32 protein-coding genes (1 of these 32 only partly in view) are annotated in these 57,671 nt (G+C 34.2%); 17 read left to right on the top strand and 15 right to left on the bottom strand.

Annotated elements, in window-relative coordinates:
* The 8 genes from xylA to BSF41_RS20185 all read left to right on the top strand — a co-directional run.
* A protein-coding gene (gene xylA, locus BSF41_RS20220) for a xylose isomerase (protein WP_095931314.1) crosses the window boundary here: on the top strand, positions 1-1,199 show its 3' portion. 127 nt of this gene lie to the left of the window's left edge; only the last 1,199 of its 1,326 coding nucleotides appear in the window; its start codon lies off the left edge, out of view; the stop codon is at positions 1,197-1,199.
* 440 nt (positions 1,200-1,639) lie between these two features.
* Entirely contained in the window at positions 1,640-2,296 is a 657-nt protein-coding gene (gene fsa / locus BSF41_RS20215) for a fructose-6-phosphate aldolase (RefSeq protein ID WP_095931313.1), read from the top strand.
* A gap of 578 nt (positions 2,297-2,874) precedes the next feature.
* Positions 2,875-6,042: a TonB-dependent receptor gene (locus tag BSF41_RS20210; RefSeq protein ID WP_095931312.1), complete on the top strand. Its 3,168-nt coding sequence runs from the start codon at positions 2,875-2,877 to the stop codon at positions 6,040-6,042.
* 10 nt (positions 6,043-6,052) lie between these two features.
* Entirely contained in the window at positions 6,053-7,684 is a 1,632-nt protein-coding gene (locus BSF41_RS20205; RefSeq protein WP_095931311.1) for a RagB/SusD family nutrient uptake outer membrane protein, read from the top strand.
* A 31-nt stretch (positions 7,685-7,715) separates the two neighbouring features.
* Complete coding sequence (locus tag BSF41_RS20200; protein WP_095931310.1) at positions 7,716-9,080, top strand: glycan-binding surface protein; 1,365 nt, start codon at positions 7,716-7,718, stop codon at positions 9,078-9,080.
* A 15-nt stretch (positions 9,081-9,095) separates the two neighbouring features.
* On the top strand, positions 9,096-11,303 hold the full coding sequence (locus BSF41_RS20195; protein ID WP_095931309.1) for an endo-1,4-beta-xylanase: 2,208 nt from the start codon (positions 9,096-9,098) through the stop codon (positions 11,301-11,303).
* 118 nt (positions 11,304-11,421) lie between these two features.
* On the top strand, positions 11,422-13,071 hold the full coding sequence (locus BSF41_RS20190; protein WP_095931308.1) for a DUF5597 domain-containing protein: 1,650 nt from the start codon (positions 11,422-11,424) through the stop codon (positions 13,069-13,071).
* Between the two features lie 187 nt (positions 13,072-13,258).
* Positions 13,259-15,166 carry a sialate O-acetylesterase gene (locus BSF41_RS20185; protein ID WP_095931307.1) on the top strand — a complete coding sequence of 636 codons (1,908 nt, stop codon included), beginning with the start codon at positions 13,259-13,261 and terminating at the stop codon, positions 15,164-15,166.
* A gap of 253 nt (positions 15,167-15,419) precedes the next feature.
* Here the strand turns inward: BSF41_RS20185 and BSF41_RS20180 are convergent, their stop codons facing one another.
* On the bottom strand, positions 15,420-16,295 hold the full coding sequence (locus tag BSF41_RS20180) for a LysR substrate-binding domain-containing protein (RefSeq protein ID WP_095931306.1): 876 nt from the start codon (positions 16,293-16,295) through the stop codon (positions 15,420-15,422).
* Between the two features lie 104 nt (positions 16,296-16,399).
* Here BSF41_RS20180 and BSF41_RS20175 point away from each other — a divergent pair, with 104 nt between their 5' ends.
* Positions 16,400-17,155 (top strand): MBL fold metallo-hydrolase, encoded by a 756-nt coding sequence (locus BSF41_RS20175; RefSeq protein ID WP_095931305.1) that lies wholly within the window; start codon positions 16,400-16,402, stop codon positions 17,153-17,155.
* Between the two features lie 59 nt (positions 17,156-17,214).
* Complete coding sequence (locus BSF41_RS20170; protein WP_095931304.1) at positions 17,215-17,565, top strand: gamma-glutamylcyclotransferase family protein; 351 nt, start codon at positions 17,215-17,217, stop codon at positions 17,563-17,565.
* A gap of 9 nt (positions 17,566-17,574) precedes the next feature.
* Here the strand turns inward: BSF41_RS20170 and BSF41_RS20165 are convergent, their stop codons facing one another.
* On the bottom strand, positions 17,575-18,186 hold the full coding sequence (locus BSF41_RS20165; RefSeq protein ID WP_095931303.1) for an RNA polymerase sigma factor: 612 nt from the start codon (positions 18,184-18,186) through the stop codon (positions 17,575-17,577).
* Between the two features lie 280 nt (positions 18,187-18,466).
* Here BSF41_RS20165 and BSF41_RS20160 point away from each other — a divergent pair, with 280 nt between their 5' ends.
* The 7 genes from BSF41_RS20160 (at position 18,467) to BSF41_RS20130 (ending at position 32,642) form a co-directional block, all read left to right on the top strand.
* Positions 18,467-19,618: a FecR family protein gene (locus tag BSF41_RS20160; protein ID WP_095931302.1), complete on the top strand. Its 1,152-nt coding sequence runs from the start codon at positions 18,467-18,469 to the stop codon at positions 19,616-19,618.
* Between the two features lie 251 nt (positions 19,619-19,869).
* Positions 19,870-23,463 (top strand): SusC/RagA family TonB-linked outer membrane protein, encoded by a 3,594-nt coding sequence (locus tag BSF41_RS20155; protein ID WP_095931301.1) that lies wholly within the window; start codon positions 19,870-19,872, stop codon positions 23,461-23,463.
* Between the two features lie 17 nt (positions 23,464-23,480).
* Positions 23,481-24,884, top strand: coding sequence for a RagB/SusD family nutrient uptake outer membrane protein (locus tag BSF41_RS20150; protein WP_095931300.1), 1,404 nt, complete (start codon positions 23,481-23,483; stop codon positions 24,882-24,884).
* A 67-nt stretch (positions 24,885-24,951) separates the two neighbouring features.
* On the top strand, positions 24,952-26,154 hold the full coding sequence (locus BSF41_RS20145) for a TlpA disulfide reductase family protein (protein WP_095931299.1): 1,203 nt from the start codon (positions 24,952-24,954) through the stop codon (positions 26,152-26,154).
* Between the two features lie 102 nt (positions 26,155-26,256).
* Positions 26,257-27,390, top strand: a complete 1,134-nt coding sequence (locus BSF41_RS20140) for a TlpA disulfide reductase family protein (RefSeq protein ID WP_141248172.1) — start codon at positions 26,257-26,259, stop codon at positions 27,388-27,390.
* A gap of 173 nt (positions 27,391-27,563) precedes the next feature.
* Positions 27,564-30,353, top strand: a complete 2,790-nt coding sequence (locus BSF41_RS20135; RefSeq protein WP_095931297.1) for a pitrilysin family protein — start codon at positions 27,564-27,566, stop codon at positions 30,351-30,353.
* A 279-nt stretch (positions 30,354-30,632) separates the two neighbouring features.
* On the top strand, positions 30,633-32,642 hold the full coding sequence (locus BSF41_RS20130; RefSeq protein WP_095931326.1) for a cytochrome c biogenesis protein CcdA: 2,010 nt from the start codon (positions 30,633-30,635) through the stop codon (positions 32,640-32,642).
* A 134-nt stretch (positions 32,643-32,776) separates the two neighbouring features.
* On the opposite strand, the gene BSF41_RS20125 is transcribed toward BSF41_RS20130, so the two are convergent.
* The 13 genes from BSF41_RS20125 to BSF41_RS23640 form a co-directional block, all read right to left on the bottom strand.
* Positions 32,777-33,859, bottom strand: coding sequence for a hypothetical protein (locus tag BSF41_RS20125; protein WP_095931296.1), 1,083 nt, complete (start codon positions 33,857-33,859; stop codon positions 32,777-32,779).
* 68 nt (positions 33,860-33,927) lie between these two features.
* Positions 33,928-36,087: a BspA family leucine-rich repeat surface protein gene (locus tag BSF41_RS20120; RefSeq protein WP_095931295.1), complete on the bottom strand. Its 2,160-nt coding sequence runs from the start codon at positions 36,085-36,087 to the stop codon at positions 33,928-33,930.
* 2 nt (positions 36,088-36,089) lie between these two features.
* Positions 36,090-36,554: a hypothetical protein gene (locus tag BSF41_RS20115; RefSeq protein WP_095931294.1), complete on the bottom strand. Its 465-nt coding sequence runs from the start codon at positions 36,552-36,554 to the stop codon at positions 36,090-36,092.
* 4 nt (positions 36,555-36,558) lie between these two features.
* Positions 36,559-37,563 (bottom strand): hypothetical protein, encoded by a 1,005-nt coding sequence (locus BSF41_RS20110; RefSeq protein ID WP_095931293.1) that lies wholly within the window; start codon positions 37,561-37,563, stop codon positions 36,559-36,561.
* 20 nt (positions 37,564-37,583) lie between these two features.
* Entirely contained in the window at positions 37,584-37,925 is a 342-nt protein-coding gene (locus BSF41_RS20105) for an SET domain-containing protein (RefSeq protein ID WP_095931292.1), read from the bottom strand.
* 10 nt (positions 37,926-37,935) lie between these two features.
* Positions 37,936-39,081 (bottom strand): DUF5977 domain-containing protein, encoded by a 1,146-nt coding sequence (locus BSF41_RS20100; protein WP_095931291.1) that lies wholly within the window; start codon positions 39,079-39,081, stop codon positions 37,936-37,938.
* Positions 39,082-39,084: 3 nt separating this feature from the next.
* Entirely contained in the window at positions 39,085-39,957 is an 873-nt protein-coding gene (locus tag BSF41_RS20095) for a DUF5977 domain-containing protein (protein ID WP_095931290.1), read from the bottom strand.
* Between the two features lie 36 nt (positions 39,958-39,993).
* Positions 39,994-40,362, bottom strand: coding sequence for a tail fiber assembly protein (locus BSF41_RS20090; protein ID WP_095931289.1), 369 nt, complete (start codon positions 40,360-40,362; stop codon positions 39,994-39,996).
* A 24-nt stretch (positions 40,363-40,386) separates the two neighbouring features.
* Positions 40,387-41,550 carry a hypothetical protein gene (locus BSF41_RS20085; protein WP_095931288.1) on the bottom strand — a complete coding sequence of 388 codons (1,164 nt, stop codon included), beginning with the start codon at positions 41,548-41,550 and terminating at the stop codon, positions 40,387-40,389.
* A gap of 90 nt (positions 41,551-41,640) precedes the next feature.
* Complete coding sequence (locus BSF41_RS20080; protein ID WP_095931287.1) at positions 41,641-47,472, bottom strand: VWA domain-containing protein; 5,832 nt, start codon at positions 47,470-47,472, stop codon at positions 41,641-41,643.
* A gap of 15 nt (positions 47,473-47,487) precedes the next feature.
* Positions 47,488-54,897, bottom strand: a complete 7,410-nt coding sequence (locus tag BSF41_RS20075; protein ID WP_095931286.1) for a hypothetical protein — start codon at positions 54,895-54,897, stop codon at positions 47,488-47,490.
* Positions 54,898-55,332: 435 nt separating this feature from the next.
* The gene (locus BSF41_RS20070; protein WP_095931285.1) at positions 55,333-56,742 is read right to left on the bottom strand and encodes a hypothetical protein; all 1,410 of its coding nucleotides are present in this window, start codon (positions 56,740-56,742) and stop codon (positions 55,333-55,335) included.
* A gap of 554 nt (positions 56,743-57,296) precedes the next feature.
* Positions 57,297-57,596, bottom strand: a complete 300-nt coding sequence (locus tag BSF41_RS23640) for a toxin-antitoxin system YwqK family antitoxin (protein WP_141248171.1) — start codon at positions 57,594-57,596, stop codon at positions 57,297-57,299.
* Positions 57,597-57,671 lie beyond the last annotated feature (75 nt).

Here is a 57,671-nt window from a genome sequence, read left to right as displayed (position 1 = left end):
TGCGTGAGCACTTTAAATTTGCTATCGCTTACTGGCATACTTTCTGTGGACAAGGTAGTGATCCATTCGGGCCAGGAACACAACAATTTGCTTGGGATGCTTCATCAGATCCATATCAGGCTGCAAAAGATAAGGCAGATGCTGCTTTTGAATTCATCAGCAAAATGGGATTCGATTATTTCTGTTTTCACGATTACGATTTGATTGCTGAAGGAGCAACTTTCGCAGAATCAGAAAAACGTTTGGCTTTTATTACAGATTACTTAAAACAGAAAAAAGCAGACTCTGGAATTAAATTGCTTTGGGGAACTTCAAACTGTTTCTCAAACCCAAGATTCATGAACGGAGCCGCTACAAATCCTGACTTTAATGTTGTGGCAAGAGCTGGTGGTCAAGTAAAATTGGCTTTGGATGCAACAATTGCTTTAGGAGGAGAAAACTATGTATTCTGGGGTGGTAGAGAAGGTTATATGTCTTTACTAAATACAGATATGGGAAGAGAATTAGACCACATGGCGCAATTCTTAGCAATGTCTAGAGACTACGCAAGATCTCAAGGTTTTAAAGGAACTTTCTTCATCGAGCCAAAACCAATGGAGCCATCTAAACACCAATACGATTTTGACTCGGCTACAGCAATCGGATTCTTGAAAAATTATGGTTTAGATAAAGATTTTAAAATCAATATCGAAGTAAACCACGCTACTTTGGCACAGCACACTTTCCAACACGAATTGGAAGTTGCGGCAAAAGCGGGAATGTTAGGAAGCATTGATGCGAACAGAGGTGATTACCAAAACGGATGGGATACAGACCAGTTCCCAAACAACATTCAAGAGACAACAGAAGCGATGTTGGTTTTCTTAAAAGCTGGTGGATTACAAGGTGGTGGAGTTAACTTTGATGCTAAAATTAGAAGAAACTCTACAGACTTAGAAGATGTTTTCTTAGCACACATTGGTGGAGCTGATACTTTTGCAAGAGCTTTATTGACTGCAGATAAAATCATCACGTCTTCTCCTTACGAAAAATTAAGAACTGAAAGATACAGCTCTTTCGATTCTGGAAAAGGAAAAGATTTTGCTGACGGAAAATTAAACCTTAAAGATCTTTATACTATCGCTCACGAAAATGGAGAATTAAATCTTCAAAGCGGTAAACAAGAATTGTTTGAAAATATCATTAACCAATACATTTAATTGGTAAACTTCTACAGCAAACCTAACAGCCCCGATGCATCGGGACTGTTAGGTTTCTTATAAAACTTAGTGAGACAAAAATCTAAGAAAATTTAAATTTTTAAATGTGATAGCCATAAAGCGTTAAAAATATTTAAAAATGTTTTTGAGATCAAAACTTCGAAAATGTGCATTAAGATTATGGCTTTTTTTACATTAAGATTTAAGAAAAATAGATTGAAGGTTTAGTTACTATTTTTTGAAAATCGAAACGAATAAAAGGTCAGTTTGATAAAATAATAGTGAGTATTTTTTATTGAAGGTTTTTTGAAGAGCAAAATCAATCGAAATGCACATTTTTCACTTACTACAATATGCTGTGAACTTTGTCAAAGTTTTAAACTTTGACAAAGTTTTTTTACTAGAAATCAGACTACAATTAACCACAAACCAAAAAACTTATGAAATTTTTTATTGACACCGCCAATCTTCAAGACATTGAAGAGGCGCAGGCTTTAGGCGTTTTAGATGGTGTAACCACCAATCCGTCTTTAATGGCAAAAGAAGGCATTACAGGAAAAGAAAATATCCTGAAACATTATCTTGATATTTGTAATATCGTTGATGGCGATGTTTCGGCTGAGGTAATCTCGACTGAATTTGAAGGAATGGTAAAAGAAGGAGAAGAATTAGCCGCTTTACATCCTCAGATTGTAGTGAAACTGCCTATGATTGGCGATGGTATAAAAGCGTGTAAATACTTTTCTTCAAAAGGAATTCGCACCAATGTAACTTTAGTATTTTCGGCGGGTCAGGCTTTGCTTGCCGCTAAAGCAGGAGCGACTTATGTTTCTCCATTTTTAGGGAGATTAGATGATGTTTCTACAGATGGAATGCATTTAATTGCTGAAATCAGAGAAATCTATGATAACTATAATTATCAAACTCAAATTTTGTCGGCTTCTGTGCGACATACCATGCATATTATCAATTGTGCCAAAATTGGATCAGATGTAATGACTGGACCGCTTTCTGCGATAAAAGGTCTTCTGAAACATCCTTTAACCGATATCGGATTAAAGCAATTTGTAGAAGACGCGAAAAAGATGAATTTATAACCTTTTTCATTTCCGTTTTTATAGTTTTAAAAACTCTCTTCCAGTTATTTGGAAGGGAGTTTTTTTATGAAATAAAAGCAACCGATTGTTTCTTTTTTATGTTTTGTAAGAATTATAATATTTTAACGATATACTCTTGGTTTTCAGTTTATAACATTTATTAAGTCAGCTTTTATAAGGGATAGCGAAAGATTTAATTTATGATGAATTTTTAGACAGTTACTACAACGTTTTAGTTTTTTTTGGAAAAATCTCATTTTTTAACATTTTATATTTTTTTTAAGATTTTGAATCAAATGATTTATTATCTCTAACGTTTTCGTGATATTAAATACTGTTTTTAATGATTGTTTAATATTTTACAATTATTAATACAGATAATTCTTTTTTTTAGCTTTATTTTTTTGAAATTAGGAATAAAAATTAACACAACCGATTGCGTGTTGTTGTTTTTTGCATATATTTGTTTTGACTATAAGCTAGTTATTTGTTTAAAATGTTAAAATAAAAACGAGTAAAAAGTCACCTAAAAAGAAAACTAACTAAACCATACTATTAACTCATTAAACCAATTATTTATGACTAACTTTTTAATTACTAAAAGCAGATCTAAATACTTTAAGAATTGGGGGTTCTTAATCCTGATGCTGGTATTTTCTGCTGCAGTAAATGCACAAATTACTGTTACAGGTACTGTATCTGATGGTGTAGGACCAATACCAGGTGTCAACATTATTGTAAAAGGAGCCAAAACAAGTACCGTATCTAATTTTGACGGGACTTACACCCTTCAAGCTATTCCCAATAATAGTATTTTGGTCTTTAGCTTTATTGGATACAAACCGTATGAAGTTGCAGTGAATAATAAAACCAAAATTGATGCTGTACTAGAAGAGAATTTAAACGACTTAAAAGAAGTTGTTGTTATTGGATACGGAACAGCAAAAAGAGCAGATTTAACAGGAGCAATTTCTTCGATATCTAGTTCGGCGGTAACACAATCTGTTTCTACAACTATCGATCAGGTATTGCAAGGCCGAGCGGCTGGGGTGCAGATACAGCAAAATAGCGGTACGCCTGGAGGAAGTTCTTCGGTACGTATTCGTGGTATAAGCTCTATTACAGGTTCTAATGAACCGATTTATGTAATTGATGGTGTTATTATAGATGGTAATTCAGGCTCTTTAAATACAAATCCGCTTTCAGGAATTAACCCTAATGATATTGCTTCTATAGATATTTTGAAAGATGCTTCTGCAACTGCTATTTACGGTTCTAGAGCGGCAAACGGGGTAATTATGGTGACTACTAAAACAGGTAGAAAAGGAGATTTGACTTTAAATTTTGACAGTTATGTAGGGTGGCAGCAAATGCCTAAAGAATTGCAGGTGCTTAATTTAAGAGAATATGGAACGCTGAAAAACACGAGATCAGATTTAGGAATCGTTCAAAGAGATCCTTATTTTATTCGTCCTGATTTATTAGGAGAAGGAACAAACTGGCAAGATGAATTGTTTCAAACAGGTTTAATTCAGAGCTACAATTTATCTGCGTCAGGCGGATCTGATACTACTACTTATGCATTAGGAATGTCTTATTTTGATCAGGAAGGAACGATCATCGGTTCTTCTTTTGATCGTATGACCATTCGTGCAGTTGTGGACTCGCAAGTAAAGAAATGGATGAAAGTTGGAGTAAATTTAAATGCTTACAAAACCAATCAGGTCACTACAGTAAATGATGATTCGGTAATCTTAACCGCTTTAAAACAAACTCCAAACGTAGCCGCTAGAAATGCTGACGGTACTTTTGACGGACCAGATACTACTGAATTCGTTCAAACTAATCCGTTAGGAATTGCAATGCTGAAAGATAATCATGGAAAAGACTACGGAATTAGAGGAAATGTGTATGCAGAAATTGGTTTCACAAAAGATTTAAAATTGAGAACCCAATATTCTATAGATTATGGTTTTGGAAACCGATATACTTTTAATCCATCTTATACTTTTGGAGCATTATCAAATGAAGTTAGAGAAGGATCAAGAACAAAATCTACGAGCGAAAACTGGATGTGGACTAATACTTTGACTTATAATAAAGCATTCGGAAAACATAATATTAATGCATTGGTAGCTCAAGAGTTTCAAGAGCAAAACTGGGAAAATCTGTATGGCTACCGTTCAGGTTATTTAACCAATGGAGCAACAGATTTAAACGCTGGAGACCCAACAACGGCTAGAAACTCAAATGCAAGTTCTACAAAATCGCTTAGTTCTTATTTTGCAAGAGCAACGTATACATTTGATGATCGATATATTCTAACAGGAACAATCAGAAGAGACGGATCTTCGCAATTTGCTGAAGGCAATAAATGGGATTGGTTTCCATCTGCTTCATTAGCGTGGAAAGTTTCAAACGAATCATTTTTAAAAGAAAATCAGACCATTAGCAATTTAAAATTACGTGCAGGATGGGGAGTTACAGGTAATTCAAGCGTACCAAATAATGCTTATACTTCTGTTTATGGCACTTCGGCAACCAATTGGGGAAGCGGGCAAATTGCAACTAATACTGCAAATCCAGACCTTAAATGGGAAAAATCAAACCAGACTAATATTGGTTTAGATATCGGACTTCTAGACAATAGAATTGAAATTACAACAGATGTTTATTATAAAAAAACAGATGATTTATTACTAAGATTATCACTTCCAGCTTACGTAGGAACAACGGGTCAAGGAGCTACAACACCGCCTTTTGCTAATATCGGATCTCTTGAAAACAAAGGTTTCGAGTTTACGATAAACACCATAAACATGCAGAGAAAAGATTTTCTTTGGAAATCAAATTTCAATATCTCGATGAACAGATTTAAAGTATTGAAATTGAATTCAGAATCTGGAGTTTACGATCAGACTTTACAACAAGGTTCAGACGTAACAGTGGTTACTCGTACTGCAGTTGGACAGCCATTAGGACAATTTTATGGTTATAAAGTAATCGGACGTTTTGAAAAAGCAACAGATTTTTATTATAAAGATGCCACAGGAACAGTAAAACCAACAGCATTGCCGGAAGGAATGGTAATTGGTGAAAATGGCGTTTGGATTGGAGATTATATGTTTGAAGACGTTAATAAAGATGGAGTAATCAACGAAAAAGATGCAGGTTATATTGGAGATCCTAATCCCGATTTCACTTTCGGTTTCAATAACAGTTTTTCATTCAAAGGATTTGATGTGAGCATTTTGTTTACAGGTTCTTACGGAAATGATGTTTTAAATTACCAAAGAAGATGGCTTGAAAACCCACGAGAGAATACCAATTTATTGAAATCAGCTTTAGGATACGCGCAATTAGAATTAATCGACCCAAATGGGCCAAATGATTATCGTAATGTGCAGATTGTGGGCGGAGATCCTTACATGCCTAGAATTGCAGCGTCATCTGCAGCTTCGGCTTCAAATTATCGTTTAAGCAACAGATTTGTTGAAGACGGGTCTTATGTAAGACTTAAGAATATTTCGATTGGGTATAATCTTCCTAAAGATTTGTATTCGAAATACGGAATTTCAAACATCAAAGTGTACTCAAACATGCAGAATGTTTTAACCTTTACCAAATATAAAGGATATGATCCTGAAGTAGGTGCAATGTACCAAAACCAACTTCTAAATGGTATCGATAACGGACGTTATCCTTCACCTATGGTAACTACGCTTGGATTAACTGTTAATTTCTAAAAAACGCACAATGAAAACAAAGAAAATATTTTACACGGCTTTAATTATTGCATTGCCATTTGTTTGGACGAGTTGCAGCGACATTTTGGACGTTGAACCGAATGATGTAATTACAAAAGAGAACTTTTATAAAACAGAATCTGATTTTCAGGCCGCAACGGGACCATTATACAATAAAGTATGGTTTGATTTTAATGATAAATTCTACTACGGATTAGGAGATGGACGTGCCGCAAACATGTATGCGCCTTTCTCAGATTATGTTTATCCGTTTACAGATTTAACAGAAACGGGACTAACAGGGCCTTTGGTTTCGGCTTGGGCATCTTTGTATAATGTAATACAGCAGTCTAATAATGTGATTATTGGAATTTCTGGAAGCTCAATGAGCGAGGCTATTAAAAACAAATATATTGCTGAAGCTCGTTTTATGAGAGGAACAGCTTATTGGTATCTAGCTTCGTTATGGGGAGATGTGATTATTTCTACAGATCCGAGAGAATTGGTAAAAAATCCAATCGTAAACAAAAATCCAATGAAAGATGTTTACGAATTCTCAATGCGTGATTTAGAATTTGCTGCAAAATACCTTCCGGAAACTGCAGGGCAGGCTGGACGTTTAACAAAATACAGCGCATACGGAATGCTGTCTCGTGTTTACTTATCATTTTCAGGTGTTAGCGACAACCCAAACAGCGGAACACGCAATCAAGAATACCTTGATTTGGCCAAAAAAGCAGCAGAAAAAGTAATGAGTTCTGGGCCTTACAGCTTAATGACAAATTATGAAGATTTGTTCATGATCGACAATAACAACAATACCGAATCTATGTTTGCATTGCAATGGGTTCCAAACGGAGATTATGGCGTAAACAATACACAACAGGCTTATTTTGCATTAGGCTCTGATATTACAGGAGACGATGCCGCTTGGGGATATTGGACAAGAGCTTCTTATAATGTTTTACAAGAATATGAATCAAAAGATCTTCGTCGTAGAGCGACTTTTATGGGAGATGGTGATCATTATGCAGAAATCAATAAAGCAAACGGAGGTTATATAGTAGATCATACAGCAGATTTCCTTACCATTAAAAAAGGAGTTGTAGGTTCTACCAAAGACAATTCTAAAATTACACGTATGAATTCTGCTTTAAATACATACATGTTACGTCTGGCAGAAGTGTATTTAAATTATGCAGAAGCAGCTTTAGGAAACAATGCTACAACTGCAGATGCAACTGCCATTTCGGTTGTAAACAGACTTCGCTCACGTGCAGGTTTAGACCCTAAAACAACTCTGACTTATGCAGATCTTGCACACGAAAGAAGAGTTGAATTATGTATGGAAGGACAATATTGGTACGATCTAGTTCGAAGAGCTTACTACAAACAGCAGGAAGTAATTAACTATGTGACTGCGCAGAATAGAGGGACAATAACTCCAATTTTGTACGACTCAGCAACCAATACCGTTACGGTTGACGCTACAAAAGCGACAAGTCCGAGAGCAATTGGGGTAATTGATGCGACAATTTTCACACTTCCTTATCCAGAATCTGAATTAGTTCAGAATCCGTTATTGAGAGAAAATCCTGTTCCGTATCAGTTTACAGAAGAGAAAATAAAAGACTTATTCTAGTTTCAGAAATAAAAAACTAAAAGACATAAATATGAAATATATTTTAAATAAAAAGTATTGGGCACCTATTGCACTATTAAGCATGATGGTTTTCGGTATGCTATTTACTTCTTGCGACAACAACGATTCTGAAGGACGCGCAATGACCATTACAAAAGTGTTTTTAGAAGATGTAAATTCGACCGTACCAGATAGAGAAGTTAGTTTTGCCCGTTTAGGACAGCTATTGCGTATCGAAGGTTCTGGATTTGAAGGACTGAAAAAAGTTTATATTAACGGATATTCGACCTACTTTAATGTGGTTTTTGTTTCCAACAATTCAATGTTGGTAAGCATTTCTGCAGATACACCCATTACAGATGCAGATCCATCGGTAAGAAATACAATTCGTTTTGTAAATGATTCAAACGAAGTGACATTTCCTTTTCAAATCCGTTCAGGAAAACCAGCTATTTTAAGCATGTCGAATACAATGCCAAATCCCGGAGAGACAATTATTGTTTCAGGAACAGGTTTGACAGAAGTGAGCAAAGTAGTTTTCCCAGGAAATGTTGAAGTTACAACAGGAATCACTTCAGATGAAGAAGGCGAATCATTTACAGTTGTAGTTCCAAGCGGAATTTCAGATTTAGGAGGTTCAATTTATGCCGAAACATCAAACGGAGGTGCTTACTCTCCAGCGTATTTCAATTTCAAAAAAGGTTTACTGCTTAATTTTGACGGACAAGGATCGCATGGATATTGGGGAAGTTCAACAAGCATGATCCAGCCAGCAGATTTAGAGTCGGCAGCTTTAGGAACCGGAAATACATCTCAAGGAAAATATGTACCTCATCGTCCAGCTCGTATTGCTTCTTTTGATGCTGCAAAAAACCGTTGTACTGAAGTTTGGACAGCAGGGAATGGAGTAGACAATTGGAGAGCGCAATTAACGCCATACATTCCAGCAAGTACGCCATTGGATAAAGTCGGATTTCAATTTGATATCTATGTACCAGATGTTTGGAGAGATTCTGGTTTCTTAAAAATTTGTATGATCAATAATTTTAATGGTGGAGAATGGACAGGAGCATGTTACAATTATGTTCCTTGGATTAAAGATGGTAAGTCAATTGGAGTAAATACAACGGGATGGATTACCGTTACCATTCCATTAAACAAATTCTACGCTTGGTCTAAAGAAGCATTTACTTTCGAAACAGTTCTAGCTTTTCGCGAAGCGGCAACGTATCAAAACTTTGGAATTTACTTCGAAAATTCTGATGTAAAACTATCTAATGTAACAGGAAGCGCAAGCGAAGTAGAATTTCCTTCAAAAGCAACTTCTGTAAAAGTCTACACAGACAATTGGAGAATTGTACCATTAGATACGCCAGTATACAATGATTTTAACTAACCCAACAGCCACAAAATGAAATCTAAATATATCATACCAATAATTGCTTCATCACTAATGATTTTGTCATCATGCGATGATAATTTGATGGAGTGGGGAAAAGACCCAGAGCACGGAGAAGTAACAGGAGCCGAACTTCCGTTGGCTTTAGTAGAAAAAATAAGCCGTTACGAACCCTTAAAAAACTATTCTGATTTTTCTTTAGGAAACGGAATTGGAATAAGTTTGTACATGAGCGATGCTAATTATAGAAAAATCGTAAACGAAAATTTTGATGAAGTAACGCCAGGTTACGAAATGAAACATGGGGCAATGGTAAACTCCAAAGGAGAAATTGATTTTGCCAATGTAGATGCTTTTATTGCTGCAACAAAAAGCGCAGGATTAAAAGTTTTCGGACACACTTTAATTTGGCATTCCAACCAGAATGCAAGTTACCTAAACAGTATTATTGCCCCAACAGTAATTCCAGGTTCAAGCGGCACAAATGTCTTAGATCTAACTCCTATTAAAAACGGAACTTTTACAGGATGGGCTAGAAATAACCCAGGAAAAGGTATAACTACAGTTGCCAATGCGGGATTAACAAGTACATCTGCGGCAATTCAATTAGCATCAAGTGCAAGTTCTTCGGCGGCTTATAGTCTTCAGCTGACCTCTCCGAATGTGCCAATTGTGGATGGGCATAATTACGAAATCTCATTTTATATCAAATCTGATGTAACAGGAAAAGGACGTATTTCATTTAATGCTTCATTGGCAAATCAATACCCATACAAAGATTGGTTTAGCACAGGCGGAACATGGACAGAAGCTTTTGCAACCACTTCTTCTTGGCAACAAGTTAAAATTAAATTAGCGCCAGGCGATTTTAAAGCAGGAAGCACAACTTTTCAGTTTAATTTAGATTTAGGATATCTTCCAAATGTAACCTATCTGATTGATGCTAATACGCTAGCAGTTGTCGATTTGGATGCTAAGACAGGGCCAGTTAATTTAGTTTCTAACGGAACATTTAATTCTGGAATAACAGGATGGAGCAAAGCCAATGGTGCAACAGATGCATTAAGCGCAGCAGGAGCTTCAAATGCTTACGAAGGAAGTGGAGCTATGAAAGTAGTTAATGCAACATCTGATGCTGGAAACCAATGGAAAACTCAGATTCAAACCACTTTTACTTCTCCATTAGTAGCAGCAAAAAACTATACCATTTCGTATATGATTCGTTCTGAAGCTGCAGGATCTGTAAGATGTTCAACAACTCCATCGGGTGTAGCAAGTTACCAAGGCGATCAGGCCACTACTACAACTTGGAAACAAATCGAGTGGAAAATCGCAGCAAAAGGCGGTGAAACAGGTTTTGGTTTCGATTTAGGAGGAGCGGCAGGAACCTATTATATCGATAATGTTTTGGTAACCGATGGCGCAGCAACTGGCGGAGGCCCGACAGCTCCAGTTACAATTGAGAAAACAGATGCAGAGAAAACTAAAATTATTAGCGATGCTATGACAGATTGGATTTCTAAAATGATGACACATTATAAAACAAGCGTTTTCTCTTGGGATGTGGTAAACGAACCAATGAAAGAAGATGGAACTCTAAGAAACGGGACAGAAGGCGATACGGCTTCAGATTATTTCTCATGGATTAAATATCTTGGAAAAGATTATGCTGTAACAGCTTTCAAACTAGCACGTCAATATGGAAATGAAACAGATAAACTTTTCATCAACGATTACAACTTAGAATCGAGACTGGATAAATGTGACGGATTAATCGAGTACGTAAAATATATTGAAGAGAAAGGTGCTAAAGTTGACGGAATAGGAACACAGATGCACATTGGTTTAACTACAGAGAAAGATAAAATTGTTCAGATGTTTCAAAAATTGGCAGCTACTGGAAAATTGATTAAAATTTCTGAATTAGACATCAGATTAGGAACTGCAACACCAACAGTTGCACAGCAAGCTTCTCAGGCAGAAATGTATCAATTTGTTATTGATTCATACAAAAAATATATTCCTGCGGCTCAGCAATACGGAATTACAATTTGGGGAGTATCAGATAATTCTAAAGAACATGAATACTGGCTTCCAAATGAATCTCCGAATCTTTGGGATGCAAATTACGTTCGTAAACACGCTTATAAAGGTGCAGCAGATGGTCTTGCAGGAAAAGATGTGAGTTTAGGTTTCTCAGGAGAATTACAAAAACCTTAAGTATTTAATTAGTAATAATATCCATAGTGCAAGTCTGTAAAAGGGTCTGCACTATGGATTGTTTATTTTTCCTAACTTTTATCGCTCAAGATTTGATCGGAGCAAAAAAAAAATCCAAATGGCTTTGAATCTTAAAACAAACCAAATAAGCATTTTTACAAAAGGCAAATTGTTTCTCATTTCATTCTTGACGATACAATTTGGATTTAGTCAAAACATACCTCATCTTCAGAAGACAGGAAACAAAACACAGTTAGTTGTCAACCAAAAACCATTCTTAATACGAGGCGGAGAATTAGGAAATTCCTCTGCAACCAGTATGGAAAGCATGGAATCTATCTGGTCTAAATTGACAGATATGAACCTCAACACGGTTTTAACCCCGATTTATTGGGAATTGATAGAACCGCAAGAAGGCAAATTTGATTTTCAGTTAGTAGATGATTTGATTCTTCGTGCGCGAAAAGAAAACTTAAAACTCGTTTTTCTTTGGTTTGGATCATGGAAAAACAGCATGTCGAGCCATGCGCCAGAATGGGTAAAACTCAACCAGAAAAAATACCCGAGAGTTAAAGACGATACAAACAAAAGTCACGAAATTTTAACGCCTTTCAGCGAAAATAATCTTCAGGCCGATTTGAATGCTTTCAAAAAACTGATGACACATATCAAAGATTTCGATCAAAAAGACCAAACCGTAATTATGGTTCAGGTTGAAAACGAAATCGGAATGCTGCCAACTGCTCGCGATTATCACGCTTTAGCGAATGCTGCATTTCAGAAGCCGGTTCCAGAGGAATTGATCAAATATTTAGAAAGAAACAAACAAAAATTAGTTCCTGAATTTTTAGAAATCTGGAAGAAAAACGGATTCAAAACAAAAGGAAACTGGGAAGAAATTTTTGGAAAAGGATTACATACCGATGAAATTTTTATGGCTTGGTATTTTTCTAAGTTCACCAATATTGTTGCTAAGGCAGGAAAAGACGCTTATCCAATTCCGATGTTTGTAAATGCAGCGTTGAATGCTCCAGAAAAAAAGCCAGGACAATATCCAAGTGCAGGACCGTTGCCGCATATTATGGACGTTTGGAAAGCCGCAGGAAATTCGATTGATTTTTTAGCGCCCGATTTTTACAACCCCTCATTTAAACAATGGAACGATTTGTTTACCCGTCAAGGCGATCCGTTATTTATTCCAGAACACCGTTTTGATGAAACGGCGCCTTTTAAAGGTTTATACGCTATAGGGCATTACGAAGCAATTGGTTTTTCGCCATTTTCAATAGAATCTGTTGCCGATGGCAAAAAAGAACCATTAGGGAAAATATATGATTTAGTGCAACAGTTAACTCCGACAATTGAAGTCAATAAAGGACAAGGAAAAATTGACGGTGTTTTATTAGACAAAGAAAATAATACGCAAATCATAAAAATGGGTGATTACGAATTCACTTTCAAACACGATTATACCTTAAATTGGTCTGATGGAGCAAAAGCAGAAACTTGGCCAATGTCAAGCGCCATTATTATTGAAATTGCCAAAGACGAATTTTATATTTCAGGTTCAGGGATTGTGGTTACTTTTAAACCATTGAAGGAAAATGTAAACGCAGGAATTCTAAAAACCGATCAAGGCCGATTTGAAAATGAAAAATGGAAAACCATCAGACATTTTAACGGAGATCAAACCCATCAAGGGAGGCATTTGAGAATTTCAGTTGGTGATTACGAAATCCAAAAAATAAAATTATATAGTTATGAATAGTTTTTTTTGCCACGAGTTCACGAATTTTTTATTAAAATCTTTGTGTGTAGAGTGATTCAATTACACAAATTAATTTGTGTAATTGAAGATAATTAAAACACAAAGAAAAGAATAAGAGAAATTCGTGAATTGCTTCGCCTATTCGCTATCGCTCGTGTCGTGGCTAAAAAAAATAAAACAGATTATAATGAAAAAAATAATACTTGCATTTCTAATAACTCTTAGCATAAACGCACAAATAAAACTTCCGCGATTGATAAGCGACGGAATGATATTGCAGTGCGATACAAAAGTCAATATTTGGGGTTGGGCATCGCCAAACGAGAAAATCGAACTCGATTTTAATCATAAAACATACAAAACGATAACAGCTCAAGACGGAAAATGGTCGATCAAGCTTCCGTCTCAAAAAGCCGGCGGGCCTTATGAAATGACTTTAAAAGCATCCAATACAATTGTATTAAAAAACATTCTATTTGGAGATGTGTGGTTATGTTCGGGACAATCCAACATGGAACTTCCAATGGATCGACTGAAAGACAAATACAAAGAAGAAATTGAAAGATCTGCCAATCCGAATATTCGACAATTTTTAGTTCCCGATGAATATTATTTTGCGAAAGAAAGAAACGATTTTTCATCTGGTTCTTGGGTTGAAGCAAATCCTCTAAATGTTTTGCAGTTTACAGGAGTTGGATATTTCTTCGCTTTAGAAATTTACGAGAAGTATAAAAGTCCAATTGGATTAATCAACAGTGCTTTGGGAGGTTCTCCCGCAGAATCGTGGATTAGCGAAGAAAGCATTAAAAAATTCCCCGAATATGAGCAGGAATATCTAAAATTCAAAGACGGAAAACTCGAAAAACAAATCGATGAAAACGATAGAAAAGTTAGTTCAAATTGGCATAAATTACTCAATGAAACCGATCTTGGACTGAAAGATAAATGGAGAAATTCGATCGAAACTTCAGATTGGAAAGAAATGAACATTCCAGGTTATTGGGCAGATGGTGAACTCGGGAAAATAAATGGTTCGGTTTGGTTTAAAAAGGATTTTGTTCTGGAAAAAGTAAACGAAAATCAAGCAAAATTAATTTTAGGACGAATTGTTGATGCTGACTCCGTTTTTGTAAACGGACATTTCGTTGGAACAACTTCGTACCAATATCCGCCAAGAATTTATTCTTTTAATGCTAATGTTTTAAAAGAAGGAAAAAATGAAATCACGGTTCGCATCATCAACAATTCTGGAAAAGGAGGTTTTGTAATCGATAAACCTTACGAGTTAATTGTAGGCGATAAAACTATTGATTTAAAAGGAACTTGGAAATACAAATTAGGTTCAAAAATGGAACCGTTACCAGGGCAAACTTTTGTGCGTTGGAAACCTGTCGGACTTTACAATGCCATGATTGCACCACTAAAAGATTATCCAATAAAAGGGGTTTTATGGTATCAGGGCGAAGCCAATACTAGAAAGCCATTGGAATATGGACCTTTAATGGAAGCTTTAATTTCTAATTGGCGTGCGCAATGGAAACAGGAAAAATTGCCATTTTTATTGGTGCAGCTGCCTAATTTTATGGAACCCAAAACAGAACCAACAGAAAGCAATTGGGCGGCTTTAAGACAGCAGCAATTAAATACGTTGAAAGTTCCAAATACAGGCTTGGCGATCACAATAGATTTAGGCGAATGGAATGATATTCACCCATTAAACAAATATGATGTTGGAAAAAGATTATCGCTACAAGCAAGAAAATTGGTTTACGGAGAGAAAAATTTAACAGCTTCTGGTCCGATTTTTCAATCGATGAAACAAAATGGCAATAAACTGATTTTAAGCTTTTCAGATATGGGAACAGGATTGCAAAGCAAAAACGGAAATGAGTTAAAAGAATTTGCCATTGCAGGAACCGACGGAAAATTTGTTTGGGCAAAAGCAATTATCGAAGGCGATAAAATTATAGTTTGGAATGATGCCGTTTCAAATCCTGTAAAAGTGCGTTATGCTTGGGCAGATAATCCAGTTGAAGCCAATTTATACAATAAAGAAAATTTGCCCGCTTCGCCTTTTGAAGCAGAGTTGAAGTAGATTTTTAGTAATGAGAACTTTGTCAAAGTTTTAAACTTTGACAAAGTTTGCTGCAAACAATTTTTAGACAAAATTCCGGAGGAATGAAATATTTATAGATTATTTTGATACATGGTTAACAAAAGCTCCAGAGGAGCGACATAATCCTATAATTAATATTTCACCCCGCTGGGGCTCTTTTGAAATGTGAATAATTGTTTCTATAAATATGCCGTCCCGCTGGGACTTGTTTTAAAAAATCGATATTTAAAAACTATTTCAAATTTTCTACGAGCATTTTCAAAAACGCCTTAACGGCCTTTTTCTCATACACTTCTTTCAAAGAAATCAGCATTGCAGTTCGTGTCATATTTTCTCCTTTTATTGGAATGGCGTACAAATCTTTTTCGTCTTCAATTGTAGTTTTCGTTAAGATCGTGTGCCATTTTCCCGTTTTAATAAGTTCAAGCAAAGTGGGAATATCATTTATTTCAATCGTAACATTCGGATGTAAATTGTTTTTTTCAAAGGCCTTGCTAATAAATTGAGTGGTGCTAAAACCTCCAGCAGGCATGGCAAGAGGCAACGTACTAATTTCTTCTAGAGAAATGGTCTTTTTATTTTTTAAAGAAGTTTCAGAAGACGTAACCAAAGCCATTGGCGAAGTAAACAATTCTAAATATTTAAAATGCGCTTCAGAAGCAATTTCCTCAAAAGTTAGAATAACATCGAGCTGAAAATGATTTAGTTTTTGAATGAGCTCTTGCGAAGTTCCAAAGATAATTTCGAACTGAATTTTAGGATATTCCGAACTAAACAAAATCAAAGCTTTTGTAACAACATGTCGTAAAGCGTAGGTAACGCCAATGGCAATTTTTCCAGTTTCGAGTTTATTTAAATCTTTTAATAATTGAAGTCCATCAGAAGCTTTGTTGACCGATTGCTGCGCGTAAACCGAAAATAATTCTCCAGCTTCTGTCAATGTAATTCGTTTTCCAATTCGATTAAAAAGCGGAACCTGAAGTTCGTCTTCCAATTGTTTAATTTGTTGCGATAAAGTACTCTGACTGATATAAAGCGCCGAAGCTGCTTCGGTAAAATTCAGCAATTCTTTTGCTTTCAGAAAATATTTAAGCTGACGAAGTTCCATTTCTAAATCGGTTTTATCGATTGATTATATCGAAAAATAAGGCTTTACAAATATAGAAATTCTTAAGAACTTTGCTTTGTTATACCATTACAAACAAAAGCAACATGAAAATTATAGCATTACAAGAAGGAAATTATATCGTCAATTCTCAAAAAGAATTTCAGCTTTTAACAGAGCATACAATCGATTCTGGTTTAAAAATGGCGATTCAGCCTTTTGTTGTTATTACAGATCATGATGTTATTTTAATAGATTTCGGTTTAGGATTTGTCAATAATGGCGTTCCATTTATTTACGAAATGCTGAGAAAAAATGATATCGAACCTCAACAGATTACTAAAATTCTGGTTTCGCATCTACATAAAGATCATATAGAAGGAATCGGTTATTTTGAAAATAATCAGTTTGTTCAAAATTTTCCAAATGCGAGGATTTACATTCAAGAACGAGAAATAGATTTTGCTTTAGAACAATTGCAAAATCCGTCGTACGTTCCTGAAATATTAAATGAGCTGAAAGAATTGCCAAATGTTGAATTATTAAATGAAGACAGGGGACAAATTTCAGACGAAATTTCCTTTGAAGTTACAGCAGGACATACCAAATTTCAACAAGTATTTTGGATTAAAGCCGATAACGAAATTGTTTTTTATGGAGCAGATGATTTGCCTCAAAAAAGATATTTAAAATTTCCTGTTGCCTACAAAACCGACTTCGACGGGAAACGTGCTATGGAATCAAGAAAAAAATGGGAACAGCAGGCAAAAGATGAAAACTGGAAAGTGCTTTTGTACCATGATATGAAGACACCTGTTTTAGATTTTGCTGAAGAAAGAAGTGAGATGAAAGATGCTGTGTAAACAAGAAGCAAGAAACAAGAATATAGAATATAGAATATAGAGGTTAGAAGCAAGAATAGATGAAAAAGATAGAAGCAATTCCGGCTTTAATTATTTACGGATCATTGGCTCCGGGAGAATCCAATCATTCGGTTATGGATCCGATAAAGGGAGAATGGAAAAAAGCAATTATAAAAGGAAAACTTGAAGAAGGTGGTTGGGGCTCTTCTTTAGGGTATAATGGTTTTATTCCCGTTAATAATGAAGAAGCCGAAACGATAAAGGCGCATGTTTTATTTTCGGAAGATTTGACTTCGCATTGGGATTATCTCGATGAATTTGAAGGTGATGGCTATATGCGAATTCAAACCGAATATGAGCTGGAAAACGGAGAAAAAGGAAGCGGATATATTTATGCTTTAAAACAATAAAAGGAAAATTCAGATTAAATTATTTAGTTTGAATTTTTTTTTAGCAGAAAACAAAAGGAACAATACACTCTTTACTCTTTCTTCCAAAGAAGTTCTCAAAATCGAGAACGCTTTGGTAATCTGCGCTTCAACGGTTTTGATGGAGACATCCAAATGTTCGGCTATTTCAATATTGGTTAAACCTTCTTTTTTACTTAAAATAAAAACCTCTTTGCATTTTGGCGGTAAGTTCTGAATCTCTTTGTTTACCGCATTCAAAACCCTCTGAAAAGATTCAGAATCTTCTTCTGGAACAATTCCGTTTAAGGCATCATAATACGATTTTTCTAGAGAAAATAAAGACTGGTTTTTTCGATACAAATCGATAAATTCATTGTAAACCAGTTTGTAAAGAAAGCTTTTTAGCGAATGATCTACTTTTAGTCTCGTACGTTGTTCCCAAACTTTAATAAAAACATTTTGCACGATATCTTCGGCACTATAAACATTCTTTACCAAGCTGTTGGCATACACACAAAGTTTATGATGATAGGTGTCGATAAGGTACGTGTATGCACTTTCATCTCCATTTTGTAGAGACTCAATTAGAATGGTATTATCGCTGTAATCATCAATCTTCATAAAAACAAATATATAAATTAATAGGTTTTGAGGTTAAAAAGTAAACTGAATTTGCTCAAATCGACCTTTTTTTAGCCTTTCTATTTGAAAATTATTACAAATAAAAAAGGAGGAAAAATGCAAATATAAATCTTTTAGTTTGTAATATCTATCAAATTAGTAGAGTTTTATTGAGGGAAAACACTTGCGAAAAATAAAAAAATCAGTAAAATGAAAAAAACTTTATCAAATTGTTAGGGTTTTGTTTTTTGGCTTCGTAATAATATTAAAAACGACTAAAATGACAGTAAAAAAGTCAGAAAGACTAATTGTTAAATTTATCACAAATCAGGCTTCTCAAGAAGAGATTGAGCAGCTTACCGAGTGGTTAAGAGAAGAAGAGAATCAAATTGTATTTAAGGATTTTGTGAAAACCAATTATGCAATTGATACTGCTTTGAACACTTTTGATTCGACCGAAGTTAGAAAACAGCTTTCGGAACGAATCAATAAGGAAAATAATGTTTTTTATAAACGAAGATTTTCATCTTATTATAAATATGCTGCGATTTTAATTGTGGCTTTGGGAGGTTTTTATTTCTATAAAAATTCTAGTGCAGAACAAGTTAAACAAAATGTTATTGTGCCGAGAGTCGACGAGATTGTTTTACAATTGGGTAACGGTGCATCTGAAACTATTGATATTTCTGGAGAAAAAAATGTTACGGACAAAGACGGAAATATTATTGGAAAACAAGAGAAAAACAGATTGGTTTATAATAAAGCTTTTGCTGAAGGAGAATTGGTTTACAATACATTGAAAATTCCGTACGGTAAAAAATTTGAGGTGCAGCTCTCAGACGGAACTTTAGTGCATTTGAATTCTGGAACGTCATTTAAATATCCAGTTCAGTTTGTCAAAAAACAAAATAGAGAAGTGTATTTAACGGGTGAAGCTTATTTTGAAGTTAGCAAAGATAAAAGCCATCCGTTTACGGTAAACGCGCAGCAAGTTAATGTTGAGGTTTTAGGAACGAAGTTCAATGTCGATTCGTATAGTACTAATAGCAGTACAGATGTTGTGTTGGTCGAAGGTAAAGTTTCGCTTTATAAAGATCAGAAAACAACCCAAAATCAAGTTTATTTAACACCAGGTTTTAAAGGTTCGGCTCAACAAGGACAAAGCGAAATTAAAATCGAACAGGTCAATACCGATTATTATACCGATTGGGTAAAAGGAAGTCTGGTTTTTAAAAATGCTTCTTTTGATGATATTATTAAAAAGTTAGAACGCCAATACAATGTAACTTTCATTAACAGAAATAAAACACTCGGAAAAGAAATTTTCAACGCCCGTTTTGATAATGAACCCATTGAAGTGGTCTTGAAATATTTCAGCGATAGTTATGCGATTGATTACAATATTGATCGAGATAGAATAACGATTAAGTAAAGACGAAGAAAGAGTATAGAATATAGAATAAAGAGTAAAGAAGAAAGAAAGAAGAAAGAGGAAGAAATAAGATTGAGAAATCTAAAATCAACAATCAGAAATCTAAAATCTAAAATCAACAAGCCTATGTAACAGAAATCCAAAAAGAAAAGGATCGTTATAAAAAAACCGGAAAATGCGCCAACATTTCCCGGTAGAGTATATGCGGTCAGTTAATTAACCAACCAACATTAAAAAAAACATTTAAAAGTATGAAAAAACTCTTGAACAGAATCAGGTTTGATAAGCCTTTTTTGAAATTTGATTTGAAAATGAAATTGACCACATTATTTCTGCTAACTGCCTTAACAGTAATGCACGCCGGAACCACTTATTCTCAAAAAACCAAGATTTCTTTTAATGCCAGCAATATGACTGTTGCAAAAGTGATTGAAAGACTTGAATACACTACAGATTACAGATTTGTTTATAATGTAAGATCTGTAGATTTGAACAGAGTAATAGATGTAAATGCATATGAAGCTTCAATAGAAGTTATTTTAAATAAAATCTTTAATAATACGAGTACCGATTTTAAAGTGTCGGGAAACCACATTATTCTGACGCCTAGAAAAGTCTCTGCAGAAAAACCGGAAGAGAAAAAACCTGTAGCAGATTTTATCGTAAAAGGTAGGGTTACAGACGAAAAAGGAATGCCTTTGGTAGGAGCAGCAGTTGCTGATAATGGTTCTGGAAGAGGTGTAAATACCGATTTTAATGGAGAATATCAGATTATTGCGGTAAGCAGCGAAACTACTTTGGCTTATTCTTATTTAGGGTATGTAAGACAAGAAATAAAAGTAGAGGGAAGAAGTGTGATCAATGTTGTTTTAAAAGAAGATGTTCTTGAACTTGAAGGGCTGGTTTTAAAGACTGGTTATCAGGATATATCGGCAGAAAAAGCAACGGGATCTTTCTCGAGTTTAAAAGCAAAAGATTTTCAAGAACAGCGTTTAAACAGTTTAGATAAAATTTTAGAAGGGCGTATTGTTGGATATCAAGATGGAAAAATTCGTGGAACTACTTCTATGAATATTAACGCTATGGCTCCTTTATATGTTATTGATGGTTTTCCTGTTGAGAATACTAGATTAACACCATACAATACTATAGAAGAGAATCTACCGAATTTGAACTTAGAAGATATTGAAACAATAACGGTTTTAAAAGATGCTGCAGCTTCTTCTATTTATGGTGCTCGTGCTGCAAATGGGGTTGTTGTAATTACAACGAAAAAAGCAAAAGAAGCAAAAACAAATATTTCGTTTTCTAGTAATTTAACTGTTACGCCTTATCGAAATTATACGGGCAATCTTACTAGTTCTGCAGATATTATTGGTTTAGAAAGAGGATGGGCAGAAGGAAATCCTAACTTGAAAACCGCTAATTCAGCTACTTATGCACAATCATTATTGAATAATGCAGTATTTCAAAGTTTAGGAATGCAGACTATCTTAAATGGCTATTCAGGAAATATTTCTCAAGCAGATATGAATAATCGCTTGAATCAACTGGGTTCTCAGGGGTATAAATACTACGATGATGTAGCAAAATATGCCAAACGCGATCAATATTTTATGCAGCACAATCTTAGTTTAGGTAAAGCTAGCCAAAACAATACTTTTAATGCGTCTATAACTTACAAAGACAATCAGTTAGAAGATATGTATTCTGAAAACCAAACGGTTGGAATTAATTTGAAAAACTCAACACAAATTAACAGCTGGCTATCTTTAGATTTAGGAACGTATCTAAATTACGGAATAGGAGATACACAGTATTATAAACCAATCAATTCAGTTTCTATTTCAGATAATCCGGGTTATAAATGGCAGCCATACAATCAATTGGTAAATAACGACGGAACTAATTTTGTTTCTACTGCTGCTTCTCGTTACAATAATTTCACGCTTAATTCTATGCAGACTTATGGTCTTTATAACATGGATATTACGCCAATGGACGAGTTGGGAAGAAACTTAATCGAGAACAAAAATTTCTTAAACAGAACGTTTGCTAAGTTTAATGTAAAATTCAGCAAAGCATTTACTTACAATGCCATGTTCCAATATGAATTTGCTTCAGATCGTGCAAGCCAATTGTTTGATAGAGAGTCGTACTATGTGCGAAATAAAGTAAATAGTTTGGTAACAGTTGTGAATAATAAGGCGGTTTATAATTTGCCTTACGGAGATATTGTTAAAGAAACGAATCAGTTTTCTAATGCTTATAATTTCCGTCAGCAGTTAAATTTCAATCAGACTTTTGCAGAAAAGCATGATTTCTCTGCGATTGCAGGTATGGAAATCCGTCATTCTAAACAAGAATATAATGATAACACTCGCTATGGTTACGATTCGCAAGCTTTATCTTTTACCGCAATAAATCAAGCCGATTTATTAAAAGTATACGGATCTGTTTTTGGCGGTTATATGTCGATAAATGACTTTGCATTAGAAAAAGAATTGCAGAACCGTTACGTTTCTGTTTACTCAACAGGGGGTTATACGTACGATAAAAAATATTCTCTTTCTGGTAGTATTCGTTGGGATCGTTCTAATCTTTGGGGAACAGACAGTAAATACCAAAACAAACCTATATGGTCTGTAGGTGCGGGTTGGAATATTAACAATGAATCATTTTTTGATGTTGCTTGGGTTGATGCTCTTAAACTACGTGGTTCTTATGGTATTGCAGGAAATATTGCCAAAGATGCGGCACCTTATTTAACGGCCTTTTACTATGCCAATTCAAATGTTGGAGGAACGTACGGAAGTGTAGGAAAACGACCAAATCCTGAATTATCTTGGGAAAAAACAACGACTACAAATATTGGTTTAGATTTCTCATTCTTTAAAAGTAGATTAAGCGGAACTTTAGATTTTTATAATAAAAAAGGACAAGACTTGTTAGCAAGTAGTCAAGGAATTCCAACAGAAGGATTTGGTTATTCAACTTATTATCTTAATAACGGAGAAATGACTAACAAAGGTATCGAAGTTACCTTAAGAGGAACAATGGTAAAAACGCCTTCTTTCTCTTGGGATGCAGCTATTTTGTATGCCTATAATAAAAACACTGTAGATTATGTAAATGTAAAAGCTCCTGTTTACTATTTACAATTAGATTATCCGCAGGCTTATCCTAGAATCGGAACAAGTTTTAACAGCATTTATGGTTACCAATGGGCTGGTTTAAGCAATACCGGACTGCCTCAGGTTTATGATGCCTCAGGTACAGCGGTGAAATACAACCCAGGTCAGTTAGACGCAATTAAAGATTATGGTTCAACAGTTCCTTTGCACAGTGGTTCTTTCCATACCTCAGCAAATTATAAAAACTTCTCACTTTCGGCTCTTTTCATTTATGAGTTAGGACATAAAGTGAAAAACACATTCCTGCCAATGTTGGCTAACAATTACAATGGCGGACTTGGAGGTTATGTAACAGATATTACAGTGGTAAACAACAATATTGCAAATCGTTGGATGCAACCAGGTGATGAAGCTTTTACCAATGTTCCGAGAGCGGTTTACGAATATGAAGCAGATTTTAATTCAGAATCTCGTACGATTTATTCTTATGCAGATATTAATATTTTGGATGCATCAAATTTAAGATTAAGCAACATTTCGTTAGCGTATCAAATGCCAAAAGACCTTATTAAAAGAGTAAAACTAGACGGAGTACGATTCAATTTGAATGCAGAAAACGTATACACTTTTGCCAAAAGCAGAGATGCCAAATACATGCTAGGCGGTTTTATATCTCCAAGCTTTGTTATGGGGGTAAATGTTAATTTCTAATTTATAAAGACTAGACGATGAAAAATATATATAAAAAAGTAGCGTGCTTATTGGCTTTAGGATTGACTTTGGCATCTTGCGATGATTACTTGAGCGATGTGCCAAAAGGAGCAAAATCGCCAGAAACATTAGCAGATTATGAAGCTTTTTTGCGTGACGAATACAATACAAGAATAGATATACTGGGAGCTACACATTTGCTAAATGATCAATTTGTAACAGCTGCTACACTTACAAGTAATAGGTTGTATAATGCCAATTATATGTGGGACGAAAATGCAGATCGTATTGCATTGAAGGTATCAGACGAATCTACATATTACACAACTTATAGCGGAATTTCGGCTTTTAATTTAATTATTGAAAATGCACTTTCGGCCACTAAAGCGACTGAGCAAGAACAGAGAACAGTTTGGGCACAAGCAAAAATAATGCGTGCGATGAACTTTTTTTATGTAACTAATTTTTATGCAGATACTTATGTAGCTTCTACAGCGTCAACAAAACTATCGGTTCCGTTAATTACAAGTGCCAATATTAATGCGCCAAGCAAACAAGTAACCATTCAGGAAATGTATGATTTTATTCTAAATGATATTAAAGAAGCATTGCCTTATTTGCCTAAGGTTGCTCAAACCGCTTTGCATCCTAATTTAGGGGCAGGTTATGCTTTTTATTCAAGAGTTTATCTGCAGATGAATAATTATACAGAGGCTTTAAAATATGCTGATTTGGCATTAGCAGAAAATAATAAACTCTTTGACTGGGTAGCTTTTTATGAAGCAAATAAAGCCATTATAGATGTACCAAATTCTTATACAACAGCAGTTTCGCCAATGGGCTATAACAATGTTGAAAACTATATTTTTAGACATGGTTCAAGCCGTTCATTAGGGAGAGAGCCAAGTATACCAGTAGAAAGAGCTGCGCGTTTTGAAACTGGAGATGTACGTTTAAAATCTCGTTGGAAAGTAAGAACCGTTGGGGCTGATACTTATTACTATTCGATATTATCAGGAATGTACAATTTTGGAGGAATTACAAGTGTTGAGGTTTATTTAATAAAAGCGGAGTGTTTAGCGCGCGATAATAAAATTACTGAAGCATTGACTATTTTAAATACGGTTCGTAAAACGCGTATTCTTCCAGCATCTTATCAGGATATTTCAACTACAGATAAAGCAACTGCTTTGAACGCTATTTACAAAACAAAAAGTAATGAATTGCTGCAAACGCTTACTCCTTATGCAGATGCACGCCGTTTAAATGCCGAAGGTCTTTATAAAGTTAGTTTTAGCAAAGTTGCAAATGGAATTACGTACACATTATCGTCTGATTCTCATTTATGGACAGCGCCTTTCCCACAAGGAGCAACGCAAAATCCAGGAAACGGAACAATAACACAAAATGTAGACAAATAATAATGGAAAAGCTTCCTGATTAGATTTTCCCGAAAAGGAAGCTTTTTTTCTAAAATATCAATCAAAAATGAAAGCAATTAAATCTAAAATATTAGGCTTGTGCATTTGCTTGTTTATGGTTTCATTAAACATTCAGGCGCAAAAGAAAAAAACAGCGCCAGCGACGGTTTCTTCTTATACAATTGAAGGAAACATCACTGGTTTAGCAGATGGAACAGCTGTAAAACTGGTTCCAGGCGCTACGCATTCTTCTGAACTGCCAGTTGCTGAAACAACATTAAAAGACGGGAAATTTACTTTCGAAGGAAAACTAAAAGAACCTCGTTTTTTCTATGTTGTCTTTGGTAAAAGCAAAGGAAATATTTCTGTAATGGTCGAAAATTCAAAAATAAAAATTACAGCGGCTGGCAAAGTTTCAGATAAAGAAGGCGAATGGATTTCTTTTAAAGATGTAGTAATTACTGGTTCTAAATCTCACGATTATTATGTTAAAGAAACCGCTTTTAAAGAAGAATTGAATAAAGATTACGAAGCATATCACGTTGGAATTAACGAACTAAGTAATTTAGCAGGAAAAGCAAAAAAAGAAAACAACAAGAAATTATTGGATTCTGTTTACAGCACGGCTCAATGGAAAAAATTTGAAGCAGACGAAAAAGCATTTTTTACGAAAGTAGAATTGTTGTCAAAAAATTTGATTGAAAAACATAAAACCAATTGGTGGGGACCATTTTTCATGATGACTTCATACAGTTATTTTACTCCAGAGCAAAAACCAATTTATGAGCAGTTTTCAGAAGCTGCGAAGAAAAGTTACTACGGTCAAATTGTAGACAAAGATTTGAATCCGAAATCTCTAGTTGGAACAAGTATTGCCAACTTCGGATTAAAAGATAAAGATGGAAAAACTTTCAATGCAAAAGATATCGTTGCAGGGAAAAAATATATTTTGGTTGATTTTTGGGCATCTTGGTGCGGTCCATGCCGAAAAGAAATTCCGAACTTAAAAACAGCTTACGCTGAATATTCAAATAAAGGATTTGAGATTTTAAGTGTTTCAATCGATAAAGACGAAAAAGCTTGGCAGAAAGCATTAGTACAAGAAAATATGCAATGGCACAATCTTCTTGACGACGATAAAGTGAGCAAAGCATTTAATGTAAAAGCAATTCCAGCAACTTATTTAGTAGACGGTAAAGGTGTAATTATCGGAGAAAACTTGAGAGGTGCAGAATTGGAAGCAAAACTGAAGGAACTTTTGAAATCTTAGTTTTTTTAGTCGCAGTTTTCAGTCTCAGTCTCAGTTGATAACTGAAAATTGCGATTGAAAACTCAAAAAAAAAATCGCAATCTAACAAACAAAAAATATAACATGAAAAGTACAATTTTAAAATCAAGTTTACTGGCCTTAGTCCTTGCGACGGCAGTAACTTCTTGTGCAAAGAAAGAAGAATATAAAATCAACGGAAAAATTGCAGGATTAGATAAAGGAATGGTTTATCTAGAATATGCAGATGAAAAAGGAGATAAAAAAGTAATCGATTCTGCTGAGGTAAAAGAAGGTGCATTCACTTTTACTGGAAAAACGGTGGAACCATTATTTCATACCATTAAAATTAAAGGGCAAGAGTACGGAGCGTATTTTCTTTTAGATAATGAAGATATTACGATTGAAGCAAAAAAAGATTCGGTTTTTAAGGCTAAAGTAACTGGAGCTACACAAAACGGATTCTACAAATCGTACTACGATAACGAATTCAAAAAAATACAAGCAATCGCAGGGCCTATTTACAAATTATCTGATTCGCTAACACAAGGAGGAAAAGTAAAATTGACTCCAGAACAGCAAACCATGATGGATAAAAAATGGAAAGATCTTGGCGCTTTCGCGGATGATTTGACAGATAAATTTATCAGAAAAAATAAAGACAATTTAGGAGGAGCATTAGTAATCGAAGACAGAATTGTGTCTTATGGAACTCCAGAAAAAGTAAAAGAATATTATGCCGTTTTATCTCCAGAAGTTCAGAAATCATTCTACGGAAAAAAATTAAAAGCTTCAATTGATCTTAACGAAAAAACAGCTATTGGTGTTGCAGCTCCAGAATTTTCTCAAACCGATATCAACGGAAAAGTGGTAAAATTATCAGATTACAAAGGAAAATATGTTTTAGTAGATTTCTGGGCAAGCTGGTGCGGTCCATGCCGAAAAGAAAATCCAAATGTAGTTGTGGCTTACAAAACATATCATGATAAAGGATTTGATGTTTTGGGAGTTTCATTGGACGATAAAAAGAAACTTTGGGAAAAAGCAATTGAGAAAGACGGCCTAACTTGGACGCATGTTTCTGATTTAAAAGGATGGCAAAATGAAGCGGCTGTTCTATACGGTGTAAAAATGGTTCCAACCAACTACTTAATTGGACCTGACAGAAAAATCGTTGCTAAAAATCTTAGAGAAGCAGAACTTCAATCTAAATTGAAAGAAATTTTTAGTAAATCGTAAATCTTTAGTGATCAGTGTCCAGTTTTTTAGTGTTCAGTCGCGATAACTCAACTTTGTCAAAGTTTTAAACTTTGACAAAGTTTCAGACTGCGACTGCGACTGCGACTGAAAACTGAACACTAAAAAACTGGACACTGAACACTGAACACTGCTTAAATAATATCAACAAAAAAATGAAAAAATACATCTTTCTGGGCTATTGCTCATTAGCTTTCTGTGCTCTTATGTCAGCGCAGGGAAAATCGGTTAATTTCAAGAAAATAAAAGAATTAGGCGGAATCGAAGAATATTTATACCAACCAAACGGAATGAATGTTTTGCTTTTGCAGGACAATGCTTCTCCAGTTGCAACCGTACAAATTGTATATCGCGTAGGTTCTAAACATGAAGTTTTAGGAAATACAGGATCGACTCACCTTTTAGAACATTTAATGTTTAAAGGAACTCCAACTTTTAATAAGAAAAACGGAAACACAATTACTGATGTTCTGCAAAATACAGGAGCACAGTTAAATGCTACAACTTGGTACGATCGTACGAATTATTTTGAAACGCTGCCAAGTGATAAAATCGAATTGGCGCTTCAAATCGAAGCCGACAGAATGCGTAATTCTTTATTGTTGAAAGAAGATAAAGAAGCAGAAATGACGGTTGTGCGCAACGAATTTGAGCGTGGAGAAAACAATCCGAATAGTTTATTAGATAAAGAAATCTGGGCAGCGGCTTATATTGCACATCCATATCATCATTCGACAATTGGATGGAAATCGGATATTGAAAACGCTCCAATTGAAGTATTGAGAAATTTCTATAATACGTATTATTGGCCAGATAATGCCACTTTAACCATTATTGGAGATTTCAAAAAAGAGAATGTTTTTGAATTGATCGAAAAGTATTTCGGTAAAATTACAAAAGCACCAAACGCAATGCCACAGCCATATACACAAGAACCTCAGCAATATGGTGCGCGCAAAATTACAGTTAAAAAACCTGGAGAATTGGGCGTTGTAAACAAAGCGTATAAAATTCCGGGGGCGTTGCAAGAAGATCTTCCTGCGTTGAATATTCTGGCTCAGATTATTGGCGTTGGACCGACTGCTATTTTAAACAAAACTTTTGTTGATACCCGTTTAGGAATTTATTCTTACGCAAGTGCAACAAACTTTAAAGAAGTCGGACTTTTTACAATTGGCGTTGGTTTTCCGACAACTTCAAAGCACGAAGATATTGATGCTAAAATCGGTGAAGTTGTGGCTAAAATTCAGAAGGAAGGCGTAACTCAGGATGAGGTGAATAGAGTTGTAGCAAAAATTAGTGCACAAACTATTTTAGCACGCGATGGTTCTGGAGTAATTGCATCAGCATTAAACGAAGCAATCGCTTCTGGCGACTGGACAGATTATATTACAGGAGTTGACCGATTGAAAAAAGTAACTCCAGCAGATGTTTTGCGTGTGGCTCAAAAATATTTAGTTGATGACCAAAGTACAACAGGATATTTTATTCCGAAACAAGCTGGTAATCAAAATAATGATACGGCAAAAGCCAGTAATTATATGGCAGAAAATGGTCCGTTTTATTACAGACATTCAGAAGAAGGACATATTCACGAAGAAGCTTCATCTGTACCAACCTCAACAAAAAACACAACAGAAGAATTAATCTCTGCAGAAACTTTAATCGAAAAATCGGCTTCAGCTTTTAAAAGAGAAAAAGTATCTGGAATTGATGTGGTTTCGGTAAAAACATCAGCAAAAGATTTCGTTACGGTTGCGGCTAGCATTTCTTTAGGGAATTATGCCAGTGAAACTAAAAATGATGTAATTCCAGCATTAACAGCATCAATGTTATCAAAAGGAACAACGTTGAATGACAAGTTTAAATTTTCTGAAAAACTTCAAAAACTAGGAGTTTCATTAAATGTAAATGCTTCAAGTTTCAAAATTAATATCGGATTTAAATGTTTGAAAAAAGACTTAGATCAGGTAATTGCTTTATTGGCAGAAGAATTAAGAAATCCGTTGTTTGATGCTAAAGAATTTGAAAATTTAAAACAGCAATTTATTGGAAATACACAACAGGATTTGAATGATCCAGGTGAAAGAGGAAGCATTGCTTTATCTCAGGCGATTTATCCAAAAGGAAATCCAAATTATAGTTTGACAGTAGAAGACAATATTGCAAATATTAAAAATGCAACTTTGGATGAAGTGAAAGCTTTTCACAAAAAATATTTTGGAACGGCGTCTATGCGTTTGGTAATTGTGGGTGACACCGATGGAGCTAACCTAAATGCTTCTCTAAAAAAATCATTTAAAAATTGGAATGGAGGAGTGACTGAAAAATTAAAATTTGAAGAAGCTGCAAAAACACAATCCAAAACAGAAGTGGTTACAATTCCTGAAAAACCAAGTGCAGAATTATTCGTCGGACAGTTTACGGGTTTAAAAAGAGCCGATGCGGATTATATTCCGTTTTTTATTGGAAACTATACTTTAGGGGCTGGTTTTGCTGGACGTTTAATGCAGACTGTTCGTGATAATGATGGTTTAACCTATAATATTTCTTCTGGTTTAGGCGGAAATATCGAAACAGGAGGTTACTGGTTTGTAAACGCTTCTTTCAATCCAAATTTATTCCAAAAAGGTTTGGATGCGACAATGGTTCAGGTTGATATATGGGTAAAAAACGGAATCACAGCAGAAGAATTAGAAAACAAGAAAACCAATTTAATCGGAAGTTTTAAAGTAGGAATGTCAACCACAAGTGGAATGGCGAGAACTATTTTAAGCTTCATCGAAAGAGGTTTAGAGCCAAATTACATCGATCAGTATCCAAAAGATATTGATAAAGCAACTTTACAACAAGTAAACGATGCGATTAAAAAATATGTTCAGTTGGATAAAATGATTATCATTAAATCGGGTTCTCTTGATAAAGACGGGAATCCGTTGAAGTAGTTTTTTTTAGTGTTCAGTTTCAGTTTACAGTCTCAGTATTCAGTCTCAGTTTACGGTGTAGATAGTTCAACTTTGTCAAAGTTTTAAACTTTGACAAAGTTATACTGCGACAAAATCTAAAATCTAAAATCTAAAATCTAAAATCTAAAATCTAAAATTTTAATAGTTCGTCTTTCATTATTTCATTTTAGAATCTGAATTAGTAAGCCATTTTCTGTGAAAGACCAAAAGAGCTGTTTGCCAACAGCTCTTTTTTTTCAAAAATCTAATCAAAAAACAATGAGAAATACCATAATTACATTCCTGTTATTGCTCTCAGTTTCCATGTTCGGACAAATGTACAATCCGGTAAAATGGACGACAACTGTAGAAAAAATTTCAGATAAAGAATTTCTTTTAAAAGCACAGGCGAAAATACAATCAGGCTGGCATTTATACGGACAATATATTGAAGAAGGCGGACCTTCACCAACGGCTTTTACATTTAAAAATCAGCCGAAAAAAATCGAATTAATCGGAAAAACAACTGAGGATAAAGGACATGAAACAGTCGATAAGATCTTCGATATGAAAATTAAATATTTTGAAGATAAAGCGCTTTTCACTCAAAAAATCAAATTCATTTCAGATGATGTTTCGAATATTGCTGCCGAAGTCGATTTTATGGTTTGTGACGACAGTAACTGTTTACCGCCGTCTACAGAAGAATTAACTTTTAAAATTCCGAGTGAAAAGAAATTGGCTTCAGTCGAAGAAAATCCAATAGTAAAAAAAGTTTCTGTAATTGAAGAAGAAAAATCGGTTTCTCAGACTGAAGAAAAAAAATCAAAACAAGAAATTACCGGTTCACCAAAGAAAACGGAATCGAGAGGATTGCTGACTATTTTTATTTTAGCTTTTTTATCTGGATTTGCAGCTTTGCTGACGCCTTGCGTTTTTCCAATGATTCCTATGACAGTGAGTTATTTTACGAAACAAAGTAAAACTAAAGCCGCAGGAATTAGAAACGCCATGATTTATGGAATTTCAATCGTAATTATTTATGTTTTATTGGGATCTATTGTGACCGCAGTTTTTGGTGCCGATTCGCTAAATGCACTTTCAACAAACGTTTGGTTTAATTTGATTTTTTTTATTTTATTGGTCGTTTTTGCCTGTTCATTTTTGGGTGCTTTCGAAATTGTATTACCAAGTTCTCTAGCTAATAAAGTCGATTCGCAGGCAGATAGAGGAGGATTAATTGGGATTTTCTTTATGGCTTTGGCTTTAGCCATTGTATCATTTTCATGCACAGGTCCAATTGTAGGAACTTTATTGGTAGAAGCGGCTTCAAAAGGCGGAATCGCGCCAATTGTTGGAATGTTAGGATTTTCGATTGCAATTGCATTACCGTTTTCATTATTTGCGGCTTTTCCAGGATGGTTAAATGCATTGCCAAAATCTGGCGGATGGCTGAATACGGTAAAAGTGGTTTTAGGATTTCTGGAACTGGCTTTGGCTTTTAAATTTTTATCAAATGCCGATTTAGTTTTACAATTGCATTGGTTAGAAAGAGAAGTTTTCCTTGCAATTTGGATTGCTGTTTTCGGAATGCTGGCCTTTTATTTATTTGGAAAAATCACTTTGCCACATGATTCGCCTTTAAATCATATTTCAGTTGGAAGATTAGGTTTTGGATTGATCGTTTTAAGTTTCACGATTTATTTGATTCCAGGACTTTGGGGCGCTCCATTAAAATTAATCAGCGGATTTCCACCTCCGATGCAATATAGTGAATCGCCAAACGGACTTGGAGTTTCGGGTAATTCCGAGTTAAAAATAACAGGTTCGTTGCCAGAAGGAGCAGAACACGGACCGCAAAATATTATCACATTTCATGATTATGATAAAGGAATGGAATATGCAAAAAAAGTAGGGAAACCAGTTTTGTTAGATTTTACGGGATATGCTTGTGTAAACTGCAGAAAAATGGAAGAATTAGTTTGGTCAGATCCTAAAGTTTTGGGTGTTTTAAACAATGATTTGGTTTTGATTTCCCTTTATGTTGATGACAAAAAGGAGCTTCCAGAAAGTGAACAATATGTTTCTGAAACAACAGGAAAAAAAATCAAAACCATCGGAAACAAATGGAGCGATTTACAGATTAAAACATATAAAGCAAATGCCCAGCCATTTTATGTAATTGTAGATAATAATAGTGTGAACTTGACAGAACCGTCTGCTTATAATCCGAATATTGAGGAGTATTATGGTTGGTTGCAGAGTGGGATTGGGAAGTTTAAGAAGTAAGTTTTTGGGAAAGATTGTTTTTGGATGATCTTTTCATTTATTTTAAATAATAAAGCCAGCATAAGAAGACTTTTTTGTCATCTGATGCTGGCTTTTTAGTTTTGATTTATTAAGTTTTAAAAAGAGAATTTATTCTACCAAGTTGTTAATGCACTTCTTTTCCAAGTGTTTGTGTTTACACAGACATATACATAATCATTATCGATTCTAATATCTCCTTTTACTCCTGTAGCTGTGGCAGAAGTTGGAGCCGCTTTTGCTGTTGTCAATGAAGGTAAACTCGTAGCTAAATATTCTTTTGTGATTATAGCTTTTCCTGTTGTATCACCTGTTATTAAAGGATTAGTCTGTCTAGGAACTCTTGTTAAACCTGTATTATCGCTAATAAAACCAATTAGTCCATATCCTGTTCCTAAAATTATATGATCGGTAACATCAGATGTAACAACTCCTCCAATAATAGTATTGTTATTTCCATCTACGATTCCAGTAACATTTTGAGAAGGATTTAAAATAGTATTTCTACTTCCTGTTTTTACTCCATCATTAACGGTATTTTCAATTAACAAGTTTTTAATTCCTGTTGTTAGAGCTCTTCCTGCCTGAAATCCTAATAATATATTATTACTTCCTGTAGTCACTTCTCCTCCAGCTCTAAAACCTAGCGCAGTATTAAGAGACCCTGTATTTTTGTATAAGGCGGAATTTCCTACTGCTGTGTTGTAGATTCCTGATGTGTTATATGTTAAAGCAGAATATCCTATGGCTGTATTACTTTGTCCTGTAGTATTATAGTATAAAGCAAATCTACCTAATGCAGTATTGTTAATGCCTTCAGTATTAGAGAATAAAGTAGCTACACCTACAGCTGTATTGCTAGCTCCTGTAGTATTAGTCTTTAAAGAATTCCAACCTATTGCAGTATTAAAATCTCCTGTAGTGTTAACCTCTAAACTAGATAGACCTAAAGCGGTATTACGAGTCATAGAATTGTTACCCTTACCGATTCTAAGCCCATTAATTGTTTTATCTACACCTCCCAATTCTTGAAGAGCTGTATTATTGACAATGCCTGAAGTAGTTGCAGAAACAGGATCAGACTCTTTTTGTGAAATATCACTGAACTCTAGTTCTCCATTTCCATTTGTTTTTAATATTTTATCAGGCTCATTTGTTTCCAAATCAGCCACTTTTATTCTGTTGTGATTTGTGCTCATTATTTATTATATTTTTTATTTTAAGTATAAAGTTGTTTAGAGGACTTAAAAAAAGAATTGAGAAAATTTTACATTCCCCCATCCGTAATTACCCAGTTATTAGGTGTTCCAGTTAAAATTGCCCTTCCAGCACTTGATGCAGATGTATATTTTGCTGTGCCAAAAAGTATATTAATATTGGGTTGAACTAGTCTACTACTCCATCCATTATAAATTGCATCTAGATTTGTAGTTGAAAAATTAGAAGCAGTTTTTTTCCTCATGAAATTTCCGAAATTTGTAACGTTTGATATATTCCACGAACCTATGTTTTGATTGAATAAAGAGGTAAATGAAAGGCCATCAAACATGCCATTCATATTTGTAACTTTTGAAACATCCCAAGAACCTATTGGTTGGTTAAATTGCATATTGCCCCCTCCAGCCGAATCAACGCAAAACATAAAACTCATAATTGTAACATTTGAAACATTCCATGAACCTATTGGTTGATTGAAATTTATGGCATTAAAAAACATCGCATTCATAGTTGTTACACCAATAGTGTTCCAAGTGGATATGTTCTGATTAAAATTTTTACAGCCATAAAACATAGCATACATACTTGTAACATTTGAAACATTCCACAAACCTACTGGTTGATTGAATGAAATTGCGTCTTTAAACATACTTGTCATTATCACACTCCCAGTTGTTTTAATTGGCCATCCATTTATTGAAGAACTCCCTCCGTTATTGAATGCTTTAGCACCTTGAAACATTCCAGTAAATGTTGTTACCATAGAAACATTCCAAGAACCAATGTTTTGATTGAAAGCAATAGCATTTGCGAACATTTGTGAAATATTTATATCGAATGTTGTACTTAGTTGCCAATTATTTATATCTGAACTACCACCATTGTTAAACATAGTTGCATTTAAAAACATTTGTTGAAAAGTAGTAACTCTTGATACATTCCAATTGCCGATGTTCTGATTGAATTTATTTGCATTGTTAAACATACTATCCATCACAATATTAGCAGTTGTGTTTAAAATCCAGTTATTTATATCTGGACTGCCACCATTGTTAAATTCTCTTGCAGTATTAAACATACTCGAAAAATTTGTCACTTTACTAACATTCCAAGCTCCTATGTTTTGATTAAAAAAATCTGTAGAACCAAACATAAGATTCATGTTTGTAACATTTTCAGTATTCCAATTATTTAACGGTTGGTTAAATGAAGATGCCTTATTAAACATTTGTTGCATGTTAACAGCAGCATTTGTATTTATTTGCCAATTATTTATGTCTGAGCTTTCTCCATTATTAAAATAGGTTGCGCCTTGAAACATACTTGAAAAATTTGTTGATTTTGAAACATTCCAAGAGCCAATATTTTGATTAAATGCTAAAGCAGTTTGAAACATACTGGCCATGTTTGTTACCTTAGATGTATTCCAAGAGTTTATTGGTTGGTTAAATGCTGCTGCACTTTGAAACATTTGTTGCATATTTAGTACATTACCTGTATCCCAACCCCCAATATCTTGATTAAAATTAGTATTATCAGCGAAAGTTAAATAAAAGGTAGTATTTTTAGAAGTGTCCCAATTGCTTATGTCGCCATTAAAACCAGAAGCAAAAAAAGCACCTTGCATAGTGGTAACATTTCCTACGTTCCATAAGCTTATTAGAGGATTGAATAATGGAGAGTACTGAGAAATATAGCTGATGTTAGTAATGGACGACGTGTTCCATTCGTTAGATCTGTTAATTGTTGTAAGCACATTGCAAAATCTAAAAGCACTAGCTAAACTACTGGTTCCATTAAGGTTTAAAACATCAGAGACGAAATCTAATCGTAGATTAGCGCAACCATAAAAATAACTTCCTTGATTAGTTCCAAGTCTAAAATTTCTACCCCATCTTTCAACTGATAAAATCTTGAGTCTATCACCAGTATTATTAAACTGCCATCCAGTACAAACCCCATTTATTTTTATGGTATAATCTCCTGCTGATGCATAAGTATGTGTAGTTTCAGCTTGATTCCAAATAGTGATAGTGTTAGAAGTTCCGTCACCCCAATCAACTATAAAATTGTAAGTCCCTGATGCAACTAAGGGCAGTTTTATTTGTGTATTTGAAGTAGATCCAGTAGAAATATTAGAAGTTCGCCAAGTAGAAACAAAAGAGTTTTTACTTTTCCCAAAAATGGTGTTTTGAAGTAAAGCTCCCATAATTATACGCCTAATAATAAGACACCATTTGTTGCTCCTCTTTTTGTAAAAGTAAAAATCTGCTTTTCGCTTGTTACTGATGGAACTCCAAACAACCAAGTATGTGGGGCAGTAATTGCCCACGTTAAGCTTACTCCTGGTAATGTAATCCCGTTAAAAATGAAACTTTGGGGCAATGAAGCAGGTACTGTAATGGTACAGTTAGTGGTAAAGAGTACAGTTTTACCGTGCCAATTAGAAGGAATGACTTGGCTTGAGTTTACTTCTAATTGGTTTGAAATATCTTGCTTGTTTGATAGGTCGATATTTCCACTTCCAAGAATTGATTCTCCATTGATTGTTTTAAAATCTAAAGCAGAGGTTAGATCACTAAACTCCAATTCGCCATTGGAGTTTGTAATTAAAATTTTATCATGCTCATTTGTTTCTAAATCAGCGACTTTTATTCTATTGTGGTTTGTGTTCATTTTTTTAAGTTGCTAATTTTACATATTTAATTCCTGTAACTTCTTGATTATTTACACGAAATCGAATCAATAGTTCTTCATTAATACTTGAGGTATATGATTTAATTAATACGTTATTTACATAAAATTTCCAAATACCTGCCTTTCTTTCAATTGTAGCAATTTTGCCATGTGGAGGACCATAAGCAATTGTAGCTGAAGCATCTCCAGAGTCTTCCCCAAAACTATTATATAATCTAGCATTCCCTCCTAAAGCAGAGAACCATCTAAACATAAACCAAACTTTTTTAGTGTTATCGGCTGTTGATATTAATTGAATTGTTCCGCCCGCACTAATAGCATCAAATAGATATCCAGCATTAAAAGGAGATTCTTTGCTAACAGCTATTATTCGAAAATTTTCATTTGCAGGTATAATTTTCCAATCAGCACCTTGAGTAATTCCATTGGTCGAGACTTTAATGCTTCCTTCTTCAGAAATATTAGGAGTTGATAATAGGTTTGACCATGATGAAGCGATAGGGGAGCTTACTTGTCCTAAGTTGATTAATAACTTGTCAGTATATGTCTTTGATATTTGATTATTGTTAATGGTTACATCAAAAATACCTTCATTTAGACCAGTAGTTAAATTTACATGAATTTCATTATCACTTTTGAATTTAACATAATTTATAATCTGCCCTTCGATTGCAACAGTAGTTGTTGGTGTAAAGAACGAGCCTCTTATTATTACGTTATTTGTTTCATTTGGTAAAAAATAATTTGGAATTAACTCTTCTAAATGGGGAGCATATGCACTATTATATATTAAGTCTTTTAAAACTTTCCCCTGTCTAGCATCCAAAGCTTTTCCTTCTTCTACATAATCTAGTCCATTGTAGCTGTCTGCTCTAATATTATTAATATCACTAAACTCCAGTTCGCCACTGGAGTTTGTTGTTAAAATTTTATCAGGCTGATTTGTTTCTAAATCAGCGACTTTTATTCTATTATGGTTTGTGTTCATTTTGTGGTATTTTTTAAATTTTAAAAATCCGTATATGGTGTATATCCGGTAAAACTTGTTATCTCTCTATAATCAACAGTTATCTCTTCATTACTTTTGATCATTTTACAAGCTTTTAATATTAGCTTATCAGAATACTGTATTACAATTGTATTTGGATCAAAAGAATGATTGCAAAATCTACCTAAATCATCCGTTTCCCACCACTTTTTTAGCATTTGAGGTTGAAATAAGCATCGTGATTTGTTGCTTATTGGCTTGTCAGTAACCCATATTCCAATAAATTCATTGATAGATATATTTTTTACAGAATGTATTTTATTGTTAGTAGGCTCTTCTGTATTTATTCGAAAGGGGTGCATAATACCTATATTAATTATCTATAGGTTTTATGTTATGAGTCAAGATTCCATTTGCAAAATAAGTGTGAGAAGGAGCCAAACTTAGAGGATAAATATTTCTCTTTTCTAAATTAACAACAACCGAAGTCACAGGAATGATTTTTTTGTTGATGTTATACAAATTGTCTCCTACGACAATATCTTCGAGTGGAATAAATTTCCAAATTCCGTTGCGCTGAATTAATTGAGAGTGACTTGGAGTAGCTTCCAATAATCCTTCATTAACAATGATTGTTTTATGAGCAGTCAAAGGAAGGATACCCGTAACAGGAGATTTAATTCGGTTTTCTAGTAAATAGTTGCAAGACCATTTATATAAATTGTTTACATTATTTGTATCATTCAGTGAAGCAATTTCTGAAGAAAGTAACATTTGGTTTAATGTAATCTGCTCAATAGGCAATTGCGTTCCATCTGACAATGAAATTAAAGTTCCTTCAACAAAACAGTTAGGTCTGTCAGCTGTTGTTACTGCAGTTGGTTCGCTATCATTAGACCAATTTCCTAATGTATTTTGGGCTTGTATTCTATAATGATAAGTGGTTTCATAACTTAACAGGGTGTCTGTGAATGATGTAATATCTCTCGAGTTTATGTTTCTATGGCTTAACCATTGTCCATTCAAGCCGACTTTTCTATAAAGTTGATATCCAGTCACAGTAACTCCTGCATTATCATCAGGAATAGTCCAAAATACTTTAATTTCTAAATCACTTAAAAGGGTACTGTAAATTATGGGAGCATTAGGACGGTTTGAATTATCAATAATTTCACATGTCCCAACATTATTAGCATATATCTGCGCATTGGCATCTAACCAAGCAATTGCTTGGTTGTTTGCGTCTAATTCACTTTGATTTGAAACAAATTGGTTTGCATTGGCAGTTAATGTTACTGTGCTTCCCGAATATCCTGGACCACAATTATTTCTAGTTATAGTTTTAGTCTGTTTGATATTATAAAATCTTGCACCTGGAGGACAATTTGTAATATCTAGAAAAGGAGCAATATAATCTGGATCTGTAACGATATTTGGTTTAGTCTCACCAGTTGATGTTCCATCATCTGTGTAATATCTTTCTAATGTTTCAAAAGATTTGTATCCTGTATTTTCCATATTTTAATAAGTTATTGCAACCTTCGCTGTAGAAGTGTCTTTATCGTAAGTTATATATCCAATGTTTGGTACTTGATCAATATCATTTACCCAAGAAGGTGGTTTAGGAATGTTTTTAGAAAAAGTAAGCTGTTGTATCTGTGAGCCTCCTAGGTTAATGAAATCATATTCTGCATCTACTTTTTGCATTGTTCCTCCAGAGTATGTTGTAATTTCGACATCGATATTGCCTGTTCCGATTTCACCAAACCAAGCTGTAGCCATCCTAACAGGAACTGATTTTAAAGAAGTATAGTCTGAGAGAAGTTTATCAAAATTGATTAGACAAGCTTCAACTCCGTTATCTTTTCTATTGTCTCCAGCATACATAATGTAGGATTGCATAGCTGTGCTGTTTTGTGGTAATTCAGTTCCATTGCCATGACCAAATCCCATATATTTATTATCCCATTCTGTTCCTGTGCTGACAAACCCGGTAAAAGTATCCAAATCACGACCTGCGCCCAATGCCCATTTGTATCTGATTATCATATAATCAAAAGGCAACAAAGCTGTTGACGGTTCTAATACACAAGACGGGTTTTCTCCTCGCCATGCTGTACTTCTAATGGTGCAAATTCCGGTATTATTGGCATAAGCTTGCGCATTTGCATTTAGCCATGATTGAGCTTGCAGATCTGCATCTGCAACACTTATAGTTGAAACAAATTTATTAGCGGAAGCTGTTAAAGTAACTAGATTTCCAGATGTTCCGTAGGAGCAATCATTCTTTTTTACGGCTAAAGTCTTTTCAGTATTATAATAAACCGTTGTTCCTTCTGCTGGACTATATTGATCGATATAAGCGAAAGGTTTGTATGTTATATTTTCTTCCATATTTATTTTAATAAAGAATAGTTTTTGATTTTTCTATTACAGTGGCTTTGTTGGCCAAACAATAGCGGTTAGATCTTCTTGATTAGTTAAATCTCTTAACTCTTGTCTGTAATTTTTCCAAGCCATTTTTTTCTCTTCAGAAAGAGGAGAATCTTCTACTTGTGTCCAATCGCTTTCAACTAATAGTGCATTTCTTCTGATTCTTAAATTTTCTAAAAATTCGTTTTTATTTTGAGTAGCGGGAAAAAAAGCATGTTTGCCTTCAATTACTTTATAATTTTTTGACAATCCTTGTTGCCATTCTTCTTCAGTTAATTCAATATTAGGTTGAGGAATGTTTTCATGAATTTCTTCTACATAAAAACCTGTGTATTCTCCGTTTTCGTTATATGTTGCTTTATACATAATTTTAGTTTTTTTATTTACAGTTTAACATCCAATTGCGAACATATAGCCTTCGTTTGCATCGATAAGGGCGTAATAAGTATTCTTAGTAATATTTCCCACATGGTTGTATCCTCTGCTTCCTGAATTTGTTCTTACAGTCGATACCATAACACTCAAAGCACCATTTGGCCAGCTTAAAGGGAAAGTATAGGTAGTGGCATTACTCATTAAATGAGCCCATTGCAATATTAACCCGTTACTGAATTTTTGATAACCTCCATTTCCAAATGCTAGAATACCAAAACCCGCATGTCCAGCATCGTAATCAGAGCCAGGAGAAGTTGATACAGAACCATCTGCCATTAAAAATTGACTAGAAGTTCCGCCGGTTTTAATAAAGCTCTTACCTTCAACCTCTTCTGTAAAAGTTTTATTCCCTCCAATTGTCTGAGCTGTTGTTAAGTCAACGTATTTAGTATTTAATTCTAAATCTGATAAAGTCACGGTGCTTTTGTACCAATAATCAACTTCGATATTACGATCGCTTATTACGGCTGAGAATGTGATATTACCATTGTTATAATCTACAGCATAATCTTTACCTACACCTTCTCGAAGTAGCTGGCCATTTTTATAGATTCTAATACTATCTTTTACAGGTATTTCTTTTAAAGTGATTTTATCATTGTTAAAAGTTTCTTCGTCAAAGTTCTCTTTGTAAGGAATAGACAAACTTCCAAGTATCGGATTATAATCAGATCCTTCAGTTTCGGTATCAAAATTTTTTGACCAATAATTTATTTCAATATTTCGACCGCTTATTGGAGCAGTAAAAGTAAGTACGCCACTGTCGTAGTTTAAATTATAATCTTCAATTTCCTTTAATAATTGTCCGTTTTTATAGACTTTAGCACTGTCTGCAATAGGAGCAGAATCTAGTTGAATAGATGATCCTGAAAAATTATCTTGAAATTCTTTGTAAGGAACATAACAATTCCCCGCAATAATTCCCGCATTTTGAAATGCAGCTTTTAAAAGTGCGGGAGTAATATAATGCTGATTATCTGTTCCTGTTTCGACCATTTGAAAATTGGCTTTGTCATCGTCTCTATGAACGAAATTGTCAAAAATTTCGACAAAGTCAAAGTGCGACGGAATATCTCCATTGTTGAATTTGTTGTGAAAGTCATTTCTGCTTGTTGCCATTTTATTTAGTTTTATTTCTTTGCTTTTAAATATTTTAATGAGACCCGAAATAAATACCAATGAATCAAATCATTGGTATTTATTAATTTTTTAAAGAGTTAGGATTTTTTCATCGCTGCTTAACATGCCTGATGAGTTTTCTGAGAGTACTTTAAAATGATGATAGATTCTGTCTCCGTCTTCATTTTTAATAATCAATTCATCCGTTTTTAATTTTGTCTGCTGAAGTGGTAAGGCAACATTTTCGAGATTTGTTGAAATTTCATGAATCTTCTCCCAATTCCCTTGACCGTTCATTTTGTATAAATGATATTTACCATTATAAACTGTTTTCTCCCAGTTGAAAACTACAGAAGTAAACATTCCTCCATTTGTTCCCGTGACAGTTCCAGAGGCTTCTAAAACAGGAGATTCAGGTGAAACATTATCAACAATAACTGTTGCTGTAATTTTTGAAGGCTGTGACGGAGTATAATCACTATTTATAATTGGATTTTCTGTTGTTGATTCTGAATCAGCATACTCAATTTGCTTAGAAACCGTGATTCTGTAAAAAAGACCATCTCCGAATGGAACTTCCTCTAAATCTTCAAAATTGTCATAGACCGTCCATACATTTTCAAAATCTGCAGATAAAGTATCTTCATCAATTACAATTTCTTTAGCCAATTTCATCGTTCTTATTGACTGAGCTTCGAGCATTGTATTCGCGCGATAAATATTAATTTTCCTGATTCTGTACTCTGGTTGATATGCATTTAATTCAATCTGAACAGCAGGTTTAATTCCCAACACCTGATTTTCAAGAATTGGCATAATCCTTTTGATTTCAGGAGTTTTTGGTGGAGTAGAAGCTACTAATTTTACAGGTCCTAAAAGGTCACTAAACTCTCCAAAATTCATTTTAATGTCCATTTCACGAACAGCATAGAAATAGATATTTTGCGAGTTTCCATCTAAATTGAAATCAGTAAATTGGACTCTGTTTTCACTTTCGTTAACCATTTTCATCATAGGTGCAATGTCAAAATCGGTGTCAGTTGGCTTTAAAGCATTTCCATTTTTATCTTTAATAGTCTGCTTTTTATTAACCGGTGTATAGTCATTACCTTTGATATGCTCATAAATTACAGGCACTTCGGTTAATGGAACAAAGGCGTTATGAATGGCTTGTTCAATAAAATAAACTGCTAACATTGGCTCTTGAACTCCTTGCGAAATTAGAACCTGATTTAATGATGTAATCGAAGTTATTGTTCTCTCTTTTGTACCTTGTGTTTGATTATGCCAGTTAATAAAATCATTAATTAATTCTATAAACTCATCATTGTCAGGCATTGGAAACTGATAATTTTCTTCAGGATTATTTTTTGGAAAAACGTCATATTCGCCTCTTGTAACAGGTCTATTAAAATCTAAAAAGTCTGCCCATCTCGCATTAAAATCAATTTCATCATTTCCTCCTAGTTTGTTCAATTCTTCACGAATTGTACTTACGGTTGTCGGTTTGTATAAAACATTCAACAAATCTTCATCATTGGCTCTGTAATGCAATAGCCCATAAGGTTTTCGTTCATCATTATACTTAGTTGTAAAAGTAAAAGTTGAACGATTGTAAAAATCTGGACGTGTTGCATACAAACTGCCTCCTATAATCTCTTCTGGTTTCTCCGTTTTTTCAACTTTAACAGCATACATAGGACAAGGAATACTAATTTTTGATTTGTAACCGATAGCTGGCTTTGAATGTGTGCTGATCCCGAAACTAGAGTAGTGCGTACTTTCATTTTCTCTTGGCTGAATATTTTCTTTTGTAATTCCCGAAACAGGATCTGCATACAAATAAACCTTGTAGCTTGGATAGTAGTTTACACATTGAGAAACATACTCGTTAGGGTAACTTGGCGACTCATTTTCTTCACGAGGACCATCTTCGGCACCTAAAATTTCATCATAGTCCTCCGCCATGGTTTGTGTGACGTAATTACCAAGTTTAAAATCAGGATCGTCAATATATAAGACTAGATTTCCAGTTGTACCAATATTTTCGGTTTTATAAACCTTAAACTCTTTTCTCGATTTTACAGGAACAGGATTTCCTTCTTTGAAAGCACTTTTTGTAAATAGTCTGACAATACCATTTGACCATTCCACAGAGTTTTCTTTCTCCGATTTAAATTGAGAATGTTGAGGTAAACTAAAGTTTTTGAAAATAACTTTATATAATCCTAAATGTTTTCTTTCGGTTGGCAACGGAATCAGATCGCCTTCTTCATTTACTTTGTATTCTCCATTTTCGTGCATTTCGTACGAATCTTCAAAAACTCTTTCAATTACAGCTTTGTTCCAAACTCCTCTTGTTTTTTCGACTTGCAGATTCTCTCCGTTTTCATTGGTGTGATCTATAACTTCACGATGAATTACATTTAAATTCTCAGGATATTGAACTGTGAATCCAATTTGAGGCTGATGCCAGTTAGAAGCTGTCTGCATATTTTGCACTAGTGTACACAATCTGCTTTCAGGAAGTTCAATATTTTGAATCTGCTCAGAATCTATCGTTGCATCTCCATCAGCATGTAGTTTGTCAGTTACTTCCTTTTTAAGTACTTCAATTAAAGCATAATCAAAAACATCCTTAGAATTTTCATCTTTTTTAAGTTTAACTTCGATATTTTGAATCAGATAATTTTGATCTCCAATCGTTAGAATTCCTCCGTCAAATCTCGTTTTATTAGAATTATCTAATCCAATTTTAATTTCCTGTCCGCTACTGATAATTTTATACTCTCTTATTTTTACAATTGCAGTAAGGTTATTGGCAGTATCATTGTCAATAATTTCAATTTCACCATATTCAACTTCCGGAAGCCCGTCTTTATAATACATTTTAAAATGATCAGCCAAGATCTCCTCATCATCAGGAAAAATAGACTTCTTATCGGTTTCTGCATCTTTGACAGTTAGATCTTCTGGAACAGGATAGCTTAATAATTCCTGAGCAGAATAATAATCAAACATGATTCTGATTAATGTTTTATCAGCTCCAGTAATTTTGCCTAATAGTTGTTGTTCTGATTGAGAAGTAAATAATAAAGGGTTTTCTTCTGTAACCAAAAGAGCATTCATATTGCTCGGAGGCATTAGATTATTGGCAGGTTTGATGTCAGATTTAATGCTGATTTGACGGCCAGACGCAGCTCTCGAGAAAATATTAATTCCGTATCCTTGATAGATATACGTGTTTTCTCCAGTTTGTTCCTGAATAGCATTTAGGACAGATTTTCCAGGTTCAGGAATGTTAATTGGAACGGTTTCATATTTTGATTCCTTTAGATTCTGATCGATACTTTTGTATTCAACATCATGTGATAATTCTGGACTTTTCCATATCGATTCCGAAGCAATTTTATGGTCGATTCCTAAATAGACTGGGAAAGTAAAAGTACTTCCATCATATTCTAATGAGGATTTGAAAAAGTCGTTTTTTGAATTAGGATTTACTGCCTCATAATCCATTACATCATCCATAAATAAACTCACATACCTTTTTTTTCCGTCAAAACTGTAGCCTTCAGGAGTTGTAATTCTGTTATTTGGATTTTCATCAGAATCAACATTTAATCCTGGAACAATTTTGCTTAACTGCACAGGAAGAGGCATACGTTCTGTATGGACAGAAGTTGGAATACTCATTGAAAGATGTTGTATTTCTTTTCCTTCTATGCCATCTTCTAAACTTCCAAAAGTGGTGTATTCTGTTAAGTAAATGTACTCGCCATTATAAACTTCTTCATCAAGATCTAAACACCCCAAACCTAACATACGTGCAACGTGATAATCGTTTGCTGCAATATTCAAAAGATCTAGATACGATATTTCGGTTAAATTCTCAGCATATTCCTGAACTTCTCCATCTTTTGGGTCATTGATAGGGATACGATCACCAAAAGGGATATTTTTTTCTGCTCTAGAATTACCTGATTTACTTAAATCAATATATTCCAGTACAATATCTTTGATGTTTTCATCAGTAATATCATTTGCAACAGTAGGTCTGTTCCATTTTGCTTTATAGTTTTTAATGTTTACATATTCACCATCATTAAATTTCAACCATTTTCCATGAACAGCGTTTAATTTTGGTTCAAGCTGTTCAAAAACTTTAAAATCATCTGTGTCAAGACCATATTTTCCTTTTAAAATCCAGTCTCCGTTAACATTGGCATTAGTAATGAAATCTGAATAAAACTCAAATTGAATAGCATTTAAAAGGCAATAATTAGCTTTAAATCGAATACTTCTTCCATTTTCAGCAACTACACGAATCTTATTGTTTAATTGCTCTGAAGTATAGGTTTTACGGCTGCTAACATTTTTAGAAGCAGTGATTTTGTTTTCGGCAACAGATAAAGTTTCTAGTTTTACACTTTTTGAAGCATTTGGAGATGAAAAATCTAATTCGGCCGCAAAAAATAAATCTGTTTTGGTTTCAATCTCAATCAAACTATTTCCATAAGCTTGCATAAAAGCAATAGGATTAGTTAATGGATCGATGCCCAGTTTAATTAATTTATATTTTTTATCATCTTTAAAATTAATATAAACAGATCTTTGTGGATTTGCTGTTTTATAAATCCAAAGTGCTTTTCTATTATCAACAACATTTGGATTTTGGGTTAAATCTAAAGTTTGACTAATTTTTGTATAAGGTGCTCTGTAGACTTTTACAAAGTCATCAGGTTTATTAAAGCTTGAATTAGAGTTTTGTCCATCATACAATTTGCCTTTTGGAAGGTGATTATCACCTAACTTGCCATTCAACATCCATCGAAGATGAATTCCTTTTGTACTGTCAATTCCTCTTGAACCTGCTGCGGCGATTTGTAAATAGGCTGACTGCAGATTTGTTTTTTCTGAGGAAATATCAATGATTGCTGATTCTCTACCGACATTAAAATCAATCTTAATTCCTAAAGGATTAAAAACACTGTTTACATCTACTAGAGCTGAAAAATGGCCAAGCGCTAGGGCTTTCCCTTCAATTCGAATTGGAACTTCGACTTCAGATTTTCCTGGAATAGTTACCGAATTGCTAAGCTTAAAGATAAGCCCGTTTAGATTTTTTTCTCTATGAATTTTTGTTCCACCACTTAAAGTCAGCGGAACTCGGCTTTTGTTTTTTAGAACCAAAGTTCCACATGGTTTACTAATTCTAACGCCTTTCTTTAATGAAGGATAAACCAAATTGTCATCAATAATGCTTACGCTAGGAAAACAGCCAATTTGTAAATCAGATAAGTTTGTAGCAAGCCTATTTAATTCATATCCTAAAGTACTGAAATCTGAAACTCTGATATAATCTGAATTTAAAGCAGATGTTTGATCATTTTTTAAAATTGGTGTTCTTCCTAAAAAGTTTGTCAGTGGTGTAGTTAGTTCTTCAATAGTATCAAACGAGCTTGTTACTCCGTACACAAAAACTTTCGAGTTAAGATTGAGCTCAGTAAACAGATTTTTTAAAAACTCAGAATTATTGACTTGCAGACCATCTGTAACTACAAAAACGATATCTGGTGTGACAGATAAATTTTTGGCAACATTTAAACCAGAAGCCCAATAATCTGATTGTATGCTTTCATTTCCAAGACCATATAAATCAATCCAATTAATAAAATCCTGACGATTACTCGCGATTTTTTTCTGGATAACGTTATCGAGTCTAACAGCGGTATCGCTGTTAGACATTCCGATTAACGAAAGTGTAATATTACTTTGTGCCTGAGAATTGATAAATGAAGTTAGCCCGTCACGGATTTGCTGTGCTTCGCTTCCATTGATCGAACCAGATTCGTCGACTACAATTGCTACATAAGTTGCACAGCCCGAGAGCTGGTTTTCCTGAAGATTTATAGAACTCATTTTTTTCTTATTTTTTTAAAGATTTGTATTGTATAATGGCAGTATCTGCGTATCAAGAGTATTGGTTAAAGGACTTCTTCTTTCGTTATTCCACATTTTGTATTTAAACTTGATTTTCAAGTTTTCTATTCCAGAAATGGTTTTGCTGTTATGCATAATCAAAGCTTGCGAGTAGTCTTTTGAATGCAACACACTGTATCCAGATATTGGATTTTCTAGTTCATCTAAAACAGAAATAGTATCCTGAATTTCTTCTAAAGGCATTTTCGGAATATTAAATGGCTCTGGATTTCGAACTAAAAGTGCTATCGTTGCTCCAGTATTTGTATCAATAATTCTATTCATCTCAGTACCTTGTGCAGGATCAAGAGGAGAAAGTTTTAGAATTCCTTCAGTTGCACGATCAAATAAATGCTGATATTTTGTTGCCATTGAATCGCTCAATGCATTTGTGGCAGTATCAGTTTTAGGAGCGATTAAGTAGTGAAGAGCATCAATACGTTCCTGATCCAGATTAACATTCACATCATATAAAGCTTCTTTAGTTTTTTCTTTATCAACAAAATAACTCTGAACCTGTTCTTTAAAATTTTCATAACGCGAAGTCTGGAATCCAAATTGATGAACCAGGATGTTTTTGCTTTCGCTTGAAATTCCTATTTGCGCACCATCAAAAAAGTTATTGACCAAAACAGTATACAGTTTAGAAGGTTTTAAATTGGTTAAAGTTGTTTTGTATTTTAATGATTTTGGTTTTAAAGGATCTCCTAACTCAAGGGTACATCGCGTCTTAGAAGGATCTTTAATAAAATTGTTTAATAGTCTAACACCCAATGGAATTCTAGGATCATTATCATCAGTCCATTCTTCGTTATTATCTTTTTCTATCGATTGTGGATAAGCGATTTTTTCTTGTCCTTCTTCTAATGCTTTTATTGGATATTCAATAAGCAGATCAGTCATCGGATCTTTGATGAAAAGATTAAGTTTTCCTGCAATCTCAGGTCTTTCAGTTTCGTATTCTGCCCAATTTTTAAACATGTGAGAAGTGTACGTACTTGTAAAGAACAAAGAAATGTCACACTGTTCGTTGCCGTAGAATGAAGGTTTAGACTGTAATAAACTTCCATCTGCATTTGGATAAGAACGATTATAATCCAGATAGCTTCTTAATGATGTCAGCGGAGATTTAGACAATGCTGTCAATTCATTTTTCGCCGGCGGATTTTGAGGATCAATTGCTTCAGGATCCTTAACCGGGAAGTGCCCAATTGGCCCAAGAGTTTTAAATCCATAATAATATTTAAATTCTGTTGGATTCTTTTTATTATCATCAACTGTATCTGTTAAGGTAAAATCTAAACAATAGGTTGTATTTGGTCTCCAGATTGGCTGTACTGTTGTTTCGACAGCATTTTTCATCGCTTGTAATTGCTCAGCTACGGCAGGAATATCCAAAATAGTCTTATTATGATAATAATCTTCTTTGCTAAACCAATCTACACTTTGAATGTAAGTAGTGTAATCAAGTTCCGGATCTTCAGCATTTTCTAAACTTGAACAAATAACAGCGTCAGTTGTAATTATGTTTGAGTTTTTAAGGCTTCTGCTAAAATCTAATCCAGTGATAGAATTCAGTGAAACGAAATTTGTACCACCATCACCTAATCTGGATGTCGATATACTAAGCGTATCTTGTTGAGCAGGATGTAAAGAACAGTTGTCAAATTGATCATTGAATAATGAGAAATAAATTCCTTTTTCTTTAGGTTTAGAAGAAAGCATTAAAATTTCATTAGTCGAAGGTTCATTTTGAAGATGAATAACTTTGGCGTCTTGAGTATTATTTTCTCTCTTAATTAATCTTGTAAGTTCTAAAGATTCATTAACTACAAATAAATAATGTTCATTATAAGCTATAATCGAATTGTCAGTTAAAGCATTATTGGACAAATAAACCGCTGAATTAAAAATAGTATCGTTTTTCAATAAATTGACACTGTTACTATTAATTTGAACTAAACCAAACTTGTTATTTGAAAGTTTAACAGAAAGCCAGGTTTTGTTGCCCGCAGTAATCGCATCAATAATGTCAATGACTTCAGGATTTGAAATTGATCGTATGATAATTAAAGTAACTTTTCTAGAAATATTATCCATTCTAAAACGAATAATTTGTTTATTATTGGTCACTAAACTAAAATCGGTATCATTATGATGAAGTGCTTTAACGACAGTTTCGTTGATTCTACAACGGTGAATAATACTGTAATCACTTCCTTTAATCCAACTAATTTGAGTTTCATTTGATACCGTATTTATCCATATAAAATCATTGTTTGGTAAAGACAGTACTTTATTAAAACCTAAAGAGTATGTGTTAGGATATTGCGTTCCCGAAATTGTATTTAATTCATTATCAAATTGAATTATTGCAGTTGCAGCATTACGAGATTGACATCCCACAATAAAGTCAAGATGGATTGTTGCTTCTCCAATTCCTTTGCATTGTTCTGCATTTAAAGCTTGAGTTACAATTAGATTACCATTTATAATCTGCAGAGAAGTTACAACTCCATTAATTAAACGTTCTCTAATAATAGCACCATCAGAATTGACATGTAATAGAATAGTAGTTTTAGCATCCTCTTTTGGATGGAATGTAATCACATACGAATCATTGAATTTAATTACCTGATCAAAATCGTATAAATCTCTTCCATTATAACCATAATAATGAGTAAAAGTCAGGGTATTTGGATTGCTTTCAGCATTAGGATTTTCATTACCAGCATCCAATTTCAGATTTGACAATTCAGTCATTAACGAATTGTATTTGGTAATTTTTACAGGATCTGTTAGTGTAATTTCAGTTTCTCCTGTTCGCTCATCATAAGTATCATTAAATAATGCAGCAATCTCATTTCTAATTTCTCTAATACGTTTTGCTTTTGCAGAAACTGGACTAATTACAATTTTATCTATCTTTTTCTTTTGGCCATCAACTTCTTCAGTGTATAAGGTTATTGCATTCGAAAATTCAGCTTTCAAGTAAGTTTGTTCTGCCGAAAAGACGCCTGTCTTAGTTTTACTAAAGCCAACAGGTATGTAGGATACTAATTTATCACCATCGTTAAACGTAGCAGTATAAGCTGTGATTTTTACTTCTTTTGCCTGAGTTGTAAGCCTTAATTCTGGATCAATTCCAGATTCAGGGAAAATAATTTCTAATTCGTTTTCATTTCTAAAAGACAATGATCGATTATAGCCAAAAGGATTTTCATCAGTTGTAATACTCATAAAATCTCCACCTTCAAGCGTGTATTTATCTTCAATAACAGGAAGTTCGCCAATAAGTTTGAAAAACAAACCATTGATTTTGTCAGCTTCGTACTGCATTGGCACATAGTAACGCTTTCCAATTTGTTTGTTAAGGAAATCCATATGCTGTTTTTCGATTTCGGTTGCAGCACAAAACAATTTTGTAGACGTAATTCCTAACTGTTCAGGAACATGCCAACCAGGTTCTGCCGCACTTAAAAACGAGAACGGATTTGTTGCTAATACTCGAATAGAATCATATTGGTCAATAGCTTTTTGCCAATGTGCCCAAGGTAAATTTTTAACTTGATTACGAGGACCTTCCTTATTTTCTACAACCGCTTCAAAAGGATTATAATCTACCCAAGCAGAGCCATTCCAAGATTTTAAATTGATCGATTTGATTCCGTATTCATGTTTAACTTGACGTATTGGCCTTCCGGCTTTAGATGTCGCTTCAGGAGGCATCAAATCAGTATAGTTTTTGGCTTCACCTGTATATCCGCCAACTTTTTTGGCTAATTCAGTACTTGGTACTAATCCTTTTGCCGTTTTAATATCGATATAAGTATCTAAAGGAATTACTGACGTAATAAACTCAGGTCTTGGCGTTCCATCTGGATAAAGTTTTTTGCTTTCATAATTTTTTTCACCAACAGATTTGAAATAATCCAAAGAAAAAGCTTGATTAGTCAACATATGGACTCCTTTGACATTTTCTAAAGTTCTATCATCTTCGCCATCTGCGACTGTTCCTTTTGGAAGTGGGCTGTATGGCGTACGATCAATAATTCGGTTGAGATCCCATTGCAGTTCAACGGTAAAGTTTTTACGTACTTTAATCATGGCAATTCTTACTCGAACGCTCAATTCTAATTTGGCATAAATCAAGAAAGGCTTAAATGATTCGACAGAGAATATGGTATCTAAAGCAATTTCAACATTAATAATCCAAAGTTTAATCTGAATTCCTCCGCCAGCGCTAATGTAACCACCCATTTGAGGACGTTTGAATGAGATTTTTCCACCCATTTCCAGATAAGCCCATAATTTGACTTTGGCAGGGCCAAAACTCTGCTGTAATTTGAAATCTAATCTTGCTCCGGCTTCGATACCTTGAGCAGAAATCATGATAAAAGCTTTTGCTTTAAATAAGGTTAAAACTTCAGCTTCGATTGGTCTCTCTTTTGTTCCGAAATTAACATACCAAGGCTTTTGATTTTTAAAGAAAAAACCAGCTTCTAATAATGCAGTGAGTCTAAATATCTGACCACCATCTTTAGGAATGCTGAAATCTGCTCCAGCTGCTAATTCTAAGGAATCATCTCCAAAGGCAACCATAGCAAAGAATGGTGGATTGCTAGGATCATCTTCAATTAGACCTAATCTTGAAGAAATAACATTAAGTCCTGCCTCAATATAAAATAGAGTAGGCAGAGACAATAAAAGCATGGCTCTCAACGACAATACATGCCCACCATCTGCAACTGTTCCAAAAGTGGCTCCAGCTCCAATAGAAAATGGAGAATTGTACTGCATAGAGTCTGGAGGGCCGCTGAATTTTTTAATATTGATACCCGGTTTTGGATGTTTGTAATATTCATACCAAGTATCGTCTTTTGTTAATCCTACAGCTTCTTTCGTAGCGACATATCTAAATCCTAATAAACCTCTAAAGGCATTAATAGCCAAGAATCCAAGCGGAATAGGAACGGGCAGTTCGATACTGGCATCAATTAAGAAGGCAGGATATTTAGGCATAAAACGCATGCCGACACTTCCTGAAATTTTTGCTTTTGGCAGTTTTAAGCCAACTTCACCAATAAATTCCTTAGATTTTCCTGGTTCAGGAAGCGAAATCATACCGTGAATAATTGCCATAGCTGAAGACTCCGTAGCAGTTCCTGGAATGATTAAATCGACTTCGATAGTTTGGATTCTTAAAAAGGAATCTTTTTTAAGACCGTTTTCGGAGTTCTGATCAGTAGAGTAATAAAATTTAACCCCTTCACCGCGAGCATCAACTCCAAGCGGATTAATACTGATTGCGCCATCAAATCCCCAGAAATTATATTTACGTCCGTTAATTTGGGTAGAACCAAAGTTGATGTTCGTAACCGCCATTTGAACTGGACCTAAATTGACAGAAAGACTGATTGGAATAGGAATAGATCCTCCCTCAACTTCGATATTTCCGTCGCTGTACACACGCAGTTTTTCAACTTCAAATCCTTTTCCTTTTAATAAACTTCCCATTAAAGTTTCTTCAGGAAAAGAAACATAACAAGACGTTCCTAAATAGTAATCTTCATCTTGTTTGCCAAGTTCGAAACTGTGGAAATCAATATTTACAAGGTCAAAAAGATTTGCCTGTGGTTTATTATCTTTTGGGAATGAAGCAGTAAGGTTAAAATCTCCGTCATCATTTAAGTGGCCTTCAAGGTTAACTTTTAATGGATCTCCATTTTTTTCTGCAAGTTTCGGAATCTCTAAAGCACCTTTAATGTTAGAGTTCGTAACTTTATTTTGTTTGAAAGTAATATCAAATTTATTAAAGCCTACTTTGAATCCTTTTTTCTCAGAACCAATAGTTTTCCAAAGTGTATTGTCGTAAAGTTCTGCCAGAAAGCTTTGATAATCTTTAGCATCAGTAAAAACATAAGTTGTAGAGTCATTAATAGTTGTTAACGATAACGGATAATCAAATGCATAAGGTAATTTTTTAGTGTTCAATTCTTGCAAAAAGACAAGTAAAGAAGAGTAATCAGCAATTTCTTTTTTATTGGTCACACCATTTTGTTCGTTTTTTTCGAACATGGTGATTGGATAATTAAAATTGAATTTGTCATTAAAATAACTAAAAGCACCATCTGTACTTGGAACTGTTTCCAGATAAATATTTCCAGAAAGCCCACCTGTACCAATTAACAAATCTGAAGCCCCAATTTGTAATGTAGGAGCTGTGCTTCCTGGAGTTTTAGGAATCTCATTAAACCATTTTGAAGGAAGGGTTACAGAAACAGCACGAGCATAAACTCCAACAAAATCATTTGGGCGTCCGTCAGCATCAGCTTCTGGAATATTGGTTTTTTTGCTTAAATCGACTTTTAAAGTATCTAGCTCAAGAAGTAGGCCCGTATTGCCGATCATGGCAGTTTTAGGCTCAAGTGATCCTCCCATTTCTAATTGATACCCAATACCTTCTTCAGTATCAGCATACAACTGTGCTTTACCAAATATAAAAATCGATTTTTCATTGCCAGTACCATAATCAGACCCATTAGAAAGGACAGGTTTTAAGATGTTTCTTGGAAACTCAATACCGGCACTTAAAGCTAAAGTTGCTTTTGCTTTTGGAGTAATAATTCTTTTGATGTGAGCTTCGATTCCGTCTGGAGCTACAATGTTGTAGAAATCTTGCAATTTTTGCTTGATTTCGTCTAAAGTAAATCCTTCTCTAGCGATATAAGTTCCAAATAATAATATCGGAATCGATTTTGTAATTACAGTACTATTGTTGATGAGGTCAATAATACCGCCAATAGATTGTTCTACACCTGTGGGAAACTTCAGATCAGTATTTTGAAGCGCATTAATATCTTCTAAAAGCTGTTCGTATTTTGTTTTCCCTTCTTGAGCTTCCACAAAAATATTCATCATGTGAGCTACAACTTGTTCTTCGCTAATGCGGAAAACCTGAAGTCCTACAGCATAAAAATTTTCCATAGAAAAAGAGAAGCTGCTGGAGCTGAATGTTTTTAAGAAAGCCAGAATTTCCCACTGATATTCTAACGTAATGGGAAATGATGATATAGAAGAATCATTGTCTTTTAGATCTGGATTAAGAACCAAACCTAGACCAAAAGGCAGAGGGAGCGCCAGTTTTGTACTTGAAACAATATCAAGACTGTAAAAGGCAGAATCACCACGATATCCTTTTGAATATTGTAAATTTTTGTAATGAATTTTATCAAAAATGGAATTCAGACCATCTTCGACAAACGATAAGAATTCTGGTAAATCGTCTACAGTAATTACCTCGGATAATCTCGGATAATATCTTGCTGTAGGAATTGGAACCGCAGGAATTGGATTAGTTGGCATATTCTAATTTTGTTTTTGACTTTAATTTTGTTCGTATTCAGAATGATTAAATTGTAGTTAGATCAAACCAATCTTGGGGTGTAAATGCATGATTTTTTATATGGATTTTTCTAAGCAGTTTGAACAATTTATTCGCCTAGTATTTTTTCAAAAGACTGTGTTTTTTAAGAGGTTTTTATTCTCTTTTTTTCTTCTGACAGTGTAAAGATGAGCCTAAAAAAGGAGCTTAAAAAAGAGCTGCTTAGTGGTTTAACATGGATGTTCTGTGGCTTTACAAGGTTGTAAAGAGAGTGGATGAGGTTGAAATTGTTTTTTGAAGAATAGGAAATAAAAAGAACGGGAAACAATTAATAACTTTCTGTATGAAGTTTGGAAGAGAATGATTTTAAATCAAAAAGGAATCTAATTCATAGTTCCTTTTTGATTTGAATTCTTTTATCTGATTGTTTCTATGAAAAGTGCGTAATTCGTGGCACGAACTAAAGTTTTAGCATTTAACCCATTATTGTTATTCTCATCAGTAAAAGCTAGTGTATTACGAAAAACAATACTAAAAGATGCTTCAGAAGCTCCAAAAGTTCTAGAATTAATTGAATCTCTTAAATAATAAGATTTATCTTCAGTTGTAATTTTCCCATCATTAATGGTTTGGACATTAAAATCAATCGTTGACCATTGTGCAAGTAGCGGATTAGCATTTTGAATGTTGAATAATAGTAGATTTTGATAGTTTTTATAACCATAATTATTCAATCCAGAATATTCCATAATCTTGACCTCATTTGCAGGATTTGATCCGCTGAAATGTGTTGTAAATAAGCCGTTATTGATTTTTAAAAAGACTTCAGTTTTAGCTATTGTTGGCTTGAGACCTGTTGAATTGTATGTTGATGTCACGGTTACTGTACTAGCATTAAGTCTTTGTACAGAAGCATTTGAAAACTTGCCAGCACTAATATTAGTTGAGACATATTGTGAAGTAGAAGATACGGCAAGATCTAAGTTTGTTTGCATACTTGTTGTTGCCTTATAAGCAATCGGAATTAAGTTATCCGACGTTGTAATTAATCTTGATCGAATACTATTATGAGTTTCCCATAACACACCATTTTCATCACGTTCAATAGCCCCGTTTGCTGGGGTAGTTGTTAAAGTACCGTTAGGAATTATTAAAGAAGGTCGTATAGTGTTTCCAGGTGCTGTAACTACATTATCATTTGTTAAAGCAACAATTCCATCTTTATCTTGTAATTGCCATGATCTTGCTCCGGTTAAAAACTGAGTTTGAAGACTTCCTTTTTTGTCTGTATATGGGTCTTCAACAAAATTTATGCTGTTGTATTTTACTTCAAGTTTTCTAGCACCATTAGATTGCGCAATGATTGCATCTGGAGTTAATTTTGTTGAGAAATAAGTTTCTGCATTTTGTGCAAGTACTTGAAAAGGTTCTATGTAACTGACATATTTACCATCCTTAACTATAACACGCCCAAATTTAACAGTCTGGTCTTGACTTAATCTCTGATCTTCAAGAGGATGCTTTGTTTCATCTAGTTGTTTCCCCATTTCTGCTGTTAAAGCTTTATTAGTTCCTCCAGTTGTGAGATCATTGACTAAAGAAACTGGCGATGTACTAACATTCTCAATCATATCCTTTAAGACCTTTCCTTGTCTAGCATCGAGTGTTTTGCCTTCGGTGGTGCAGTCAAGAGCATTATAACTTTCGGCTTGAAAATTGTTTGCATCGCTAAACTCTAATTCACCATTTTGGTTTGTTTTTAAAATTTTGTTTGGTTGATTTTTTTCTAAGTCCGCTACTCTGATTCTGTTGTGATTTGTACTCATTTTTAATTAATTTTTACGGGTTTTTAAATAATTTACAGGCTTTTAATCGGGCTTATAGGGGATTACCGTAATTCATTCAGATATGTTGGTACTTACAAACAGTTGTTGATTTTGGATGATTGCAAGTAATCCTGAATGTTTAAAAATTGTGTTAGTGGCGTCACAATAGGGTTTTATTTTACAGCTGTAAAACAAAGAAATAAGGTTTGCGTATTGGCGTAGATGTAGCCAATAGTAGAGTCGGGAAACTTATGGTTTTAAGTTTCCAGAGTTTTTAAAATGTAATTTTTTGGAGTTTAAGAGATTTGATTTTCTCTTTTGATTTTAAAACAACTCAAAGATTTTTGGTCTTTGAGTTGTTGTTTTATTTTACGTTCACGAGTGGGACGATCGTGCCAGCGAAGAGATCAAACCAATCTTTGCGGGCACGGATTACAAATCCGCGCGATCGTTGCGGAGATAGATCTGCGCGATCGGGACTATCGTTGTGTAGATAAATCTGCGCGATCGGGGCCGGGGTCGTTGCGGAAATATATCTGCGCGATCGAGTTTTATTAAGGCTGTGGTCCACAATCAACCTCACTTAATAAATTTCCATTTTCATCCCATTCTTTATAAATACCATATAAACGATTATCCTTTTCAAAATGTTCATCCATAATTTGACCGCTATTATAATATAGGGCGATTCTCCCTTCTTTACTGCCATTTTTTGTATTGAATTCTCCTATCAATTCTCCATTGTTGTTATATTCTACGATTGTTCCTGTAAAAGGAAGACCATTATAATGGTATGTTAATCCACCTCCCGCATCGACATTGGCAATTTCTATATTTTCAAAATTTACATTCATTTTATTTATTATAAAAGTTAATAAGTCTGTTATATAAAAACAGTCTACACATCTTGGCATAATTACTTTAGTATT

It is taken from the genome of Flavobacterium sp. ACN2 (genome assembly GCF_002303885.1).
Taxonomy (GTDB): domain Bacteria; phylum Bacteroidota; class Bacteroidia; order Flavobacteriales; family Flavobacteriaceae; genus Flavobacterium.
Note: the sequence above shows the minus strand (reverse complement) of the source record. Positions and strands in the feature narration are given on the sequence as shown.

Coding starts and splice junctions, on each gene's coding strand:
- fsa (WP_095931313.1), top strand. CDS start 1,640: ATGAAATTTTTTATTGACACCGCCAATCTTCAAGACATTGAAGAGGCG.
- BSF41_RS20210 (WP_095931312.1), top strand. CDS start 2,875: ATGACTAACTTTTTAATTACTAAAAGCAGATCTAAATACTTTAAGAAT.
- BSF41_RS20205 (WP_095931311.1), top strand. CDS start 6,053: ATGAAAACAAAGAAAATATTTTACACGGCTTTAATTATTGCATTGCCA.
- BSF41_RS20200 (WP_095931310.1), top strand. CDS start 7,716: ATGAAATATATTTTAAATAAAAAGTATTGGGCACCTATTGCACTATTA.
- BSF41_RS20195 (WP_095931309.1), top strand. CDS start 9,096: ATGAAATCTAAATATATCATACCAATAATTGCTTCATCACTAATGATT.
- BSF41_RS20190 (WP_095931308.1), top strand. CDS start 11,422: ATGGCTTTGAATCTTAAAACAAACCAAATAAGCATTTTTACAAAAGGC.
- BSF41_RS20185 (WP_095931307.1), top strand. CDS start 13,259: ATGAAAAAAATAATACTTGCATTTCTAATAACTCTTAGCATAAACGCA.
- BSF41_RS20180 (WP_095931306.1), bottom strand. CDS start 16,295: ATGGAACTTCGTCAGCTTAAATATTTTCTGAAAGCAAAAGAATTGCTG.
- BSF41_RS20175 (WP_095931305.1), top strand. CDS start 16,400: ATGAAAATTATAGCATTACAAGAAGGAAATTATATCGTCAATTCTCAA.
- BSF41_RS20170 (WP_095931304.1), top strand. CDS start 17,215: ATGAAAAAGATAGAAGCAATTCCGGCTTTAATTATTTACGGATCATTG.
- BSF41_RS20165 (WP_095931303.1), bottom strand. CDS start 18,186: ATGAAGATTGATGATTACAGCGATAATACCATTCTAATTGAGTCTCTA.
- BSF41_RS20160 (WP_095931302.1), top strand. CDS start 18,467: ATGACAGTAAAAAAGTCAGAAAGACTAATTGTTAAATTTATCACAAAT.
- BSF41_RS20155 (WP_095931301.1), top strand. CDS start 19,870: ATGAAAAAACTCTTGAACAGAATCAGGTTTGATAAGCCTTTTTTGAAA.
- BSF41_RS20150 (WP_095931300.1), top strand. CDS start 23,481: ATGAAAAATATATATAAAAAAGTAGCGTGCTTATTGGCTTTAGGATTG.
- BSF41_RS20145 (WP_095931299.1), top strand. CDS start 24,952: ATGAAAGCAATTAAATCTAAAATATTAGGCTTGTGCATTTGCTTGTTT.
- BSF41_RS20140 (WP_141248172.1), top strand. CDS start 26,257: ATGAAAAGTACAATTTTAAAATCAAGTTTACTGGCCTTAGTCCTTGCG.
- BSF41_RS20135 (WP_095931297.1), top strand. CDS start 27,564: ATGAAAAAATACATCTTTCTGGGCTATTGCTCATTAGCTTTCTGTGCT.
- BSF41_RS20130 (WP_095931326.1), top strand. CDS start 30,633: ATGAGAAATACCATAATTACATTCCTGTTATTGCTCTCAGTTTCCATG.
- BSF41_RS20125 (WP_095931296.1), bottom strand. CDS start 33,859: ATGAGCACAAATCACAACAGAATAAAAGTGGCTGATTTGGAAACAAAT.
- BSF41_RS20120 (WP_095931295.1), bottom strand. CDS start 36,087: ATGGGAGCTTTACTTCAAAACACCATTTTTGGGAAAAGTAAAAACTCT.
- BSF41_RS20115 (WP_095931294.1), bottom strand. CDS start 36,554: ATGAACACAAACCACAATAGAATAAAAGTCGCTGATTTAGAAACAAAT.
- BSF41_RS20110 (WP_095931293.1), bottom strand. CDS start 37,563: ATGAACACAAACCATAATAGAATAAAAGTCGCTGATTTAGAAACAAAT.
- BSF41_RS20105 (WP_095931292.1), bottom strand. CDS start 37,925: ATGCACCCCTTTCGAATAAATACAGAAGAGCCTACTAACAATAAAATA.
- BSF41_RS20100 (WP_095931291.1), bottom strand. CDS start 39,081: ATGGAAAATACAGGATACAAATCTTTTGAAACATTAGAAAGATATTAC.
- BSF41_RS20095 (WP_095931290.1), bottom strand. CDS start 39,957: ATGGAAGAAAATATAACATACAAACCTTTCGCTTATATCGATCAATAT.
- BSF41_RS20090 (WP_095931289.1), bottom strand. CDS start 40,362: ATGTATAAAGCAACATATAACGAAAACGGAGAATACACAGGTTTTTAT.
- BSF41_RS20085 (WP_095931288.1), bottom strand. CDS start 41,550: ATGGCAACAAGCAGAAATGACTTTCACAACAAATTCAACAATGGAGAT.
- BSF41_RS20080 (WP_095931287.1), bottom strand. CDS start 47,472: ATGAGTTCTATAAATCTTCAGGAAAACCAGCTCTCGGGCTGTGCAACT.
- BSF41_RS20075 (WP_095931286.1), bottom strand. CDS start 54,897: ATGCCAACTAATCCAATTCCTGCGGTTCCAATTCCTACAGCAAGATAT.
- BSF41_RS20070 (WP_095931285.1), bottom strand. CDS start 56,742: ATGAGTACAAATCACAACAGAATCAGAGTAGCGGACTTAGAAAAAAAT.
- BSF41_RS23640 (WP_141248171.1), bottom strand. CDS start 57,596: ATGAATGTAAATTTTGAAAATATAGAAATTGCCAATGTCGATGCGGGA.